Consider the following 55,960-nt stretch of genomic DNA (forward strand, 5'->3'; position numbering starts at 1 on the left):
AACACGGCCCGCAGGGCCTCCTTCAGGCGCCAGGCCCGGTGCAGGCGCGGATCGGTGGCGGCGATCCAGGTGAGCTTGGCGGCCTGTCGGTCGGTCAGATCGTCGGCGTTCTTCCACAGCGCGAAGCGGGAGTCCTTCAGCGCCCGGGCCCTGTCGCGGTCGCCGAGCTCGCGGCGGGCCCGGTTCCACGAGGCCCGGCGCTCGGCGTCCAGCGCCTCGGTGGCCCAGGCGACGACGTGAAAGGGGTCCATCACCCGCATCGCGCCGGGGGCCCGATCGAGGAGGACCTCGGCGATCCAGCCGGCACCGTCGGCGGAGATGTGCGTGAGGGTGCGGGCCCGTTCATCGCCGAGAGCGTCGAAGAAGCGGTGCAGGACGTCCTTGCCATGCCCGTCGCTCATCCACACCACGCGGGCGGTGTCGTGGTCGACGACCACGGTCATGTACTTCTGCCCCTTGCGGTAGCTGATCTCGTCGATGCCGATCCGCCACAGGTGGGTCAGCCGGTCGACGGCCCGGTCGCGGTCGGCGACCACCCGCTCCACGATCGCCCCGACCGTGCGCCAGGAAGTCCGCATCAACTGTGCGGTCGCGCTCTTGGAGCACTCGGCGGCCATCCAGGCGGCCTGCTGATCGAAGGCGTAGGTGTGTCCGGCAGCGTGACGAGCCCAGGGCACCGCCGTCACCGTCACTCCGTGTCGGCGGCAGTCCACCCGTGGCGCGTCGGCTTCCAGGAAGACCCGCATCATGCCGTGGTCGAGGTCCCGCCACCGACGTCGGCCCCGCCCGGCGTCGAACCAGGGCGCCGGGCGCCGGCACCGGCCGCACCGCTGCCGACGTCTCGTGTCAGGCCGTACCGACACGACCACACACTGTTCGTTCTCGTCGATCCGGACGCCCTCGACCACCGTGTGTTCGGCCGTCAGCGTCCGCTTCCATATCCTAAAGACAGACACGCCGTTTCTCTGCTTGATCAAACTTGAGCCTAGACACCTCAAGGATCACAGGAAGCGGCGTGTTTCACGTATCAGCCCAGGTCACAGCACCCACACATGCGGCAGGAGAGCCAGAAAAGCCCTGGTCCGCCGCCCCGGCCCGCATCTCGCCGAGGGTCTCGTCACCCATGTCGAACGCACCCCCGTCGATGTCCGCCTCGCCGTCGAGCAGTGGGGCCGGTATGTCGCCGTCCTCGGCGAGTACGGATGGGAGACGGTCGAGGTGAAGCCGGCGGACGGACACCCGGACAGCGTGTTCGTCGAGGACACCGTCGTGATGTTCCGGAACGTGGCGCTCATCGCCCGGTCCGGCGCGGAGTCCCGCCGGGGCGAGACTGCGGCCGTGGAGGAAGCACTGGCCGGACTCGGCTGCTCGGTGAACCGGGTGAGGGAGCCGGGCACGCTGGACGGCGGCGACGTCCTGAAGATCGGCGACACGGTATTTGTCGGGCGCGGCGGCCGGACGAACGCGGAGGGTGTGCGGCAGCTCAGGTCCGCGTTCGAGCCGCTGGGTGCCCATGTCGTAGCCGTGCCGCTGACCAAGGTGCTGCACCTGAAGTCCGCGGTGACGGCGCTGCCGGACGGCACGGTCGTCGGGTATCCACCCCTGGTTGACGAACCGTCGCTTTTCGGACGTTTCCTGCCGGTTCCGGAGGAGGCGGGCTCGCACGTGGTGCTGCTCGGTGGCGGGAATCTACTGATGGCCGCGAGCGCACCGAAGACCGCGGAATTGTTCGCGGGGCTCGGGTATCACCCCGTATCAGTAGATATCGGCGAGTTCGAGAAACTGGAAGGCTGCGTGACCTGTCTCTCCGTGCGCCTGCGTGACCTGCAGACATAACGGTACGTAGTCGGACTTCGGGCGGGCCGGGTTGGCGGAGGGCTTACTCCCGCTTTAACCTACGGTCTCGTAACCTACGAAGCCGTAGGTACTTCTCCCGTCCCCAGGAGCCCCCGTGACGATCACCTCTCCCCACCTCGGCAGTTCACAGGCGTGGACCGACGCCCAACTGCTGTACGCCCTGGAGGAGGTGGTGGAGAAGGAGCTCAACCGCCATCTCAAGGTCGCCAAGGACTGGATGCCCCACGAGTACGTCCCCTTCTCGGACGGCCGGAATTTCCCCGGCGTCTTCGAGGATGGTGAGGCGTGGCAGGCCGACCAGTCCAAGGTCACCGACATCGGCAAGATCGCACTGGTCGTGAACCTGCTGACCGAGGACAACCTCCCCAGCTACCACCACGAGATCGCGTCCCTGTTCGGCCGTGACGGCGCCTGGGGCACCTGGGTGCACCGCTGGACCGCCGAGGAGGGCCGGCACGGCATCGTGATGCGCGACTACCTGCTCACCTCGCGCGCCGTCGACCCGGACAAGCTGGAGCAGTTCCGCATGGCGCACATGGCGGAGGGATTCGAGTCCGACAACCGGCACTCGATGCTGCACTCCGTGGCGTACGTCGCCTTCCAGGAACTCGCGACCCGCGTCTCGCACCGCAACACCGGCCACCAGTCGGGCGACCCCGTCTGCGACCGCATGCTGGCCCGGATCGCCACCGACGAGAACCTGCACATGGTCTTCTATCGCAACCTGCTCGGCGCGGCCTTCGAACTCGCCCCGGACCTGACGATGCAGGCCGTGCGTGACGTCGTGGTCAACTTCCGGATGCCCGGCCACGGCATGCCCGGCTTCGAGCGGGCCGCAGCGCAGATGGCGATCGGCGAGATCTACAACATGCGGATCCACCACGACGACGTGATCCAGCCCGTGCTGCGCTACCTGAAGGTCCTGGACATCGACGGGCTCGGCCCGGACGGGCTGAAGGCGCAGGAGGAGCTGGGGCTCTACATGGGCGGACTGAACAGCGAGGCGGCCAAGTTCGACGAGAAGCTGGCAGCGCGCAAGGCGCGAATGGCCGCCCGCGCGAACGCCTGACCCGCCGGCCCCGCGGACGCCTGGGCCCCAGGCCTCCGCGAAACGCCTGACCCACAGCCCGCACGGCACCCGACGGCCCACGAGCCCGCTCACTCGTGGGCCGTCGTCTCTGTGTGACGCGGCATCACACACATCGGGTCCGCGACGCATACACGGGGCAGCTCGTCGAGCGACGCGGCATCCGCGGTGACGAGCGAGCCCTCGCCCTGACCGTCGACGACTCCCGTCGGGAAGGTGCCGCTTCGGCCTGTCGGCCGAGCCCGGATCAGCCCGTCCTGCTCGCAGGACCCAGCCGTCAGGAGGTGTCCCGAAATCCCTGACGGATCAGCGGGCGGCGTCAGATGCGGTGCAGTGCAAGGCGGAGGGGCGTCCGCATCCTGGAGGCGGTCTCAACCGGTCAGTGCATCACTCACGCGCAACGGTGGCCCCAGGGGTCCGCGGGGCGGGCGGGCGACCCTTCCGACCACGCGGTTGATCGTGGCGCGGGAGATCCGCTCGGACCCCCTCGCCGGGCTCTCGTTCCGTGCGGGTCGGCCCGCGCGGGGGCATCGTCGAGGAAGCCACGCGACTGGTGGTGTCACAGCTCGGCGTGGGCGCCGCATGCTGAAGGCGGCGGGGAAGCGGACGTGCTGGTGAAGGCGGGTTCGGCGCGAGGCAGATTCCGGGCGCCGGGCCGGGGCGTCACTTCAGTTCCATGAGGATGTCGGCGCGGGCGAAGTAGTCGGCCACCGGGAGACGGTCGCGGGTGATCCTGGCGAACCCGGCGTTCTCATAGAGGTGGATGGCGGGGGCAAGCTTGCTGTTCGTACCGAGGAACAGCCGGGCCCCACCGAGTGCGCGGGTGCGGTCGATCGCTGCGGCGACGAGTTGGCGGCCGATGCCGTGGCCCTGCGCGTCGGGCGTCACGGCCATCTTCGTCAGCTCGAACACGTCGTCCGGATAGGCCAGTAGTGCGACGCACCCGACAACAGTGCCGCTGTCCGGCTCATGCGCCAGGCGTACGTCGCCGCCCGGGCCCACGATGCGGCCGAACGGATCCCCGAGAACGGCCCGGTCCTCTTCCTCCAGAGTGAACAGGCGCGAGAGGAAGACGCCTGAGACGGGCGATCCCGCCTCGCCGCGCACGATCGGATCGTAGACGCGGGCGGCGCCGTCCACGATGTCGAGCGGGGTACGGAAGCCGCCGGCGGCAATCCGCGTCACGCCGCGCACCCGCAGCCGGGGGCCAGTGACCCAGCTCACGGCCGTCGAGGGCCGGTTGCTCCACCGTGCTGCAGTTCCAGTCGTAGGCGGTCTTGAGGAGCTGCGGGAAGGCGGCCGGAATCCGGAGGGCCGAATTCTGGGACGTACCGGGGAAGTTCAGGCCCTGTCGCGCTCAACTCTGCGCAGCCGCTCCCGCTCCTTCTCCGACAGTCCGCCCCAGACGCCGAACCGTTCGTCGTTTTCGAGGGCGTACTCCAGGCAGGCCACCCGGCCCTCGCAGGCGTTGCACAGTTGCTTCGCCTCGCGTGTGGAGCTGCCGGGGGCAGGGAAGAAGAACTCGGGACCCGCTTGCGCGCAGAGCGCCGTCTCCTGCCAGGCGAGTGCGGGGTCGGTCGCGGTGTTGATCAGCATGGCGCACACAGTGCCCGGTCGCGATAAACGACTGCTCAACGCCGCATCAATGCGGGGCCGTACGCCCTCCGGTCAGCTTTCCGACGTCTCCGAGCTCTTGATCACGGCGAACTGCGCCCCGTACGGATCGGCGACGTTGGCGAACTTGCCCACGCCTTCCATCTCCATCGGCTCCAGCGTCAGCTTGCCGCCCAACCGCTCGACGTCCGCGACCGTGGCGTCGCAGTCGTCGACTTCGAAGTACGGGAGCCAGTGTGGTCCGAGAACGCCCTGGGTCGCAACGGTGTCGAGAGGTACGAGCCCGCCGAAGTCCGCATGCTCGCCGCCGCCCTCGGTACGGATCAGAGTGTAGGACCCACCGCCGCCGGGGTACGCCACCTGTTGGGTCTCCCACCCGAAGACCATGCCGTAGAACGCGGCAGCCGCGGGCACGTCCGGGGTGTACAGCTCGGTCCAGCAGAGCGAGCCCGGCACGCCCACCACGCCCAGGCCGGTGTTCTTTCTCGGCTGCCAGGTCCCGAAGTACGCGCCGCCCCGGTCCGTGAAGCCGCCCATCCGACCGAAGTCGAGGACATCCATGGGCTGGAAGGGCACCGCGCCGCCGGCCTGCTCGACCGCCTTGGCGGTGGCATCGACATCGGGTGTCTGGAAGTAGACCGACCAGGACGACTTCGCCTGCTCAGGGATGACGGTCATGGCGCCCGCGACCGATTTCCCGTCCAGCATGAACATCCCGTACCCGCCGGTCTCGGGACCGCCGGGGATGAAGTCCCAGCCGAAGAGGCCCTGGTAAAAGGTGGTGGCCCGGTCGAGGTCGGGTGTGCCGAGATCGAGCCAGTTGGGGGATCCGGTGACAAATCCGGTGGTGAGCATGGTGCGCTCCTTCAGCGAGTCCCGCGTGTGCACTGCAGGGGTTTCTCCTGACCATCCGAGTCTTGCACCGGGCACTGACACCCGCAGACTGCGCAACGCGGGAAACCATTGCGTCTCCGCTCGGGCCTCATGGATGATCGGCGCATGACCACCAGAAAGGCTCATGCCTCGTAGGCGCCCCCTGCTCCGCCCCTCGGCCCACGCGCCGCCGACAGTTGCGCATGTCCGCAGCTGCCCGGTTCACGTTCCGCGTTCCTGCTTTCCTGCCGAGGAGCACCATGGAGTCCACACCTCTGACCCCGTACGCCCGTCTGCCGCACGCCTATCGGGGTCTGCACATGATGAGCAGCACCGTCGACGCGTTCGGCCGCGCGCACTGGCTGCTGAGCGAGCACATCGCCATGCATGGCACGTTCGATCCGTACGAAGCCACGATGGTCACCGCGGACGACGGCCGTGTGTACGAGACACACCTCAGCGCGGTGCAGTTGTACCGTCCCGCCTTCGACGCGCTCCCGGACGGCGGATTCGTACTGGCGGATTTCCGCAGCGCCATCGACAAGCAGCACGTGCAGGTCTTCGACGCGCTGGGCCGGTCGTCCTGGACGTTCCGGATGGGCGACGGCATCGAGCATCTGATCGCCGACGAGTCGGGTGGTCTATGGGTGGGCTATTTCGATGAGGGGGTCTACGGCGAGGATCCCCTCAGCCATCCCGGTCTGCGCCGCTGGAGCAGCACCGGCGAGCCGCTCTGGTCGTTCCGCCCCGGCCCCGGGCTCATCGACATGTCGGACTGCGTGGCGCTGAACGTCGACGGCGGGACTGCCTGGGCCTGCCCGTACATGCACTACCCGCTGATCGAGGTGGGCGGTGACGGGACCGTGCACGTGCGCCCCACATCGGTGCGCGGTGTGCGCGGCCTCGCGGTGAACGGCGAGCGGGTCGTCTTCCTGACCGGCAACGGGACGCTGGAACACGGCCGGATCACCGAGACGGCTGTCGAGCCGGAAGAACGCAGGATGCTGCTGGCCCGGCCGGACTGCGGCGTGCCGAAGCGGAACACAGTGGTCTGCCGTGGCTCCCGTATCTACATGCGGGAGCGCAAGAGCACCGACTGGTCGGTGTTCGACCTCGGCGAGTAGTACCGCCGCAGCCCGCTCCGCGATCAGAAGAAGTCCAGGAGACGTCCACGCGCTCAACGACGCCGAGTTGGTGTACGGCGTACGGACGTTGGCCGTCCCGGTGCTGGACGGTGCCGGTCCTGCGCGGTTCGCCCTGGCGGTACGAACGACGCCCGAGGTGATCACGGAGGCGCGCACCGAGTGGTTCCTGGTGCGGGCGCGGCCCTCCGCCAGGGCGCTGGATGCCCTGCTGCGGTCCCCGGCCGAACGCCGTCCGCCCGCGTCCTGACCGTGCACCAGGGCTCTTGCTCCGCCGGGCCTGCACTGTCATCGGCCCATGGCACGATATGTCTCACTCGGGCAGCTGCCGGGCAAGGCGGCAGCGGGGCTGCGCGGACAGAGGAACGTACATGACAGAGGCCGGAGCGACGGAGGCCGGGGCACGCACGGGAAAGTCCGCCCGGGAGCTGCTGGCGCAGGCCGAGCGTCTGCTGGACACGGCGCGCGCGGTGCGGGCCGATCACGCCCGCGCCGTCGGAGCCGTACACACGGCGCTGGCTCCGCTGCTCGACTCCCTCATCCGTCGCGAACTGTCGGCGATCCCCGTCTCCCGGCTCAAGGACGTGACCGAGGGCAGGCTGCGGCTCGGCGCGGTCGAGCAGGCCGGCTTCACGAACGTCGGCCAGGTCCACGAGGCCAATCGCTACGAGCTCCGCCAGATCCCGGGAGTCGGCGCGCAGACCGCCGACCAGGCGCTGGCCGCGGCCGGGCAGATCGCCCACGCGGTACGGGACACGGTCGCGGTCCGGATAGACGTGGACACCCCGGACGACTCCACGACCGCGCTGGTCACCGCGTTGCACCGACTGGTCGAGGCCGGTCCCGACGTCCGCCGGGCGGTGGACGCGGCGGTCCGGCTCATCGGGAGTCTTGAGCCACTGCTGACCGCGGCGGGGCCGGCCCGTGGGCGGCTGCGCATGCTGTTCGCCCGGCGGCCGGCCCGCGCCGAGGCACTGGCGGCCGTCGCCTCGGTGCGGGCCGTCGTCGCCGAAGCGGCGGCGCGCGAGCTTCTCCCGCTGTTCGGGCAGGTGTCCGTCGATCTGCTGCGGGAAGCGGAGTCGGACCTCACGGCATGGGTCGACTTCGAACTGCGGTCCGCCGAGTACTACAGCCTGCTCGCCGAGCTGTCGGGCACCGGCCCCGACCGGGACGCGGCCGAGGGGTTCCTCCCGACCGGGATCGCGGACCGGGTGCGTGGCCTGCGGCTCGACGACGCTCATCTGCGCGTCTCACTGCGCGGCTACCAGTCGTTCGGCGCACGGTTCGCGCTCGCGCAGAAACGGGTGATCCTCGGTGACGAGATGGGGCTCGGCAAGACCGTCCAGGCCATTGCCGCGCTCGCGCATCTCTCCGCACGGGGCGAGACCCACTTCCTGGTGGTCTGCCCGGCGAGCGTACTGATCAACTGGGCGCGCGAGGTCCGTGCCCGGTCCACCCTGCGCGCGCTGCCGGTGCACGGCCCCGAGCGGCAGGGCGCGTTCGCCGAGTGGCGGGAGGCCGGCGGGGTCGCCCTCACCACGTTCGACGCGCTGCACACCCTGCCGGCCGCCCGGGACTGCGAAATGAGACCCGGCATGCTCGTGGTCGACGAGGCCCATTATGTGAAGAACCCCGCCACTCGTCGGTCCCGGGCGGTGTCCGGCTGGACACAACGCACCGAGCGGGTGCTGTTCCTGACGGGTACGCCGATGGAGAACCGGGTCGAGGAGTTCCGCAGCCTGGTCCGCCACCTCCAGCCCGAACTGGCGCCCTCGATCCACACCACCCATGGGGCCGCGGGTTCGCACGCCTTCCGCAAGGCCGTCGCCCCGGCCTATCTGCGGCGCAATCAGGAGGATGTGCTGACGGAACTCCCGGCGCTGGTGCAGGTCGACGAGTGGGAGGAGTTCAGCGAGGGCGATCTCGACGCCTACCGCGAGGCGGTGGGCGCTGGGCACTTCATGCGGATGCGCCGGGCCGCGTACGCCCGGCCCGCCACGTCCGCCAAGCTCCACCGGCTGCGCGAACTGGTCGCGGAGGCCGCGGACAACGGCCTCAAGGTCGTCGTTTTCTCGTACTTCCGCGAGGTGCTCCTCACCGTCGGACAGGCCCTGGGAGAAGGCGCGTTCGGACCTCTCGCGGGGAGTCTCCCGGCCGCCCGGCGCCAGGAGATCATCGACGACTTCGCTGCCGTGGACGGTCATGCCGTCCTGCTGAGTCAGATCCAGGCCGGCGGGGTCGGGCTGAACATGCAGGCCGCCTCGGTCGTCATCATCTGTGAACCGCAGATCAAGCCGACGATGGAGCACCAGGCAGTGGCCCGCGCCCATCGGATGGGACAGATACGGACCGTCCAGGTGCACCGGCTCCTCGCGGCCGACAGCGTCGACGAACGGATGCTGAACATCCTGGCCCGCAAGGAGCGACTGTTCGACCTGTACGCACGGCGCAGCGCCGTCGCCGAGACGACGCCGGACGCCGTGGACGTGTCGGACGGGGCTCTGGCCCGACGCATCGTCGAGGAGGAACAGCTGCGCCTCGCCACCGGAGCGGCCGGAACGGCCGCGGCGGTGCCGGAGAACTGACCGGTCGGGAGCCGTGCGCCGCCGGATCATGGGCGGCCGCGCCCGCGCCCGTCGCTCCGGTCCGGCAGTCCCGGCCCTGACACCGGGGAGCACATGGATCACTCGGCTGACTCAGCGGGCCCTTACCGAACCAGCCTGAGCGAAGGGGCGTCCGAAGCCGTCTTCCATGGCTGCGGCCGGCCCGGTTCTCCCGGATGAACCGGGTCCGCCCCCACCGTGCCCCGCGGGAAACGCGGTGGGCACATGGGCGGTGGACGCCGGATTCACCGCGACGGAGCACGTCGAGGACCTGTACCCGGCGGACAAGCACGGCACGACGATCACCGCCGAAGACGCGGCGGCCGAGTGGATTCACCGGCAGACCGGCACCGCTCGGCCGCTGCCCACCGGCCGACCGCTCGCCTCACCCCGAAGCGGTGTTGTCCGCACCGGTCTTGTCCATGCCGGTCATGTCCTCACCGGTTGTTTCCTTACCGGTCTTGTCCGGAGCGCTCTTGTCCGGAGCGGTCGTGTGGGTCGTCATGTCGTGCGGGTCGTACCCCGGCACGGTGCCGTCCGGCTCGGCGACCAGCAGCAGTCCGGCCATGCCCATGTCGGAGTGGCTCTGCACATGGCAGTGGTACATCCAGGCGCCGGCGCCCACGTGCTCGCCCGCGATGACCTGGAAGCCGAAGGAGTCCGCCGGTCCGACGATCTTCGTGTCGACGACACGGCTGGGATCGTCGGGCCCGGTGAGCAGCCCGGTGCGGTTGTCCGCCCAGCGATGACCGTGGATGTGGAACGTGTGGTAGTAATCGCCGTGCGTGATCATGACCACTTCGAGCCGGTCGCCCACGGTGGCCTCGAAGTTGGGGCTCTCGTGGGCCGCTCTGTTGTTGATCGTCATGTCGTTGAAGACAATCGTGATGGTCTTGTCCGGCAGGATGTCGCCCTTGCGCCGGACGATCACCGGACCGTACAGGCCCTTCCGAATGCCTCCGGTGCCGTGGTCCGTGCCGACGACATGGTCGTGGTAGTGCCAGTAGCCGGCGCTGCCCGGCTGCCAGGTGCCGTCCTTGCGCCGGCCCGGCGCATGGGTGCGCCAGGAGTAGGTGCGGGTGTCGCCCGGCTCGACGATGCTCTTGTTCATCCGGGTGCCGTCGCTCGCGATGTCGTAGTCGACGCCGTGCACGTGCAGGCCGGCCGCCACATCCATCGTGTTCTCGAACTCGATGTGCAGGGTGTCGCCCTCGTTGATCTCGACGAGCGGCCCGGGGACCGACGCCTTGCCTTTCTCGAGGCCGTACCCCATCCGACCGTCCGCCAATTTCTCCGCGTACAGCTTGAGATGACGGATCACGCCTCCCGCGAGGGCGGTCCGCGGCGGGGCCTCCGCCGAGTTGGCCTCGATCGATCCGAGCGACAACGATGTCACACCGGTCACCGCCGCGACCCCGCCGCCCACCAGGAACCGGCGGTTGAAGCTCCTTCGATCCATTTCCAGCTCCCCACTGGTAGACGGGTGTTACAGAGACCGTCGGGGCACAGGTGACTCCCGGGGCGGGCCGTACCGTGGCCCGGGAATCTTCATTTATTCACACTAAGGACAAAGCTCGCGCCATTGCCGACATAACCATGGGCGAGTCGCGCGCTCGGAGAAGGTCAGGAGGCCGTGGCCGCATGCTGAGGCATGCGGTCACGGCCTCCCGGGTGCCGATGGCGCCACACCCAGAACACCGTGCACGAGACCAGCGACCAGCCGGCAAGCACCAGGTAGGGAAAGATCCGCTGGTGCCCCTGGTAGTAGACGGCGGCGTGCTGGGCGTTGACCGAAGCGCCCGGGGGGAGCCAGCGGCCGATGAGGCCCAGCACCGACGGCAGCAGCGGCCATGACACCGCACCGCCGGATGACGGGTTGCCGAGCAGCACCATCAGCCCCCAGGTGGGGATCATCGCCCAACGCCCCATCAGGGTGTTGAACATGGTGAAGACCATGCCCGTGGTGAACATCGTGAAGGCGAGGATCATCCACGACTGGACGAACGGCAGATCGACGGAGCCGAGCAGCCAGTCCACCACGGCGGCGATCGCGAAACCGCCGAGCAGCGCGTACGCCACGGTGAAACCGATCCGCTCCAGCGGCGTCAGCCCCTTGGCGTGCACGCTCAGCTGGATGGCGCCGAGGAAACCGATGACCACCGCGGCGAGCGAGATGTAGAAGAGAGCAAGGCCACGGGGATCACCCCGTTGCAGTGGTTTCACATCGGTGACCTTCACCGGCACATGGGTCGCTTCCGCCACCTTCAGTGCGGACTCGGTGAGCAGCTGGGCGACCGAGGCTCCGGACGCGCTCGCGACATCGAGGGCCACCCCGCCGTTCGCGGACCGCAGGACGGCGAAGACCTTCTGCTCCTCCAGCGCGGTGCGGGCCTTGGCTTGGGTGGCGTACTCGTGCAGCACCAGCGAGGTGTCGAGCGCGACCTCCAGCCGGTCGAGGAAGAGCTTGTCGCGCGGCGTGCCGAGATCGCCGACCGCGGCGGCCGGGATATTGCGCGGGGTCGGGTTGGCCATCGCGTAGGTGTAGGAGCCGGCGAAGAGACCGGCCGCGGCCGCGATGATGAACATCAGTACGAGGGCGGGCAGATACGGGGACTCCTTGAACGCCGCCCAGCTGTCACCGCGGGTCCGGGGGCGGGCGTGTTCCCCGAACGGCGTGACGGGCTCCAGATCGGGCGCGCTCATGCCTCCGCGTCCTCATCGTGCCGGGCGCGGCTCGGCTGAACCCGCTTGGGTTCGCCGGGCATCTTCGGGTACTCCGGCGGGTAGGGCATGTCACCGAGCCCGCGCTCCCGCTCGTCCCGGTCCGCCAGTTCCAGCAGCCGGTCGAGCCGGAAGGCGTGGTCGTCCATGTCCGCGTGCACGTCGCCGACCTCCGCGAACCGCTTCGGCATGGTGCGGATGTCGAAGTCCCGCGGCTCGGCGTCGTCGATCTCGTCCCAACACAGCGGTGCGGAGACCGGAGCGTGCGGGCGGGGCCGCACGGAGTAGGCGGAGGCGATCGTCCGGTCGCGGGCGGTCTGGTTGAAGTCGACGAAGATGCGTTCGCCGCGCTCCTCCTTCCACCACGCGGTGGTCACCCGGTCCGGCATCCGGCGTTCGAGTTCACGGCCGGCCGCGATGGCCGCGCGACGGACCTCGGTGAAGGTCCAGCGGGGTTCGACGGGGACGAAGACGTGGATGCCGCGGTCGCCGGACGTCTTGGGCCAGCCGCGCAGACCGTGATCGTCGAGGACGGCGCGCAGCTCATGGGCGGCGGTGACCGCGTCGGCGTAGTCCGTGCCGGGCTGCGGGTCGAGGTCGATGCGGAGCTCGTCCGGGTGGTCGGTATCGGCTCTCCGTACCGGCCAGGGGTGGAAGGTGAGCGTGCCGAGATTGGCCGCCCACAGGACGGCGGCGAGTTCGGTGGGGCAGATCTCGTCGGCCGGCCGGCCGCTGGGAAAGGCGACGCGGGCGGTGGGAATCCAGTCGGGGAGGTTCTTCGGGGCGCGCTTCTGGTAGAAGAAGTCGCCGTCAACACCGTCGACGAAGCGCTGGAGTGTGGTCGGCCGGTCGCGCAGGGCGCGCGTGATCCCGGCACCCACGGAGAGGAAGTACTCGGCGACGTCCCTCTTCGTGTAGCCCTTTTCCGGGAAGTACACCTTGTCGGGGTTGGACAGCCGTACTGCCCGTCCGTCTGCATCCAGCTCCACCGCTGCGCCCATGGGGGTCACGGTAGGCCGAGCTCCCATATGCCGCATATCGGGAGCAGCCTCGAGGTATCCGAGCAAGAATCGGCCCATGGACCTGCCGGTGATGCCACCTGTGAAGCCGATGCTCGCCAAGTCCGTGTCCCGGATCCCGCCGGGCATGCAGTACGAGGCCAAATGGGACGGCTTCCGGGCGATCGTGCACCGCGACGGCGAGGAGGTGGTGATCGGCAGCCGCACCGGCAAGCCGCTCACCCGGTACTTCCCCGAGCTGGTCACGGCGGTCCGGGAGAATCTGCCGCCGCGCTGTGTGATCGACGGCGAGATCGTCGTCGCGTACGACGGGAAACTGGACTTCGACCGGCTCAGCGAACGTATCCATCCGGCAGATTCACGGGTGCGGCTGCTCGCCGAGCAGACCCCGGCCAGTCTGGTCGCCTTCGACATCCTCGCGGTCGGCGACGACTCGCTGCTCTCCACCCGGCAAGCGGACCGCCGAGCCGTCCTGGAAGCGGCGCTGTCCGGTGCCTCGGCCCCCGTCCATCTCGCCCCCGCGACCACCGACCCGGCGGTCGCCCAGGAGTGGTTCGAACGGTACGAGGGTGCCGGGCTCGACGGTGTCGTCGCCAAGCCGCTGGATCTGCCGTACCGCCCGGACGTCCGCGTCATGTACAAGATCAAGCACGAGCGGACCGCCGACTGTGTGGTGGCGGGATACCGCTTTCACAAGAGCGGCCCGGCCGTCGGTTCCATGCTGCTCGGCCTTTACGACTCCGAAGGCGTCCTGCAGCACGTCGGAGTCTGCGCGGCGTTCTCGATGAAGCGACGCGAGGAACTGGTCGCCGAGCTGGACCCGTTGCGGACGGAGTTCGCCGACCATCCGTGGGCGACGTGGGCGGATGCCGCCGCCCACGAGACCGCCCGGCTGCCCGGTACACCGAGCCGCTGGTCCGGGAAGAAGGACCCGTCATGGGTGGCGCTGCGTCCGGAGCGGGTGTGCGAAGTCGGTTACGACCACATGGAGGGCGACCGGTTCCGGCACACGGCCCAGTTTCGCCGGTGGCGGCCCGACCGCACCCCCGGGAGCTGTACCTACGCACAGCTGGAAGAAGTGGTGCAGTACGACTTGGCCGAGGTGCTGTCAGCCCGCTGATGTCGCGCCCGACGGAGTGGCGCAGGGGTCGTCGCCCGGGCCGGGGTCCGGCGAGGGGCAGCCCGTCGGGCAGCAGAGGGTGCCCGCCGGGCACCCCTAACGTTCGTCGGCGCGGCCGTCCGCGTCGTCGGGGTCGTCGGACGTCAGCCACTGGTCGGTGACCGGGTGGTCCGACATGGCCGCCACTATGTCGGTGAGCCGCCCGCAGAGCCGATTGATCTCGGCGTGGGTGCGGTTCCGCTCGGTGATGACCGCCGCGAGCAGCAGCGCGGTCAGTGCCGTGGCGCCGTTGAAGGCCTGGAGCGTGACCATATTGAGAATGAGCTCCTTATGGGCGAACGGACCGGCCCCGCGAGTGGCGGCCAGAATCGCCAGCGTGGAGACTCCGAGCGCACACGACGCGGCGCCGGCGCGTCCGAATCGGAACGCGGCCCAGATGAGGAACGGGAAGACAAGGAAGAGCAGGGAGGCGCTGCTGCCCGTCACCAGGAACGTGACCGTAAGGGTGCCGAGGAACAGGGCCGCCGCTTCGGCCCACCGCCGGAGTGCCACACCGTGTGGCCACCGCGCCTCGCGAAGGACGAGCAGAAACGGTGCGACGACCAGCACGCCCATGGCGTCGCCCGTCCACCACACCGACCACGTGGGCCAGAAATCTCCTGCGGGCACGGCGTCGGAGAGCACCAGCACACTGCTGCCCACGGTCGCACTGATGAGCGTCCCACCCAAGGCGCCGATGAAGACCAGCGCCAGCGCGTCGCGCAGCCGGTCCAGATCGTTGCGGAACCCCGCACGCCGCAGCATCAGGTAGGGGCAGACCGATGCGAGCGTGTTTCCCACGACGATGAGCAGAACGGAGAGAACCGTCGGTCCGATGGACACGTTGGCAAGAAATGCCCCGATCGCAATGCCCGGCCAGACGCGGAGTCCGAAGACAAGCAGACCGGCCAGGGCAATGCCGGTAGCGGGCCAGAGCGGCGTGACCTGGCCGATCACCAGTTGTTCGAGGAGACCCAGCCGGGCAGCCCCGTAGTAGGCGGCTGCGACAGCAAGGACCAGGAGAGTCGAGGCGCCCTTGCGCCGAAGCTCCGGATTGGTCACCACGGCAGTCATCAGACACCACCTGGAAGGGCTCTACCCGCCAGCACGGGCCGGAAGCCACCTCGGTCGTTGCAGCGCCGAGCAGACAGCGCGGGCCACGACTACCCCGCGCCGGGCAGGCCGGCATATCGGACGACGAGGACTGCGGCATCGTCGCAGTGGCCCGTCAGATCGGCCACCTTCACCACTTCACGAGCCAGGTCGTCGGGGTCGCCGTCGTAACCACTGCAGACCAGCCGTACCACCTCCTCCAGCCCTTTCTCGATCGGGCAGGCCGGTCCTTCCACCACCCCATCGGTGACCATGACCAACGATCCCGGCTCCGTCAGCCATCGTCGCGTCACCGGATAGACCTCCCCGGGGAGTATGCCGAGAGGCGGACCGCCGCTGTCGAGGATGATGCCGGAGTGACCGGCGGACGTGGCCCAGACCATCGGGATGTGACCTGCGCGGGATATGGCGAGCGCGCCGCTGAGCGGGTCGAAGGTCAGAAAACAGCAGGTCGCGAAGAGGCCGCAGCCCATGGAAATGAGCAGATCATTGGCGCGGGTCAGTACCTCGCCCGGATCGGTCGTGACGCAGGCGAGGGCTCTCAGGCTGGTGCGGGCCTGGCCCATGAAGGCAATGGCTTCGACGTCGTGACCCTGCGCGTCACCGATGGCGATCCCGACCGCCCCGTTCGTCATCGGAAAGGCGTCGTACCAGTCGCCCCCGACATCGAGACCGTCATTCGAAGGGGTGTAACGGGCCGCGATGGCCAGGTGGGGCAGCTGCGGAAGCCGGGGAGGGAGCAGATGGCGCTGCAATGCCTCGGCCAGTTCCGCACGCGCCCGCTGGATCCTGAGCCGCTCCAGCGCCTCGTCGACAAGATGCCCGAGGGTGAGCAGGGCCTCCTGGGCACTGTCGGCATGAGTGGTGCGGTGTCGGCGCATGGCCCCTCCGGGGGCGTTCCTACATGACCCGTATTCCACCATAGACCGACCGGCACATGGGGGGTGGGGGAAGGAGCGGGGCTGGGTGCGTGCGGCTGCAAGGCGGAGGAGGTAGGCAAGGCGGAGCGTTGCTGACCGACGACAACGCCGCAGATGCGCGCACCCAGCCCCGCGACGCCGCCTCCCGAGCGGTGAACAGCGGGTCCAGGTCTTCGCCGCCTGTTCCGCAGCCGGAGAACGGAGCGATGGGCGTTGCCAGTGATGGCGTCGTGTCCCGCCTCCATGACGTCGATGAGGACGTGGCCGGCGTCCAGGTAGGCCACCAGGTCTGCCTCATCCGGCTCGCCGACGGGTCGGACGGCGTCGCGCATCGATCCGTTCGGCTGGCCGGAGCGGTTGTCCAGTTCGTCGTAGAAACCCAGCAATCCCAACACTGCGTCTCCTTCGATGACGAGCCTTGCCATCCCGCTCGTACGCGCGGGTGCGGCCACCTTTGATCACCGGTGTGTGAATACAAACGATCACGCGGTGGCCGCAGGTCACAGCGTAGACGCTGTCCACTGGCAGGGGACCGTCCACCGCGCGGCGCTGCACGTACCTCAGGCGGAGTCAACTTACTTACGCGTAAGGAGAAAAACCCGGTCACTCTCAAACGGTTGCCAGACGGAGACGTTCTCCATGAGAAACCGGGAACTGCTTCCCGTTACATAAAGAGGAGTCGACCGCCCACCCGGCGGCCGTGGAGCACCACCTCCTGTGTCAACCATCCGAGAGGGAAACCCCGATGACCGCCTCGCACCTCCTCGTTCCCGTGCCGATCCCGAACCGGGTCGCCGAACTGATCGGGTCCTGCATCCCGCCGCACATCGTGCAGGCGGAGTTCGACGCCGAGTGCGCCGCCCGCGAGGTCCGCAGGTTCCGCGGCCCGCGGCTCTGCATCGAGGACCAGGCGGACCGCGAGCAGGCCCTGTCCCAACTGGCGCATGCCAACAAGGTCCTGGCCGCCCACCATCCCCGACTGGCGGTGCGTCCCGGAAACTCCTGGTGACTCACCCGGATCCGACCCGAAGGTCGCTGCCCTTTGCGCCTCCGAACCGCAGGCCGGCTCCGATGTCTCCGCAACGACCACCAGGGCCCGTTACAACGGGGCCAAGCGGTCGAACCGGCCGGGTTTGTGGTAGTGGGACTCGTCCCGGTTGGCGGAGCGTCTGTTCCACGTAAGGCGGACGCGACCAGGGCCCGGCGCACCGCGTGCTCACGGCCGCTGAGCTACAGGATCGTCCGGTCGTCCACCGATTCGATCTGCCAGTCGTCGTTGTCAGTGGTGACCTCTCGCGCCGTGTCCTTGAAGACCCGCTCGACGTCCTCGCACCGGAAGACGACGTAACTGTCCGTGGCCTCGTGGCGGATCAGCGGGGCGCTCTCCCTCATGGTCCGGTGGGCCCCGTAGGGGTCGGCGGCGAAGGCGGGCGAGAGAATGTCGAGCAGTGGCGACACGTGCGACTCCTGTGGGGCAAAGGTCAGGATGCTCCAACGTGGTGAACCGGCAACGCCATCAAGGTTATTGATCCGCTGTCCACCCCCACGTCCCCTGGGAGAACCTCATGCCTGCCGGTCCGCGCCCGTCCGTCCTCTTCGTCACCGACCTCGCATACCAGGCGCGCGGCCGCCGCTACTGCGACGAGGACATCCTTCTCACCTCGCGGCTGCGCGAGGAATTCGATGTCGCGCTCTGTCATCCGCGCGACGCGGCCGCGCTGCTCGACGGCTTCGACGCCGTCGTTGTCCGCAACAGCGGTCCGGTGCTGCACTATCAGGAGGCGTACGACGCGTTCTGCGCCCGCGCCCGCGAGCGGAAGGTGCCGGTGTACAACCCGCTGACCGGGCGCGGTGACATGGCGGGCAAGCAGTACCTGGTCGATCTGTGCGCCGCGGAGTACCCGGCGATCGCGACCGTGGACCGGGCGAGCGATCTGGGGCTGCTGCCCGGTGCGGCAGAGTATGTGATCAAGCCGAAGCTGGGCGCGGACTCGGTCGGACTGCGCTTCGTCACGCCGGACGAGCTCGCTGCCGAGGTGGGCGCCGAGCCGGACGGCACCGTGCTCGTCCAGCCGAGGATCGACTTCCGCTACGAGGTGTCCTTCTTCTTCATCGACCGTGACTTCCAGTACGCGCTCCACGCACCGCACCCTGAGCAGCGCTGGGTACTGGAACCGTACGAGCCGACTGCGGCGGATCTGGAATTCGCCTGCCGGTTCGTGGAGTGGAACGACCTCGCACACGGCATCCAACGCGTCGACGCGTGCCGAACGGCGGACGGTGAGCTGCTGCTCGTCGAGCTGGAGGACCTCAATCCGTATCTCTCGCTGGACCGGGTGACGGACGAGGTGCGCGAGGCGTTCGTGGCCCGGATGAAGACGTCGGTACGGGCGCTGCTGCGCTGACCCGTCTCCGGCGCCGGACGCCCACTTGGCGCTGCCCGACCGGCACGGTGCGTCACGCAAGGCGGCCGCCCCGTAGCCATCACACCTCGACAGGTGCGTTGCCGGTACGTTACTGGTGGGTAATCGTCGTACTGGCGTCGGGATGCGGACCGGCCCGGTCCGGAAGGTCCCCTGGCAACGCTTCCCCATGAGCTGGCGCAGGCGCCGGCCCTCCCTGCCGGGCAGGGAGGGCCGCCCGCTCAATCAGCCAGCCCGCCAGGGCCGCCAGCGCGTCACGGGCGATTCCATGGCCGACCTGGTCACGCCGGGCGATCGCAGCTGCCCCCGACTCGACGGTCAGGTAGCGCCATGTCCGGTCGAGCAGTTCGCGGGGAATGACCTGGTCGTGATCGCCTTGTGCGACGAAGACGGGCACTCCGGCGAGCCGTGCGGCATCGGTGGGCACCCCCGCCTCGAACGGCAACGTTCCGTACAGGATCGCCGCACCGGCGAACCGCGCGGGTTCGTCCAGCAAAAGACCTCCCGCGAAGGCGGCTCCGCCGCTGAAGCCGACGAGAATGACCGGGCGGCCCGGCGGGGCGATGCCGTCGAGCCACAGCCGGAACCAGTCCATGGTGGCCCGCAGTGACTCCGCGACGGGGCGACCGATGCCACGGTTGGCGAACCAGGCGAAGCCGCCGTGTTCAGCGATAGGGGCGCGAACCGCCGCGTAGGAGAGGCCACGGGGCAGAGCGTCCGCCAGTCCGATGATCTCGGTCTCACGCGAGCCGCGGCCGTGCAGCAGAACGACCAGCGGCCCCTCCGCGTCTCCTCGGGTCACCACAACAGGCGTGTCGAAACGACTCACGACGCGCCTCCCGCGTCGGTGCCGTGGCTCGGTATCTCAGGAGTAGTGCTCACGAATGCTGTCCCTTCAGACGGTCGGGCCGAGCAGCGCCCGGCCGGTCTGCCGAGGCCGGTTGTTGTCGGCGGTGAGTGAGATGGCGAAGTCCGCGGCAAAGAACTGTGGTCAGTTACGGATGAGCAGCACGAGAGCAGCGATCACGGAGCCAAGCACCAAGGCCGCGACGCCGTATGCAAGCCGATGGGCCCGCAGCCCGGGGAGAAAACGGTCGACGGCGAACCTGCCCGGCCCGGTGAGGGCCAGCCCGGCCGCACCTGCGGACAGCAGGAGTTCATACTCGACACCCGTCGGGGCGAAGAAGCCGCCGCCCCACTTGACTGCGAGCGCGTTGATCATTGTGCCGAGCACGGCCGCGCCCGCGAGCGGCGTGAGCAGCCCAAACACAAGGCCGAGTCCGCCGAGGACTTCACTGAGTCCGGCAATCAGCGCCATGGTTTCGCCGGAAGGATAGCCACTCATGGTGAAGAACTGACCAAAGCCCTCAAGCCCGCCGCCGCCGAACCAGCCGAAGAGCTTCTGCGCACCGTGGGCCGCCACTGTCAGGCCGAGAACCAGGCGCAGGATCAGCAACCCGACATCGTAGGCGTACAGAGAGGGGCCCTCTGTGCGGGCGCCGAAGGAGGAGCGGGTGGTGCGCAGGGTGGAGGTCATTTTTTACACGTGCCCTTCCAGAGGGAGCAGAAGTTGAACATTCAAGCGTTACCCAAGCGTACCTGTTGCGTGAAACTTCAAGCAACTTCTGCTCGTCATCGGCGGTGCCGGTGTGCCCGTGAAGAGCGACAGCAAGGGCCGCCAGACCGGTCTGCAGGCGGTCGTCGACAAGGACCTCGCCAGCGCCGCCCTCGCCGCCGAACCCAAGGCGGGCATGCTGGTCATGCTCACGGACGGCGACTACGTCAGCGAGAACTGGGGGACGTCCGAGCAGCGGGACATCCTCATGGCTTCGCCGGAAGCCATCTCCGAGCCGGCCTTCGCCGAAGGGGCGATGAAGCCGAAGGTAGATGCCGCAGTGCTGGTCGCGAAGGCCGGCGGACGCGCGCTCGTCGGCCCGCTGGACCGCCTGGACGACCTCCTGGCGCGACGGGTCGGCACGGAGATCCGCACCGATGTCGCCGATGGGATCGTCTTCGTCTGAGCCGGGGGGCGCCTCCGCGTGCGACTGAGGGATCCCCTTCGCGTGCGCCGAGGAAATCACCGTGGCGCACGCGAAGGGGCTCACCTTCCCACGAGCCGCCGCACGAGCCCCCGCGTGCCGCTCAACCGACCGGCTCCGCCTACTCCTTGGAGGTCCGCAGATGGGCCGCAGCCGCGCTGCGGCCCATCTCCAGGTGCTTCAGCACCAGCTCCTCGACGCGCGGCACGTCCCGCGCCACGATCGCGTCGTAGAGATCCTCGTGCTCCTTCGCCACACCCAGCAGGTCGTCGTGCCGGCTGAGCAGCCAGCGCATGCGGCTGCGAAGGGTGCGCTCCAGCTCGCTCAGCAGCTCGTTCGCGGCCAGTGACGTCACTGTCTCGCGGAAGTCGGCCGCGGCGCGCCTAGCCTGTACGGCGTCTCCGCGCCGCGCCGCCTCCAGCTCGGCGTCGAGGTCGGCGCGCAGCTTCTCCAGCCCCGCGCGGGTACGCCGCTGGGCCGCCAGCCGAAACGTCAGCGTCTCCAGCGCGGAACGCACCTCGCCCAGGTCCGAGACGTCCGTGGGGCTGAACTCCCGCACCACCGCCCAGGTCCGCGGCCGGGGCATCACAAGGCCCTCCGTCACCAGCGCCTTCAGGGCATCACGGATGGGCAGCCGGCTCACTCCGAGCTCGGCGGCCAGCTCACGCTCGACAAGCTTGCTGCCGGGCCGGCGTACACCATCGAGAATGTCGTCGCGCAGCTGGCGAGTGACCCGATCCGACTCGGGCTGGAAGCCTTCAGAACCTGCCATGCCGCTCATTCTCTCATCACGTCGAGGAACGTCAGGTTTGGTATACCGAAGATACGCCGCCGACCGCACCCGTCCCGGTCAGGCAGGTGCGTAGCCCCGCTCCCGCACCAGGCGGCTCGCCAAGGACTCCGCCGTCGACGTCTACCGACTGTGGCAGAAGCACAACGGCGGCAGCCGACGGGGCGAGGGCGCGCCCACCGCCTGAGCGATTTGGTCAACCATTACAGCGCCGTCCGCCCCCGCCCGCAGGAGGTCCCGCCCTGACGGCCCGGAGGGACCGCACCTGGCAGACGAGTCGCGGAACGATCAGCGCCCACGACCCATGGGTCAACCGATCGGTTGACGCGTGGGTCGTCCCAGCGTCCCCTCATCTCCAGCCGGTTCAGCGACGGCGGGCACCCACGAACGGACCGAGCATGGACCGTAGTGCCCCTCGCGCTCGTCGGCCCGGTCACCGAAGCGCTCCGCCACCCCGGCTCCGAGGACATCACCCACCGACAACTCCCCACCGCACCGAAAGAGGAACCCCATGGCCTCTCTCCGCCGCACCACCCGCCCGTTCGTCTCCCTCGCCGGCCTGGCCCGTGCTCGCGACCGCGTGCAACACGCAGTCCGTCGGTGACGCCGCCGCCCGGCAGAAGCCGTCGGCAGGCAGGACCGACTCCGCATCCCCCAAGGACAAGACCGAGCGCTCGGCCTCCCCGAAGCGTTCGGCCGCCGACCCGGTCGCGAGCCGGGACCTGCTCGAAGCCGCACGTTCCGGTGACGCCGACGCCATACGCGGCGCGATCAAGCGGGGCGCGGACCTGGAGGCGCGCGACGGCGACCGTCGCACTCCGCTGCTTCTCGCGGCCACCGGTGACCATGCGGAGGCGGCCGAGGTACTCGTCGAGGCGGGCGCGGACCCCGACAAGTGACGCACCGCCTGCCGCAGCATGCGACTACAGATATGTGTCTTCTACGGCAGCGACAGCCCTTGGACCAGCTTTCCGTCGCGGGCGACGACGCGGCCGCCGTGGACGACCAGGTCACGGGTGGGCATGTCCACCACGACCTGCGGCAGCCCTTCTCCGCGCACGAGGATGAAGTCGGCCGGCGAGCCGGGCCGCAGGTCGGCCCGGTCCAGGCCCATCACCTCGGCGCCGCCGTACGCACCCGCCTCGAAGCAGTCCGTCAGCTCCTGGTCCAGGCGCACGTCGGTCACCCAGCCCAGGATGTGCGCGCGGTGCAGCATGTCGGCGTTCCCGAACGGGCTCCACGAGTCGCGCACCCCGTCCGAGCCCAGACCGACCCGTACACCGTGCTCACGGAGCTTGGCGACCGGCAGCACCAGCGACGCACTCGGCGCGACGGTCGTCAGCGAGATGTCGAGGTCGGCCAAGTCCTTGGCAATACCTGCCAGTTCACCGTCGGACAGGGATGGCAGACAGAAGACATGGCTGACGGTGACCCTGCCGCGCAGAGACAGCGCCCGCGTGCGGTCGATGATGCTGCGCAGGACCGGCATTCCCTTGTCGCCACGGTCATGGAGGTGGATGTCCACTCCCACGCCGTAGCGGTCGGCGAGACCGAAGACCAGGTCCAGCTGCTCGTCCATGGCGTTGTCGAAGCCGATCGGGTCGATGCCGCCGATGAAGTCCACGACCCCGCTGCGGACCGCCTCCTTGAGCAGGTCCGCGGTACCCGGTGCGCGGATGACACCGTGCTGCGGGAACACCACCGTCTGCACGTCCAGGGCATGCTTCAGGCGCTCACGAGCCTGGGCGAGCCCTTCCACACAGGCCAGCCCGTAGGCCGGGGCGACATCCGCGTGCGCACGCATCGCACGGGTGCCTCGCGTCACCGCGTGGGCCATGAGGCCGTACGCCCGCTCCCCCACCGGACGACGCTGGCTGCGGAACAACTCCGCGTCCTGCTCAGCCAGTTCGGTGATCGACCCGGCCGACTTGCGCGACACCCACTCGCCACCCCACGTCGTCTTGTCCGGGTGAATGTGCGCATCCACCAAGGACGGCAGGGCGATCCGGTCGTCACCGTCGATCACCTCGGCCCCCGCTGGAGCCGCACCCTCACTGATCCGGCCGCCGACCACCACCAGATCCACGGGCTCCTGCGCCCCGAAGGGCCGCACATTGCGGAAGACCACGTCTCCGAGCGGTCTTGTCCCGGCGGCGGCGCGAGCCGATGTGGTTGCCGTGGACGAATCATTGCTGGGCTCCGACGAAGTGCGGGACGGGGCACTACCGGATCGGCGGTGAGGGCGTGCCCGAGACTCCGTCGGCGCATCCGTCGTATGCGGATCTCGCGGTGGCGCCGGTGGACGAGGCCGAGAAGCCGGCGCTCCACCGCACGAGGATGTCCGTCTTCGACTGAGCCGGGCACGAGCAGCGGTCAGTCGATGAAGACCGCCGCCGCGTAGACCCAGGCGCCCTCGTGCCGGACGAACCGGCTCTTCTCATGGAGCGAGTCCGGTCGGCCGTGGTCCATGTAGTGGGCGCGGAAGGTGACCGTGCCCGTGGTGTGGAACGCGCTGCCGTCCGTCGTCTCCAGGATCTCCAGGCGCACCCAGCGCATTCCGGGATCGAAGTCGACCACGGACGGCCGGGTGTCCGGGTGCCAGGTGCGGAGGAGATACGCCGCGTCCTGGACGACGAAGGCGGCGTACCGCGAACGCATCAGCGCCTCGCAGGTCGGCGCGGCGGCAGTCCCGGCGTGCAGTCGTCCGCAGCAGTCGGCGTACGTGGCGGGCAGGCCGCACGGGCACGGCGAAGCCGGAGTGATCGCGGCCACCGGGGCGCTCCGGGTGCTCGCCGCGTTGCGCTGCCGGGGGCGTGTGCTGCGTCGGGACATGCGTCCATTGTGACCTGTGGCGGGCGGGTCAGTGCTTCGGGGTGAACCTGCGCCGGTACTCGGTGGGGGGTGAGCCCCGTACGGCGGCGCAGCTGGGCACGCAGGTTCGTCGCCGTACCGAGTCCGCTGGCTCCGGCGACCACATCGAGGCGTTCCTCGCCGCGTTCCAGCGGCCGGCAGGCCAGGGTGATCCGCCGCTCGGTCAGCCAGGCGAGCGGAGCCGTGGCCGGCTGGGCGCGGAAGCGACGGTGCAGGGTGGCGGGGCTGACGGCGGCGCGGGCGGCGAGGCCGTCGGAGCCTCGCTGCTGCTGTTGGAGCCGTCCGGTACGTCGGCGGTGGGCGACCTGCACGACGACGTACCCCACCATGTCGACGCCATCACCGGACACGCACTGGAGGGTTGAACCCACCGGGCGAAGGCGGAGGTTGACACCCCGTCGGCGACGGGTCAGAGTGCCGCCGATGGAGATCACCGAGTTGACCCCCGCCGAGCGCCGTGTCCGGGACGCCTTCCCGCGCGGTGTCGCTGTCGATTTCCGTACCGGAGTGGAGGCCGAGGACGACCCGGAGACCGGGGAGGGCTGGGGTCCTGAGCGCACCGTGCGCGCCGAGTTGCTGAGGGCGCTGCTGGTGGGCGACCTGCGGGAGGACGGCCAGGTGTCCGCGCTGCGCATCCTGGGCGCACGGATCACGGGCACGCTGAATGTGCGGTACGCGATCGCCGAGTGCGCGGTGCTGCTGGCCGGATGCCATTTCGAGCAGGCACCCAACCTGTACGGCTCGCAGCTACGGCAGCTCAATCTGAGCAATTCCGTGCTGCCCGGCCTGATTGCGGCGACCATCCGGATCGACGGTGTGCTGCGGCTCACCGACTGCCGGATCTCCGGTCCGGTCCGGCTCGGCGGTGCGAAGATCACCCAGGCGCTGTTCTTCGACCGGACCCGCATCGGGGTGAACGCGGACGGCACGCCCGCACCCAACGACGAGGCCGTCCTCCAGCTGAATCACATGGCAGTCGGGGACGATCTGTGGCTGCCCGGACTGGTCGTGCACGGTGAGGTCCGGCTCGGTGGAGCCGCCGTCACCGGGCAGATCCAACTCGACGACGCCGAACTGCACCACCCCGGAGCGACCGCGCTGCAGGCCGAGAACCTCACCGTCGGATCCGATGTCCACGGGATGCGGATCCGGATCCAGGGGCGGGTCGATCTGCGCGGCGCCCGGATACCGGGCCAACTCAATCTCGCGTACGCCCACCTGTCCAACCCCGGCGGCGTCGCGCTGCGTATCAGCAGTGCCACCATCGGCGAACTCTGGCTGCGGGAGGCTGCCCCTATCGAGGGCGGTATAAATCTGCGCCGGGCGAAGTTCGATCTCATCTACGCCGACCCCGCGGTCTGGCCGCACCGTGCGCGGCTCGACGGTCTGACGTACACGGCCCTGCTCCCCCACCTGCCGGCCGAGCGGCGGCTGCCGCTGCTCGAACGGGAGGAGGAGGGCTATGTGCCGTACGCGTACGAGCAGCTGACGGCGGCGTACCGGCGGATCGGCGATGACGATGCCGCGCGCACGGTGCTTCTCGCCAAGCAGCGCAGACACCGCGCCACCCTGCCCGCGTACGCACGGCTGTGGGGGCATCTCCAGGATGTCACCGTCGGGTACGGCTTCCGGCCGGTACGGGCCGCCGCCTGGCTCTTCTCCCTGCTGCTGGCCGGGTCGCTGGTGTACGCGCTGCACCATCCGAGCCCGTTGAAGGCGGACGAGGCTCCGCCGTTCAGTCCGTTCGTCTACACACTGGACCTTCTTCTGCCGATCGCGGACTTCGGGCAGGAGCGGGCGTTCAACCCCCAGGGCTGGTACCAGTGGCTGTCGTACTTCCTCATCGCGACCGGGTGGCTGCTCGCGACGACGATCGCCGCCGGCGTCACCCGGTCGGTCAGCAGGCAGTGAGCACGCAGGTGACGGCCCGGGTCAGGGCTTGCGGGCCACGCCCGCGTAGCCGGGAATCGGCTCGTCACCGGGTACGTCGATGACCTCGCCGAGCTCCGGGTGCCAGTCCGCGGAGAGCGAGACGCCCGGCTTCACGAGTTCGAGTCCCTCGAAGAACGCCGTGAGTTCGGCGCGCGAGCGCGGACGCAGCGTCATCCCGCGGGCCTTGTACATGGCCGACGCCTGCGCCGCACCCTCGGGGTTGAAATCCCCGGTGGTGTGCGAAAGCACCAGATAGCTGCCCGAGGGGAGCTTCTCCACCAGCCGGTCGACGATCTCGGCGGCACCGTCCTCGTCGTCGAGGAAGTGCAGCAGGGCCAGCAGGGACAGCGCGATCGGCTTGCTGAAGTCGAGTACCTTGCCCGCCTGTTCGAGGATGGTCTCCGGCTCGCGGGCATCGGCCTGGATGTACTCCGTGGCGCCCTCGGGGGTGGAGCGCAGCAGGGCCGCCGCGTGTGCAAGGACGATCGGGTCGTTGTCGCAGTAGACGATGCACGAGTCCGGGGCCGTCTGCTGGGCGATCTGGTGAAGGTTCGGCTCGGTGGGGATGCCGGTGCCGATGTCGAGGAACTGGCGTATGCCCTGGTCGGTGAGCCACCGTGTGGCGCGGTGCATGAACGCCCGGTTGACCCGGGCCATGTCACGGCCGCGAGCGTCGAGGGCCAGGAGCTGCCGCGCCATCTGCTCGTCGACCGGATAGTTGTCCTTGCCACCGAGGAACCAGTCGTACATCCGGGCGGGATGCGGCTTGCTGGTGTCGATCTCAATGGGCTCGTGCCTGGTCATGGCGCGCTCCTGCGGTCCGTGGATCGGCGAACTGGGACTGAGTGTGGCAAGGACAGACGCCGGATGCGTCAGGTTCCGGTAAGGAGAAAGTCCGCCTGGCCGGCCTTGGCTCCCTGGATGAAGGCTGCGATCTCGAGGTGGGTGTAGATCAGGGCGGGGCCGTCGGGGTCAGCGGACTGGCGTACAGCGACTCTGCCGTCGGCCAGCTTCATGGCCTCGACACAGTTGCCGCCGTTCCCACCGCTCCACGGCTTGTACCAGCCTTCGGAGCCGAGTTCACCGGCGGGCATGCCGTTGTATATGGGGTCCATCGATCACAGCTCCTTGCGGAAGTCCCGGAGGATTTCCTTCGTGCGTTGTGCAGTTGCGGCCTGAGCCGCCATGCGGTCCATGACTTCGAGGTAGGAGGCCACCTCGGGGCGCGCGTCGAAGTAGACGGCGCCGGTCAGGTACTCGCTGTACACCATGTCGGGCAGTTCGGGGATGGCGAAGCGGAAGAGGACGAACGGGCCGTAGGTGCCCGGGTGGTGGCCGGTCGCGAACTCCGCGATCTGCAGTGTCACATGGGGCATCTCGGTGACGTCCAGCAGCCGGTCGATCTGCGCGCGCATGGCGTCGGTGCTGCCGACGGGGCGGCGCAGGACCGTCTCGTCCATGACCACCCACAGCTTCGGGGCATCCGGCCGCGTCAGCAGGGACTGCCGCTCCATCCGCAGCGCCACATGGCGCTCGATGTCCTCGGGCCGGGTCTGGCCGACGGCGCCCGTACGCATCACCGATCGGGCGTAGTCCTCGGTCTGCAGGAGTCCGGGGACGAAGTGCGGTTCGTACATGCGCAGCAGGCTCGCTGCGCCCTCCAGGCTGACGTACATGCTGAACCAGTCGGGCAGGACGTCGTGGAACCGCTGCCACCAGCCGGGCTTGTTGGCCTCCTCGGCCAGCTCGACGAAGGATTCGGCCTCCTCGTCGGCGATCCCGTAGGCCTTCAGGAGCAGTTGCACATAAGGGATCTTGAGCGCGACCTCGGCGGTCTCCATCCTGCGTATCGTCGCGGGAGCGACCCGGAGCACCTTGGCAGCCTGGTCACGGCTCAGGCCGACGCGCTCCCGCAGATCCTGCAGGCGCTTGCCGAGAACGACCTGACCCACGGTCGGGGCGGACCGCGGTTCGCTCACTTCAGACCTCCCGATGCGCTGTTTGCGAGCAGTGTGCCATGCATATGCCGCCAAGGACACGGCCACTCTGAAATTTTCAGAGTGCCCCTTGCCAAGTGTTCACGACAGGGGGAGAGTTGGTGAGTGAACCAGTTCACTTAGTCATGCCCGCCCTCATGCCCTGGGATGCGAGGCGTGACAAAGCCCCCCACTGTGAGGAATCGGTCGTGGCACCTGGCAGTGCGCTCATCCCCCGGCTCATCGACCTCAGCCCCGGGACGGAAGCGCTCCGATACTGTTTCGCGCTCCCTGCGCATCCGGAATCGGTGGCCACTGCGCGGCGGCTGACACGGGCCCGGCTGGACGAGTGGCAGCTGGACGCGGAGGCGCACGACGCGGCGATCCTGATCGTGTCGGAACTGGTCACCAACGCGGTGGTCCACACCGCGAGCGCGCGCGTCGTATGCGAGCTGAGCTGTCTCGAGAGACGGCTGCGCATAGCCGTGCAGGACCAGGGGTACCAGCCGGATGGCCCGAAGCTGTGCCGCACCGCCGACGACGAGCACGGACGCGGCCTGCTGCTCGTCGACGCGCTGAGCAGCGCCTGGGGATCCCGCGATGCGGGCGACGGATCGGGCCGGATCGTCTGGGCAGAACTGCCGCACGGCACGGAGCGGTCATGTTGAGGAACACGATGTCCCATCTGCTCGGATCGCGTCTCTCCCGCGAGTCCCAGCTGCCCGGCTCCGCGGCCGGCCTCGTGCAGCTGCCGCTGCCTCCCGCGCTGTCGGCGAGCCTGGGCTGCGACGCGGTGGGGGTGCCTGCCGGGTACGGCTTCCGGCTCATGTCCCATCTGCCACGCACCGGCTGCGTCTTCGCGGACGCCGACCGCTGGTGGTGGATCGTACCGGCGGGCTCGGACCTCGATCTGGACTGGCCGGAACAGGTCGCGTACGCCAAGGGCGCGTACGTCCCCGCCGTGCGGCCCCGGCTGATCCACGCACCCGACAGCCGCACGCCGTACACCCCGCCCATTCCGCTCTTCCTGATGGTGTGCCAGGTCCTGGGTGTGACGCCGTCCTGGGCGGCGGCCGGTGGCTCGCACGCGGTACCCGCCGGCTGATCCGGCCGGTACGGCCCGGGTGCTTCAGGGCTTGGCCCTGGAGTCCTCGTGCCTCTGCTCGGATCCTTGACCGGGTAGTTGATCCGCCGTCCCAACGAGCCTGCGAGCGGCCAAGCCGCGAAGTTGACGTGCCTCGACGCCTGACCCAGGTGTGCGCCACGCAGGGTGACGGGTGGCCAAGCTGGGGGTGCATGGTGGTTGGAGCTGTAGTCAGGCGGGGCGTCCGGCTCGGAGTACGGATCGGGTCGGTGCCAGCGGCAGTCTTCGGCTCGGTGGCACTCGTGGGCGCGGTGATGTGGCTTCGCACGGGGCTGCACGACGCCCTGGCAGGTCTCATGCGGGGCGTTGTCGTCGTGGGCGGGAGCCTGGGGGTTGGTGTCCTGCTCGGTGGGGTAACCGGTGCGGCGCTTGCTCTGTCGCCCGAATGGCTTGCTGCCCGGGCTCCGTTGCGGGGGCTGCTCGCCGGCTGTGTCGCGGGCACAATGTACCTCGGTGAAACCATCGTTGTGGCAGTCGCCTCCGACGGCGGCTACGGGCCGATGCTTCTCACACTCCTTTCCACGCCCGTGGTTGGTGCCGTGGCGGCGGTGCACAGCGGGGACGTCCTGGGACGTACGCACTATCACCGTGGTTGGCGAGTGAGGGGCGTCCTAAGGGCTGGTCACGCCGCCTCGGTCGGGTACTGGGTCCACGTGCGGATAGGTGAGCCCTGCGTGCCGCGTACCGCCGGTACGTCCAGCGGCGAGGGCAGATAGGCCACGGCGGCCTCCAGCAGCGGCTCGATCCCACAGTTGCGGTACGCCGAACCGCACAACACCACCACGCCCTCACCGGTACGGGTCAGGTCGCGCAGCGCGGAGGCCAGAGTCTGCGCGGAGACCGTCGACTCCGCACAGAACTCCTCCAGCGCGACCGGGTGGAGTTCCGCCACCGCTTCCTCCAGCAGCCGGCGACGCCGGTTCGCCTCTTCGCGCAGCGCTTCCGGCACCGGGCCCTCCTCGAACGTGTCGCCGGCCCAGACCAGTGACCGCATACGCAGCAGATCCACCACCCCTCTGAACCCGTCCTCCGCTCCGATCGGCAACTGGACCACCAGCGGGGCCGGATGCAGCCGTGCCCGGATCGACTCGACCGCCGTGTCGAGGTCGGCACCGGCCCGGTCCAGCTTGTTGACGAAGGCGATGCGCGGCACCCCGTGGCGATCGGCCTGCCGCCACACCGACTCGCTCTGCGGCTCGACTCCCGCGACAGCGTCGAACACCGCAATCGCGCCGTCCAGCACCCGCAGCGAGCGCTCCACCTCGTCGGAGAAGTCGACGTGGCCGGGAGTATCGATCAGATTGATCCGGTGGCCGTCCCAGGCACAGCTCACCGCAGCGGCAAAGATGGTGATCCCACGGTCGCGTTCCTGGGAATCGAAGTCGGTGACGGTGGTCCCGTCATGGACCTCGCCGCGCTTGTACGTGGACCCGGTGACGTACAGGATCCGTTCGGTGATGGTCGTCTTGCCGGCATCCACGTGAGCGAGGATGCCGAGGTTACGGACGCCGGTCAGCGAGCTTGTGAGACGACGGTTCAGGTTGGTGCGCACGGCCCATGGCCTTTCGGGGTGATCCGGAGGGGCAGCGCAATTCCCGGGACGAATGGGCCCGCGGTCAGGCCACGTGGGAACCCCTGGTGCGGCGCGACCTCATCGGGATGTTCCCGACCGGTTGACTCGACACCGGGCTGACAGAGGTCAGGTGTTCGTCACGGACATCCGGTTCCGGCCGCGCAGCCGGCACCGGGCGCACGAAGACACCAGGATCACCTCATACCGTGACCGGGGAACAACAACAGCGGTGCGATAGCGCACGGCCGGGCTCCCCTCACTCGTCACGGCGCGCGCTGCGTTGGTGTGCCGGCGCGCGATTCCTGGTCAGTGTAGGAAACCGGGATCAGGAGGGAAACCGACTTTTTCCGCAAAGGGCTGTCCCGTCATCCCTGGTGGATCAGCGCGCGGCGTCAGATGTGGTGCATCGCAAGGCGGAGGGGCGTCCTCATACTGGGTGTATTCGGGCGTTCCGACAACGCAGCGAGGTGCCGCAGCTGCCGTCGTGCGCCCGCCAGGGATGACGGGACAGCCCTGAGGAGTTCGACGCCGCGTGCAGGTTCGTCGCTGTACGCAGCGCGAAGATCGGCGGGGTACGCGCAATGTTCCGGTCCACCGATGCCGGGTCGAGCTGGACGAGGATCAACGACGGCGCACACCGGCTCCGCCTTCGGGCGCGCATGAACCCGAAGGCGGGTACCAGGAGGCAGGGGGCCGGGCCTCAAGGCCGGTTCAGGTAGGCGAGTCCGGGATGGACCTTCGTGTACCCGTCGACCAGCCGGCGGGCGACCGAGACCGAGTCGACGAGGGGGTGCAGTGCGAAGGCCTGCACGGCGGTCGCGCGTGAGCCGCTCGCGGCCGCGTCCAGAACGGCACGTTCGACGGCCTTGACCGCGGTGACCAGTCCGACGGCGTGGTACGGCAGGGGGTCGACGCTGACGGGACGGGCGCCGTTCGCGTCGACGAGGCACGGCACTTCGACGACGGCGTCGGCGTCGAACACGGAGAGCGTGGTGCGGTTACGGACATTGAGGATGAGCGAGGTCCGTTCGTCACGCGCGACAGCCCGCATGAGTGCGAGGGCCACCTGCTCGTACCCGCCGGACTCCAGATCGCTCTCGTCGCGCTCGCCGACCCCGGCAACCTCTCTGTTCTCCGACATATAGGTGGCCTCGCGCTCGGCGCGGGTCCGGTCCCAGGCCGGGAAGGCAGGAGCGGTCGGGTCCTTCATCCGGGCGTAGAAGCCCTCCTGCTGATCGCGGAGGAAGGCGCCACGGGTCTGTTCCGCATCCTGGTAGGCGCGGACGGCTTCCCGGTTGAAGTAGTAGTAGTGCAGGTACTCGTTGGGGATCGCACCGAGTGACTGCAGCCAGTCGGTACCGAAGAGCTTTCCCTCCTCGAAGGAGCCGAGCAGGTGCGGGTCGGCGAGCAGGCGCGGCAGTTCGTCGCGGCCGTCGACGTGCAGCCCGCGGACCCAGCCCAGGTGGTTGAGGCCGGCATAGTCGATCCGGGCCCGCTCGGGGTCGACGCCGAGGGTCCGGGCGATCCGGCGGCCCAGGCCCACCGGGGAGTCGCAGATGCCGATGACGCGGTCGCCGAGGTGCCGGGACATCGCCTCCGTTACCAGACCCGCCGGGTTGGTGAAGTTGATGACCCAGGCGTGCGGGGCGAGCCGGGCGATGCGCCGCGCGAGGTCGACGGCGACGGGGACGGTGCGCAGTCCGTATGCGATGCCGCCCGCGCCGACCGTCTCCTGCCCGAGCACGCCTTCGTCGAGGGCCACCCTTTCGTCGGCGGCACGTCCTTCGAGACCGCCGACCCGGATGGCGGAGAAGATGAAGTCGGCGCCGCGCAGTGCCTCGTCGAGTTCGGTCGTGGCAAGCACGGCAGGTGCGTCCGGCACCCCTTCGGCCTGATCGGCGAGGACGCGGGCAATGGCGGTGAGCCGGTCGGAGTCCGTGTCGTACAGGGTGACAGCGGTGACACGGCCCTCGGCATGGTCGGCGAGCAGCGCCCCGTACACGAGTGGGACCCGGAATCCGCCGCCGCCCAGAATTGTCAGCTTCACGCTTCCGCATGGTACGGGGGACCTTGGGCGTGTTTCGAAACTCCCGTCTGCCGGGCGGCGTCTGAAAAACGCCCTTGTGCCCGCGCCGTGCCCGCCACCACGGCGGCTCGCGCAGACCGGTGGCCCGGAGCCAAGGGCCCCGGGCCACCGGACCGTCGCATGTCGTCCCGTGGACGGCCCGGTCAGTAGCCGCTCCACCACCGTGTCACCGCACGCCACAACCGTGCCGGTGCGGCCGGCCTGCGCTGCTGCGGGATCCGGCCGACGGACGCGCCATGGGGCGATGCATCGGTCCGCTCGCCGCCGGCATGGCTCTGCCCGGTCTGCGCAGCGACCCCCGCCGGAACGGGCGCGGGCGTCGTGTGCGGGACCGGCGACGGCGCCTCCGAGTCGTCACGCGGCGGTCTGCGCCGCCCCGTCGACGGCAGCTCGTCGTCCTTCGGCGAGCGCGGCGCGAAGTTGGCCGGCAACTCCAGCAGGTGCCGGGACATGATGTTCCCGATCCAATTCAATTCGCTTTCGTCGACGGCGAGTTCGAGGTCGGGCAGCCGCATCAGCAGGGCGTCGACGCCGGCGTCCGCGATCGCCCGTCCGATGTCCTGCCCGGGGCACTCGTGCGGTCCGCCACTGAACGCCAGGTGCGCGCGGTTGCCTTCCATGTCCGCGGCCAGATCGGGCCGAACCACCGGGTCCGTATTGGCGGGTGCGATGCCGACGATCAGCGCGTCGCCCGCCTTGATCCGCTGCCCGCCCAGCTCCGTGTCGCCGACCGCCCAGCGACCGAAGACCGCGGTGAACGGCGGCTCGTCCCACAGCGTCTGTTCGACCGCCTCGGGCACCGTCATGTGGCCGCCGCTGAGCCTGGCCCGGAACCGCGGATCGGTGAGGACCATCCGCAGCACATTGGCGATGAGGTTGGTGGTCGCCTCGTACGCGGCAATGAGGATCAGTCGCAGATGCTCGGTGACCTCGGTGTCGGTCATGCCTGCGGGATGCTCGACGAGCCAGGTGGCGAAGTCGTCGGCGGGTGCGGTCCGGCGACGCCGGACGAGCCGGTTCAGTGCGGCGACCACGTACGTGTTGCTCGCGACGGCCGTCGCCGTGCCCCGGGTCATGTCACGGGCGGCCTGCACCATCCGGTCGTTGCACTCCTCGGGCATGCCGAGAATCTCGCACATCACCATCATCGGCAGCCACTCGGCGAACTGACCGACCAGGTCGACCCGGCCGTCCTGGCAGAACTCGTTGACGAGCCGGTTGCTGTAGCGGTTGATGTGCCGGCGGACGCCGCGGTGGTCGATGCGCGCCATGCTGTCGGTGACCGCGCCGCGCTGGCGCTCGTGGGTGGCGCCGTCGGCGAAGACGCAGACCGGCTGCCAGGTGAAGATCGGGGCCAGCGGGTGGTCGGGGGCGACGCTGCCGTCCTGCAGGGCCCGCCAGCGCCGGGAGTCGCGGGAGAACTGCGAGGGGGTGCGGGTCAGGTGCAGGTTCTCGCTGTGCCCGAGCACCAGCCAGGCGGGTACGTCTCCGTGCAGCAGGATCGGCGCCACCGTGCCGTGTTCGGCGCGCAGCTTGTCGTACAGCCCGGCCGGGTCCCGCTCGGCCTCGGGGCCGTAGAACCGGCGCAGCCCGCCGGGTCCGGCGCCGAGTCCATGCGCCGGGCATTCGGGGGGCGGAACCGGCCCCGCGGCCGCTCCGGGCTCGTGAGGGAAAGGGGTTGTCACGATCGCTCCAGGGATCAGGCTTCCAGGGATCAGTGCGAATGATCAGACGGCGTTCGAGCGGGGGTGGTCAGGCAAGCGGGACGGCCAGGCTGTGCAGATAGCGCATCAGGGTCATCAGCACATCGCGGCTGGAGCCGCGCAGTCTGGCGTCGCAGTCGATCATCGGAACCTCGTCCGGCAGGTCCAGTGCGCTGCGCAACGCCTCGGCGGGGTGCTTCGGGGCGTCCGGGAAGGTGTTGATGGCGACGACGAAGGGCACACCGCGTTCTTCCAGGCGTCCGATCACGTCGAAGCTGACCTCGAGACGCCGGGTGTCGATGAGGACGACGGCGCCGAGGGCGCCCTCGAAGAGACCGTTCCACAGAAACCAGAAGCGCTCCTGGCCCGGGGTGCCGAAGAGGTAGAGAATCAGTTCCTCGCTGATGCTGATCCGGCCGAAGTCCATGGCGACCGTGGTGGCGGTCTTGCTCTCCACTCCGAAGTTGTCGTCCACGCCGACCCCGGCCTGGGTCATGGTCTCTTCGGTGGTGAGGGGCCGGATCTCGCTGACGGAACCGACCATGGTCGTCTTGCCGACCCCGAACCCGCCGACGACGACCACCTTCACGGCGGCCGTGGCCGTGGTCGGGAGGATGTCCTCGGTCCTGGGGCCGGTGATCGTGTCAGAGTTTCTGAAGTCCATGCATCACCGCTTCGAGAAGGGACCTGTCCGGGAGAGTGGCGCGGACGATGGGCGCGCGCGATTCGATCAGTTCGCTCGCGAGAAGTTCGGTGAGGAGCGAGGTCACCACGCTGAACGGCAGGCTGAGGTAGGCCGAGATCTCGGCAACGGATAACGGTGCCTGGCAGAGCCGCAGGATCACGGCCTGCTCGGGCTGGACAGTCGGCGTAGGCTGCTCCTTCGCAACGACCATGGTGACCAGGTCGAGCGCCGCCCGCTCGCCGCCGCCGGGATCGCCGGTGATGACGTACAGCCGCTCCGGGTCGCTCAGCACCGGATCAGTCTCCCGGCGTTCTCGTCGGAGAGAGCTCATCCGGCCTGCCCGTCATGGCGCGGCGGGCTCGTGAGATGGGCACCGATCCGGGCGACCATGTCGCGCATCCGCGCTCCGACGAGTCCCGCGTCCACTGTCTCTCCGGCGAGGACAGCGAGATACGCACCGGCCCCCGCGGCCATCAAGTAGAAGAATCCGCCGGTGACTTCAATGACGACGAGCCGCATCAGGCCGTCGCTGTAAGGGATTTCGGAGGCGACGGCGGCTGCCAGACTCTGCAGTCCGGCGCAGGCGGCCGCCAGGCGGTCGGCGACATCGGGGTCGCCACCGTGCTGGGCGATGCGCAGGCCGTCCGCGGAGAGCACCACGATCTGATGGATGTCCGGAACGTCGTCGGCCAGTTCCTTGAGCATCCAGTCCATATTTCCCCGCTGCTGGATCACTTCAGGTCTCCCTTGTCCCACGCGTCATCGGTGTCTTCGCCGGTCTTCTGCTCCTGCGGCACGCCGTTGACGGCGTTGGTGAAGGCCTCGAGCCAGAGCCCGGGGGGCTGCTCCTTGCCGCTGTCGCTCCCGTTGGCGTGACCGTTGCGCTGTCCCGAGGGCGGGGCGGCGGGCCGCACGGGGAGATTGTGCGAGCCCAGCGGCGCGCGGCCGCGGCTGCGGCGCTGCGGGAGTCCGCCCGCGGTCCACTCCGTCACCACGGGGGCGTCGTCACCCATGGCCGACGACGCGGCTACCGGCCGGGAGTCGGAGGCGACCGGTCCGGTGGCCGGGCGGGATTCCACCGCGAGAGGCTTGCGGCGCTTGCTGCGCGGCGGGACGACGTGCTTCATGCCCGCCAGGTCGATGTCGCTGGTGGGCCTCGACGTGGCGCCGATGCCGTGGGCGATACCCGGGGCGGGACCGGTGGTGATCATGGCACGGGGCACGACGAGTACGGCGCGGACGCCGCCGTACGCGGACTGTCGCAGCGAGACCTGGAGGTCGTACATCCGGGAGAGCCGGCCGACGACGGCCATGCCGAGCCGGGGGGACTCGCCGAGGTCGTTCATGTTGGACCCGGCCTGAGCCCGGGCGAGCATGTTCTCGGCCCGCGCACGGGCCTCTTCGCTGAGGCTGACGCCGCCGTCCTCGATCTCGATGGCGATGCCGGTCTGGACCTCGACCGCGGTGACGTGCACCCGGGTCTGCGGCGGCGAGTAGCGGGTGGCGTTGTCCAGGAGCTCGGCGCAGGCGTGGATGAGCGGCTCGACGGCGGTGCCGACGATGGCGACCTGGGCAATCGAGTGCAGGTCGACGCGGGGGTATTCGAGGATCCGGGACATGGCACCGCGCAATACGCTGAACAGCGGTACGGGCTTGGGCCATTGACGGCTGGGGCGGGCGCCCCCGAGTACCGCGATGGAGTCGGCGAGCCGGCCGATCAGCGCGGTGCCGTGGTCGATGCGGAGCAGGTCGTCGAAGACATCGGGGTTGCGCCCGTGGTGCTCCTCCATCTCCCGCAGCTCGCTGGCCTGCCGGTGGACGATCGCCTGGACGCGCCGGGCGACGTTGACAAAGGCGCGCTGCGCGGAGTCCCGCATCGCCTCTTCGTTGTCGATGATGTTCAGCACCGTGCGGACGAGGGCGCGTTGGGCGTCGGGAAGGTCGCGGTAGGCCTCATCCGCGTCGATGATGTCGCGCAGCACCTCGTCGGGCGAGTTGCCCACGCGGAGCCGGTGGATCGCGGCCGGCAGGAGCTCCTTGCTGATCCGGACGGTCTCTTCGTCATGGGTGGCGAGGCGGCGCTCCAGGGCGGCGAGGCGCTGCTCGTACTCCGCGCGCTGCCTGCGCATCGCACGGGCGCGACGGGCCAGCGCGACGGCGAGCGAGGCGATCACGACGGTGGCGACCGCACCGCACCAGACGACTGGCATCCGGGCGGCCCCGGAAACCAGCGCCGCGGCTGCGGCGGTCGCGCCGGCCGCCAGGAGCAGGGGGAGCAACGCGGCTCGGGCAAGGGGGATTTCTCGGTGGATCGGGAGTGATTCAACACGAGCCATCTAAGACCTCTGGCGGTTGATTCGGGATGCATACGCATATGTAGGGCACGACGGAACAAGCGCTCGAATTCATATCAACTCGACTTCACTGCGCGTGAGCTTAGTCAGATCGAAACAGCGCTTCGACACATTCACCCAACCCTCAGCGCGAGCGTTCCCGCAGTAATACACTCACGAGTTTTCGCACGCACCGCCTCCAGCCGTGCGCAAAGAGTGACGATCACCCGAGCTCAACAGGTCGCTCTCCGCCGCCCCGTCCCGGAGGCCGCCGCCTGCGCCCGACGGATGCTGGACTCCACGCCGAAGGGACACCGCGGTTCCCCGCAGGACATCGCGTCCGGCCTGCTCCAGGGCGTGTTTCGAAAGGAGCGTCGTCCGCCCGTAGGGCGGGCCGGGCGGCGTCTGATGCGTGCGATCGCAAGGCGGAGGGTCGCCCCGGTACTGGGCGTATCAAGGACGAGCCCGACAACGCAGCATGCGTGCCAGTTGCCGCCTGGCGGACGGGCTTTCGAAACACGCGCCAGCGCCGTGACCGGCACCGAACTCGTCGTGGACGGACGGCTGTACGGCGGTCTGAGCCGTCACCCCCCGATCATGTCTTCGGGCGCCCACCACGGGACATACCGCCGGCGAGGCCGTCAATCGAGTGACTACGGGCACATCATGGGACCGTCGTGGGGATACACCGACGGGATCGGATACGTCCTGATCGTTCTGACGGCGCCGGCGGTGAACGAGTTCACGCCGGATGCAGCGGCAGTGTGTGCGCTGTTCCCGGACGTGCACCCGCGGGTGGGCCGACGGCCCGAGCAGGCCGTCTGACGGCCGTCGTCCACTTGCGCGGAGCGGGGTCCGGTGCGCGGTTCAGCGCCGGGCCCCGCCGAGGCGCCCCTCCAACTGGACCAGCAACTCACTGAGCTGGGAGCTGAGGTCGCCACGGGCCCGTTCGTCGAGACCGGACAGCACGGCGCGTTCGTACGCCAGTTGCCTGGGCAGCAACTGGTCGACCAGGGCGCGCCCCTCGTCGGTGAGACGGACGTGCGCGACGCGGCGGTCCCGGGCGTCGCTGCGGCGGTCGACCAGGCCGCGCTCCTGGAGGCCCCGGAGGCGTTTGGTGACGGCGGCGCCGGAGGAGAATGTCTCCCTCGCCAGTTCACCGGGGGTGAGTTCACGGTTGGTACGGCGCACCGCGCCGAGCAGGTCGAACTCGGCGCGGCTCAGTCCGGCGGAGCGCAACGGGGCGTCCTCCGCCTGCTGGAGCAGGGCGGCGCAGCGGTTGATACGCCCGATGAGTTCCATCGGTCCGGTGTCCAGCTCCGGGTTGACGGCCTGCCACTGCCGTACCACCGAGGCGACGATGTCGTCGGTCACACCGCTCCGTTCTCCTGGGCGGGGACGATCAGCCCCTGCCGTGTTGCTGTCGCCGCGAGCGTACGGTGTCCGGCCTGCTCCGCCGCGAGCACCCGCTCCTCGGGCAGGGCGCGCTGCCACCATTCGCCCGCCGCGGCGTCGCCCGCCTCACGCAGCTCGACAAGCGATCCCGTCAGGGCGCGACGCGCGGCGTCGAGTGCGGCGGGTGCGGGTGCCGGGGCGGCCAGGGTCCGTGCGGCGTGGGCGCGGGCCCGGTCGGTGGCGGCAAGAGCCTGTTCCAGGCGCCCGGCGGCCCGGCGGTTGGTGACGGCCATGGCGGCAAGCAGTCCGACAGCGGCGCCGATGACGGTGTCCAGGACCCGGTCGCCAATGAGTTCACCGGCCGGATGGGTGCCGCCGAACTCGACGACGAGGAGGGCCAGCGGCGTCACGGCGATGGAGCCGAGCCAGTAGTTGCGGGTGATCAGCGCCTCGGCGGCGAAGTTGAAGAAGAGGCAGCAGCCGATGAGCGCCAGCGGCCCCGTCCGGGTGAGGGGAAGGACGGCGGCGAAGACGAGCACGCCGATGAGGTTGCCGAGGGTGCGCTGCAGGGCTCGGTTCCAGGAGAGCGTGACGTTGGCCTGGTAGAGGGAGGCCGCGGTGACGATCGCCCAGTAGGGGCGGCCGACTCCGAGAGCCATGGAGACGTATCCGGCAAGGGCGCAGCCGATGAGGGTACGGGCGGCGATGGGCAGCAGCGGGGAGCCGGGGGCGAGCGCGCGCAGCAGTGCCCGGCGGGCGTCGCGGCGGCTGCCGGTCCCCTGGGCGGCGCGTTCGGCGTCGATCCCGAAGAGCTCCTCGGCGGTGCCGGGTGCGGGCGGCGGGGTCGGGACGGGTCCACGGGCCCGGGTCTGATCCGCCCAGGCACGCAGTCGGTCGGGGTCGGCGGTGCGGGACCCCAGGGCAGCTTCGGCGAGGGCGGCTTCGGCGTGCACGAGGAGCCGTTCCAGCGCCCGGCGTACGGGGGTGGGGCGCCCGGCGGCGAGCAGCGTCTGCCAGCCGGCGTGCACGGCGGCGGCCGCAGCGTGCCGGGTTCGGTGTCCCGGGTCGGTGGCGTACGCGGCGGCGGCGTTCAGCGCGCGGGCCGTGGCGCGGCGCTCCGGGCCCTCCCGGCGGATCAGGGCGGGACTGACGGTGACCAGCCAGGAGACCGCGCCCGCCGCCACGGTGAGCGCGAGGTGCCCGGGCACCTGGCCGAGGTGCTGCGGGGTGAAGAGGGCGGCCGAGGCGACGAACGTGAAGATCACATGCCCGGGAGGCCCGATGCGGGTGGCGTCGCAGAGCGCCTTCTGCCCGGCTGCGAGGAGTGCGCCGACGGCGATCAGTACGGCCGTCGAGTCGGTGAGCGAGGCCGTGACCAGGGAGATCGCAAGGCCGGCGAGCATGCCGAGGACGACTCCCGCGACGATACGGGCGCGGCGGGCGTACGGAAGGTTGTGGCCGTACAGCGCACAGAGCGAACCGGCCATCGTGTACATGACGAGGTCGAGCCGGTCGAAGGCGAAGAGCGCCAGGTTCGGCACGGCGGAGGCGACCACCACACTCAGCGCCGGCTTGAACCACACGTCCGAGGGGCGGGCCAGGCGCAGGGCGGGGGCCAGCGGAAGTCTACGGATGAAGGGCTGCCGGGTTCGCATGGTTGTATCACTCACTCAAATACATTAGCAGGTATTACACCCGTAAAACACTTCCCATCGGACCCGTCGCCCGGATGGCCCGGCTCCACGGCCGGTCGTAGGTTTCGGAGAGACCCGCACACGCGCGTCCATGGAGAAACAGAGGGAACGCAATGAAACTCTCCGAACCGGTGCCCGGCGGTCCCTGCTGGATCGAGCTGAGCACCCCGGACATCCCGGCGGCCACCTCGTTCTACGCGGCGCTTTTCGGCTGGCGCTGCGAGACCGACCCGCGCGAGGAGGCCGGCGGCTACACGATGGCGCACCTCGGAACTGCGCGCGTCGCCGCCCTCAGCCCGGTCTACCAGCCGGGACAGCCGCCCGCCTGGACGGTTTCGTTCGCCACCGAGGACACGGACGCCACGGTGGAGAAGGTGACTTCGGCGGGCGGCTCCCTGCTGGTCGGCCCGATGGACGTCTTCGACCAGGGGAGATTCGCGGTCGCCGCTGACCCGTCCGGCGCGGTGTTCTCACTCTGGCAGGGCAGGGCCTTCGCGGGCGCCGAACTGCTGAACGCACCCGGGGCGCTCGGCTGGGTCGAGCTCGTCACCCGGGAGGCCGATCCCGCACTCTCCTTCTACCCGGCGGTCTTCGACTGGACGGTCACCGCGTCGAAGACCTACCCGCAGTGGGGCGTGGACAACGCGGACTTCGGCGGTCTGCTGGTGATGGACGACAGGTTCCCTCCCGAGGCGCCGCCGAACTGGCTCCCCTACTTCGCCGTGGCCGACGTCGACGCAACCGCGGCGACCGCGCAGGGCGCAGGTGGCGAGCTGCTGATGCCGCCGACGGACGTCCCGGACGGCCCGCGGATTGCGGTGGTACGTGACCCGCAGGGCGCGGTGTTCGGGATCCACCGGGCAGGCGACGAGGGCTGAGACCGACCGGCACATGGGGGTGGGAGAAGGAGCGGGGCCGGCTGCGTGCAGCTGCACGGCGGAGGATCGAGCCATGGCGGAGCCATGGTGATCGACGACAACGCGGCAGATGTGCGTGCCCGCCCCCGACGGCTCGCGCACCGGCCGCCCCGGCTCGCTGCGGCACGACCCGGTCACCGGCCGGGTCACCGGCCGCGACGGCGTCGGATTCACCGGCTTCGGCCGCGTCCCGACCGACGCCGACGGCCAGTGGGCGGTACGGACCCTGCCGCCGGGCGATGTCCCGTATCTCTCGGTCGCCGTCTTCGCCCGCGGGCTGCTCCACCACCTGTACACCCGGATCTACCTGCGGGCCGCCGACAGCGCCGTACCCGCCGCTGACCCACTGCTGGAGTCGCTGGATGCGGAACGCCGGGCCACACTGATCGCGACGCCCACGGACCGGCGCACCAACCGGTTCGACATCCGCCTGCAGGGCGCCGGCGAAACGGTCTTCCTGGAGTTCACGTGACGTACGAGAGCGATGCCGGCCTGCTCGCCCCCGGGCGGGCCGGCGCCCCCGCCGAGGCCAGCACCGGCGACCGCGCCGTCCTGCAGGCGATGCTCGACGCCGAGGCGGCACTGACCCGCGCCCAGTCCGCATGCGGTCTCGCCCCGGCGGAGGCCGGGCGGGCGGTGACGCAGGCGGCGGACGCCGACCGCTTCGACGTACGGGACCTGGCGCTCCGGGCACGCTCCGGCGGCAACCCGGTCATCCCCCTGGTCGCCGACCTCACGGCAGCGGTACCCGAGGAGGTGCGGCCGTATGTGCACCGGGGTGCCACCAGCCAGGACATCCTGGACACTGCGGCGATGCTCGTCGCCTCACGCACACTGGCCGGGGTGCTCGACGATCTGGTGCGGGCGGCGGACGAGCTGGCGCGGCGTGCCGCCGCGCACCGCGACACACCGATGGCGGGCCGTACGCTCACGCAACACGCCGTGCCGACCACATTCGGGCTCAAGGCCTCCGGGTGGCGTGCACTGATCCTCGACGCGCGGGACCGGCTGGCTTCCGTACGGGATTCCCTCCCCGCCCAACTCGGAGGTGCGGCGGGAACCCTGGCCGCCTTCTCCGCCTTCTCCGCCTTCTCCGTCGAGGAGAAGAGCGCGGACGGACTCGCCCTCGTCGCCGCGTACGCACGCGAACTCGGCCTGGTGGAACCGGTATTGCCCTGGCACACCCTGCGCACCCCGGTCGCCGATCTCGCCGGGGCGCTCGCCTTCACTGCGGGCGCGCTCGGCAAGACAGCGGCCGATGTGCTCACGCTGTCCCGTACCGAGATCGGCGAGGTCAAGGAGGGCCAGGTCGGCGGTTCGTCCGCCATGCCGCACAAGGCAAATCCCGTGCGCGCCACACTGATCGCGGCCGCCGCCCGCCGGGCGCCCGGCCTGGCGGCCACGCTGTACGGCTCGCTGGCCGCCGAGGACGAGCGGCCCGCCGGGGCGTGGCACGCCGAGTGGGAGCCGCTGCGCGATCTTCTGCGGCTCGTCGGCGGCGCCGCGCGGGACGGCGCCGAACTCGCGGCGGGACTGCGGATCGTCCCGTACGCCATGCTGGAGAACCTCCACCTCACCGACGGTCTGATCGTCTCGGAGCGGCTGGCCGCCGCCTTCGCCGAACGCATCGGCCGGGCCCGCGCCAAGGACGTCCTGGCGGGCGCGGCGGACCGGGCCCGGTCCGAGACGACCGACCTGTCCGATGTGCTCTTCGACGTCCTGGACGAGGAGCCGGAGCTCGCCGGTCTCGATCTGGCCGAACTGACCGACCCCGCCCGGTACACCGGATCCGCGGGCCCCCTCACCGACCGCGCACTGGACCGCCGCTGACTTTCCCGCCCGACCGCCTTCTGCGCCACCTTCCGTCGATCCGGCCACGACGATCGCAGGCGCGGCGGAGTTCAGCGCGGAGTCACCCAGCCCGGCGCCCAGGTCCCTGCGGCGTCGTGGCCGGCCGCTGTGGCGGCGAGGTGGGCGCGGAGGGTGGCCAGCGCCGGGTGGGGGTTGTCGCGGTGCCAGAGGAGTGAGTGCGGGTAGACGGGTGTCGGGTCGGTGACCGGGATGCGGCGCAGGCCGTGGCCGGCTGGCCAGATGAGGCGGGTGTGCTCGCCCATGAAGGTGGCGAGGGCCGGGGTGTCGGCGATGGTGTCCAGGAGCGCGTCGGAGCCGAAGTTGGGGCCGGTCGCTTCGATGGTGAGGCCGAACTCGGCGACGAGGTCGTCGTAGTAGGCGCCCCACTCGGTACCGGGGACGATGCCGGGCATCCAGATCCGGTGTCCGGCGAGCTGGGCGAGGGTCGCCGACCGGGCGCCCGCCAGCGCGTGGGCGGGGCCGGTGAGGAGCTGGAGCGGCTCGTCGAGGACCCGGACGGACTCGATGTCCGTGGGAAGGGGCCGGCCGGGCGCGGCGACGGCGCGGAAGGAGGCGTCGATCGCACCGGACCGGATGGCGGCGACGGCCGTCTCGATGTCGAACAACATCACCACGTCGAGGTCGATCTCGGGGTGCGCGCGGTGGAAGTCGCGCATCAGGCCCGAACCGCGCCTGACGGGCCGTCATCGGCGGCGTCCGACATCCCCGACCTGACCACCGTGGAACCGCTGCTGCTCACCCGCGGCTGTGCGACATCCCGTGAGTGGCCAGATGGACGATGTGGGGCGGTACGGGGACGTGCTCCGAGAGCGCGGGGTCCGGTTCCGGTTCGCCCCATTCTGTACGCATGGGGAGAACGCCCGCCCATAGGCCCAGTTCGGCGTCGGGTCCGTCGCCGTCGTCCGGCGGGCCGGTGCGCACTTTGACGGAGGCCTCGTCGAGAGGGAGCGCCAGCAGTGCGGTCGCCGCGAGTTCCTTGCGGTCGGGGAGGCGTGCGTAGCCCCACTGGCCCGCGGCGACGTGCTCGGTGAGGCAGCGCAAGCCGTAGAGCTTCTCCTCTGGGTCGGTCACGGCTCGCGGTATGCCGTAGATCATCGCGCTGCGGTAGTTGACCCCGTGCTCGAACACCGAGCGCGCCAGGACGAGGCCGTCGACGTGCGTGACGGTCAGGCACACCGACGCGTTCGGCGCGGCGAGCAGGCTCCGGCTTGCCACGGAGCCATGAAAATAGACCGTGCTCCCATCCGCTCCGTACACGGTCGGGACCACCATCGGGGCGCCGTCGACGACCACGCCGAGATGACACAGGAACCCCGCGTCCAGAATGGCGCCGAGATCTGCGCGGCTCCGGCTGCCCTGCTCCCGCAGGCGTCGATGGCGGGTGCGCTCCGTGACCGGCAGGAGGGTACCTGATGTTTCCTCAGTCATGCTGGCAGACGCTATCGATGTTGGCGATTTCAAGCCACTGATCTGACGATATTCGTTGGGAGTGACTTGTTTCACAACGGATACGGTTGCCGGGATGAAGACCGACCGGCACATGGGGGGCGGGAGGAGGAGCGGGGCTGGGTGCGCGCGGCGTGCGCCCACCAGGGATTACGGGACAGCCCTAGCGTGCGTGCCAGACGCCGCCCGGCAGGCGGGACTTTCGAAGCACGCCCTAGGATCGCGTCGGCGCGTCAGTGGTCCGTGGAGCTCGCAGCTCGGCCAGGTGATCGGCGATGACGGCGCGCAGCACGTCGGGGGTGTCGACGTCCGGGCGCATGGCGGCGTGCACGGCGAGCCCGTCCAGCAGGGCATGGAGCCGGGCGGCCTCCCGCTCCGGGTCGCGGCCGGGACCGATGAGGCCGGCCACCAGACCGCGGCAGCCCGCGCGGAGCATGTCGTACCCCTCGTCGCGCAGGGCCCGCAGCTCGGGGTCCGTCATGGCGCGGGCGGTGAAGGCCAGCCACACCTCGTTCTCCGCTCGCCGCTGGTCGTCCAGCGGCAGCAACTCCGCGAGTACACGCGCGGCATGCTGCCGCGGGTCGCCACCCGAGGGCAGTGCCGCGACCCGCTGCTCGATCCCGTCGATGACCATCCGCAGCGCGAAGGTCATCAGCTCGGACTGGCTCGCGAAGTAGTGCCTCAGCGAACCCATCGAGAGACTTGCCTCCCGGGCCACGTTGCGGACCGAGGCATGCTCCAGTCCGTCGCGCCGGACCACCCGCCATACCGCTTCAGCCAGCTCTCTGCGACGGACCCGGGGATCGACCACCTTGGGCATGGACCTTTTATAGCACAGTCGTGCTACATTCGGCCCAGACGCTTCATGGCACGGTCGTGCTAAATAAATCGCGGAGGCTCCCATGCAGCTCACCCGCCCCACCACCGCCCCTGAATCCGACTCGGCCCACCGCAAGCCCTTGCTGCGCTCACGGGCCCTATGGGCAGCCGCCCTCGGCTGGCTGGCCGTGAACGCGCTCGTCGTCGCCGTCGCAGGGGACCGATTGCCCTTTGCCTGGGCATCCAGCACCGGGCAGAAGACCGCTGACCACCTCCTGGAAGCCAACGTCGGTCTCGTCGAGGTTCTGCTGCTGATCACCCTCGTCGGTCTGCTCACTCGCCGACGGCCCCGGCCCGACCTCGCCGCCCGAACTCCCGAGCGCGCCCAGACGCTGCGCGAGACCCTCCTGCTGCTGGCCTACGGAGCGGCCGGACTCGCCTTCGGATACGCCCTCGCCCGCTCTCTCGGCTGGCACCCCTTCGGCCTTCACCTCGCCGGCACGCTCTACGGCACCCGCGAACACGTCACCCCGACCGAGGCCGTCACCTGGGCGCTCTACAACGTGATCGTGTACGCCCTCGTACCTCTGCTGTACTTCCGCCGTCGCTATACCGCCGAACAGCTCTGCCTGCGCTCAGCCGACCGCAGGGCCGACACCGTCCTGGTCGCCGTCGTGCTGGTCGTCGAGTCGGTCGTGCAGTTCCTGGCACTCGAACCCGAGACCCTCGAACTGGGCGGCCGCCGGCTGCTCGTGGGCCTGCCACTCACCTTCACGCTCTACCTCGCCGGCGCGGTGCTCCCCGCCATGATCTTCATCTACGCGATTCTGCTCCCCCGCGTGCTCAAGCTCACCGGCTCGACCGCCGCCACCGTGGTCGCGGGCGGCCTCGCCTACGCCGCCCTCCACCTGTGGGACGCCTGGACGCGGTTCGGCTCGCTCGAAGACGCGCTGCTGTCGGGGGCCTTCCTCCTTCTCACCTATTTCGCCCCAGGCATGATGAAGGCGGTGCTCACCCTGCGCACAGGCAACGCCTGGGTCCACGTCTGGGCCTACCACGCCCTGGCCCCGCACACCCTGGCGGACACCCCTCATGTGGTGCACATCTTCCGCGTCTAGGTCCTGTCCACGTGGTGATCTTCGCGATGGCTTCGGGGGCGTCCACCTATGCCCCCCTCCCGCCGGGGCATCGACGCGGGGCCGCACCGTCCGACGACATGTGTGCACGCCTGCGCCCCCATACGTGAACGTACGGGGGCGCAGGCTGCCACGTACGGCAGGACCCCGTCAGCCGAGGCCGCGGTCGTCCTGCTTCAGGGCCGTGTCCACGGTCAGGGCCGTCGCCAGGACGAGGCTGAGCAGCGGTTCGGGCAGCTGGTAATGGATCTGCAGCACGTAGTTGTCCGCCGTCGTGAACATCGTCTTCGCGAGGCCTTCCCAGGTCTTGGTGATCCGGGCGATCTCGGCGTCGTTGTGGTCGACGATCGCGAAGTTCCAGGCGCGCCAGTTCTCCGCCCTGATGGCACCGACCTGCCGGCCGTCCACCATGATGGCGAAGTTGATCTTGCCCATGAAGTTCTGCTGCACGATCTCGCCGACCGGCTGCCCGTCCGGGCGCTGCACGACGACCCGGGACTTGATGAGCTTCGCCGGCCGGGTCAGCAGCAGCTGCGGCTGCCCGTACGCGTCACGGATCTCCAGCTTGTGGGTCAGAAACTGATCGACGCTGGAGGCGAACCGCAGCACCTTGCGCAGCGCGCTCTGGCCGACCTCGATGACCGAGCCGATCGTGTTGCCCTGCTGATCGAAGACGCGGTACTCGTTCGTCAGCTCGATCAGCTTGGCCTTCTGGTTCACGACCAGGACCTGCTGATTGAAGAGCGTGGCACCGCCGGGAGCCGCACCCTGCTGATGCTGGGTGGCCGCCTGCTGGTGGGGCACCTGGACCTGAGCGGGAGCCTGCGCGGGCGCCTGGGGCTGAGCCGGAGCCTGGGGCTGCTGCCCGCTGGCCGGGTTCGTGTGCTCGGTCCACTGGGAACCGTCCCAGTAGCGCAGCAATTGGGGCGCGCCGTGCGGATCCGGATACCAGCCCGCAGATACGTTCGAATGCGTTGTCACCGGGGCACACTATCCCGCCGATCCGGCAGAGCGCGCCCCGCTCCTTCTCCCACCCCCCATGTGCCGGTCGGTTTCAATAACATCCCGCACTCATTGAAACTTCACGCACTGAGTAAGATGCCGGGGATGACCAGACTCAGTGAACGGACCGGCCGACGACGGGACGGCGCCCGCGCGTCGGCCGTTCTCGGCTGGCTGCTCATCGTGGTGACCATGGTCTCGTGCTGTTCGCTCGCCAAGATGGGCACGACCGCACACCACGCCACGGCCCGAACCGCGACCGCGGCGCCGGCCCTGACTCCGGTCCCGGCCTCTGCTGCGCGGATCGTCGTGGCCGTCGCTTCGGAGGACCGGGGCGTCAGCAGTTCCTGCCATGGCGTCTCGGAGCACGCGACGCCCGTCGTGATGCCCGCCCAGGCCGCACCTGTCGCGCTCCCCGGCTCGGCGGTCACCGCTCCGGTCGGCCCCCTCGTCGGCGCCGCCGGCATCCGCGGCCCCTCCAACGACGCCGTGGGCACCGTCGACCATCTCCGCCTTCAGGTTCAACGCATTTAGAAGCAGGGCCCGTTCTCCCGCCCTGCCCTCTTTCCGTACATCGTGTTGAACCCGAGGACTCTCCATGGCTTCCGCCAAGAAGCAGAACACACCTGCCGCCGCGCGCCGCGCCAAGCTCGAGGAGGCCCGCCGCAAGGAGCGGGCCCGCGAGCGCAGGAACCGCATCATCACCATGTCCGCCTCCATCGCCGTCGTCGCCGCACTCGTCGCGGGCGGCGGCTATCTGATGTCCGCAACCGACAAGCAGGACCGGGCCGAGGAGAAGGCCAAGTCCTCGCCCGTCCAGGGCGAGCGGAGCTGGGACAAGCTCGCCCGGGACCATGTCGAGAAGCCGGTCGACTACCCGATGAACCCGCCGGTCGGCGGCGACCACAACCCCGTCTGGATGAACTGCGACGCCGACGTCTACACCGAAGCGATCCCGAACGAGAACGCCGTCCACTCACTGGAGCACGGCGCGGTCTGGGTCACGTACAACGACAAGGCGCAGCCTGCCGACATCAAGAAGCTCGCGGACCGCGTCGCCAAGACCCCGTACTCGCTCATGAGCCCTGTGAAGGACCAGGACGCCCCGCTGATCCTCAGCGCCTGGGGCAAGCAAGTCAGGGTGAAGGGCGCGACCGACGCACGCGTGACGCAGTTCTTCACCAAGTACGTCCAGGGTCCGCAGACACCGGAGCCGGGCGCCGCCTGCACCGGCGGGATCGCCAAGTGACGTCCTCGGTCCGCGCGCCGCGGCCGATGGTGCTGGCGGGTGCTGCGGTGCTGCTGCTGGCCCTGGGGCTGGTGGCACTCATGCTCGTACGGCCGTCCTCGTCGCCCCTCGCGCAAGGAGCGGCCCGGTCGGCCCCGCCCGCGGAGACATCGGTCGATGTGGGGTTCGCACGTGACATGTCGATCCACCATCAGCAGGCGGTCGAGATGTCGTTCATCGTCCGGGACCGGACGTCCGACGAGGACGTGCGGCGGCTCGCGTACGACATCATCAACACGCAGGCCAATCAGCGCGGCATGATGCTCGGCTGGCTGGAGATGTGGGGCCGCGCCAAGAGCTCCGGTCGACCGCCGATGGAGTGGATGGGTCACACCGTCGCCCCGCGGGGCGACGGTTCGCTGATGCCGGGCATGGCGACCGACACCGAGCTGGACGCGCTGCGGACGGCGAAGGGCAAGGACGCCGAGGTGCGGTTCCTCCGCCTGATGACCGTGCACCACCGGGCCGGTGCGGAGATGGCTCAGGCGGCGGCCGACGCGGCGGGCACGGACGAGATCAGGAGTCTGGCGGCGGGCATGGTCCTGGGCCAGCAGTCGGAGATCAGGCTGATGGCCGACATGCTGAAGGAGCGCGGCGCCACGGCATGAGCCCGTCGGCCGGGGCGTGGTGGTCCCGTGTACATGTGTACGCGGCCACCACGCCCCGGTTGACGCGGTCCGGGGGACGACGACCGGCTGTGGACGCGCCGGGGCTGCGTTCCGTCTGCGGGCCGACCTCGAGTGTGCATGTGTCGCTGCGGCGAACGGCACGTCGGCGACCACACCCGGTCACCCCGGGGTCGCGGTCCGCACCTCGAACACGGCGGGTTCCGCCGCTTACGACCTCGCCCACGAGCGGCAGTGGGAGAAGGAGCGGTGTCTGGGACCTTCGAATCCAAGGCGGAGGAGGGAGTCGGATGGGGTCTCCCCTGCTCGAACGCAGCTGAGAGCTTGGGGAAGGAGCGTCGACAATTGACGACAACGCCGGAGACGGAGGTCCCGGACACCGCGACGCTGCTGACAATCGTGGGCGAGGTCGTTACTGCGAGGTGAGCCGGTGCCCGCTCCGGACCGTACTGACGTGCGCAATCGCATAGGCTCAGCAGCGACATGAAGAGCAACCTCACGACGCTGGGGCCCAAGGCCGACAAGGACACCGTGCGACGGAGCAACCTCAGCCTGGTGCTGCGGGCCGTCCGTGACGAGGGCGAGCGCGAGGCGACCAGGGCCGGGGTGGCCGCACGCGTGGGGCTGACCCGTGCCGCCGTGTCCTCGCTGGTCGAGCAACTGCTCGACAGCGGGTTCCTCACCGAGTCCGGCAAGACGTTCAGCGGGCAGGCCGGGCGCCCCGGCACCGCACTCAAGGTGGCGCGCACCGGCCCCGCCGGGCTCGGCGTCGAGGTCAACATCGACTACGTGTCGGTCTGTGTCGTGGACCTGGCGGGCACCGGCCGGGTCCGGCTGACGGAACACCTCGACAACCGGGGCGCTCCGCCCGCCGAGGTGCTGGCACGAGCGGCCCGGATCGCGGCCCGCACCCTGGATTCGGCGGCCGAACAGGAGCTGTTCCCGGTCGGGGTGGCCCTGGCGCTGCCCGGACTGGTGTCCGGCGGCACGGTGCGCCAGGCGCCCAACCTGGGCTGGAATCAGGTTTCGGCGGAGGAACTCTTCGCCGCGTCACTCGCCGCGCTGCGCCCCGACCAACCGGAACTGCCGGTGAGTTCGGAGAACGAGGCCAATCTGGCGGCGCTGGCCGAGCTCTGGTTCGGCGGGCTCGACGAGATCCGCAGCTTTCTGTATCTGACAGGCGAGATCGGCGTCGGTGGCGCCCTGGTCATCGACGGTGAACTGCTGCGCGGTGCGCACGGGTTCGCCGGTGAGATCGGGCATGTGGTGGTGGACGCGCAGGGGCCGGAGTGCCGGTGCGGTTCGCGCGGCTGTCTGGAGCAGTACGCGGGACAGGCGGCGCTGCTGCGGGCGGCCGGGATCGAGGAGACCGGCAGCGGCATCGGGGTGGCCGAGCTGGAGCGGCGCGCCCGGGGCGGGGACGGACAGGCCATGGCCGCCGTGGCGGAGGCGGGCCGGATGCTGGGGCGGGTGCTGTCCGGGGCGGTGAATCTGCTCGACCCGGACGCGGTGGTGCTCGGCGGGATATACCGGGGCCTGATGCCGTGGCTGTCGCCGTCCGTCGACGAGGAGCTGACGGACCGGGTGGTGTCCGGGCTGTGGTCCCCGCGCGGCGGCCGGCTGCGCGCCTCGTCGGTCGCGGGCGACGCGGCACGGGGTGCGGCGGCGCTGGTGATGCAGGACGTACTGACCGACCCGGTGGCGTACGCGGCGCGGGTGGCGGGCTAAGACCGGAGCCGGGCCGCGCCCGCCTGACACAGGTACGACCCGGACTCCCACGCGGGGGCGGACCTGCCTGACACAGGCACGGCCCCGCAGCATCCGCCCGTGCTGTCAGCGGACCCCGAGAAGGTGGTCCATCGCCAGCTGGTCCAGCACCTCGAACGCCATGCCGCGCGCGGCCGCCGCGTTCACGTCGAAGTCCTCGAACGCCGAGCGGTCGGCCAACAGCCCCGCCACGCCGTCCTCGGCCGTCGGCCGGGCCAGCTCGTCGAGCCGGGACGCGCGGAGCGCCTCCTGGACCGCCGGGTCGGCACGGAAGGCGGCAGCGCGCTCCTTGAGGATGAGGTAGTTGCGCATGCAGCCCGCGGCCGACGCCCAGACACCGTCGTAGTCCTCGGTCCGCGGCGGCTTGAAGTCGAAGTGGCGCGGGCCCTGGTAGCCGGCGGTCTCCAGCAGGTCGACGAGCCAGAACGCCTGGCGCAGGTCACCGGCGCCGAAGCGCAGGTCCTGGTCGTACTTGATGCCGGACTGGCCGTTGAGGTCGATGTGGAAGAGCTTGCCCGCCCAGATGGCCTGCGCGATGCCGTGCGGGAAGTTCAGCCCGGCCATCTGCTCGTGGCCGGTCTCCGGGTTGACGCCGACGAGTTCCGGGCGCTCCAGGCGCTCGATGAAGGCGAGGGCGTGGCCGATGGTCGGCAGCAGGATGTCGCCGCGCGGCTCGTTCGGCTTGGGCTCGATGGCGAACTTCAGGTCGTACCCCTGCTCGGCGACGTAGTCACCGAGCAGGTCGAAGGCCTCCTTCATCCGGTCGAGAGCGACCCGGATGTCCTTCGCCCCGCCCGACTCGGCGCCTTCGCGGCCGCCCCACGCCACATAGGTGGTGGCGCCCAGCTCGACGGCGAGGTCGATGTTGCGGAGGGTCTTGCGCAGCGCGTACCGGCGTACGTCCCGGTCGTTGGCGGTGAACCCGCCGTCCTTGAAGACGGGGTGGGTGAAGAGGTTCGTCGTCGCCATCGGCACCACGAGCCCGGCCGCGTCCAGCGTCTGCCGGAACCGCTTCACGATGCTCTCGCGCTCGGTGTCCGACGAGCCGAACGGGATCAGGTCGTCGTCGTGGAAGGTCACCCCGTACGCACCCAGCTCGGCGAGGCGCTGCACGGTCTCGACGGGGTCGATCGCCGCGCGGGTCGCGTCGCCGAACGGGTCGCGCCCCTGCCAGCCCACGGTCCACAGGCCGAAGGTGAACTTGTCCCCCGGAGTGGGCTTGAAGCGTTCCGTCATGGTCCGACCACCTTCGGTGCCATCGGGTCCACGGCCGGTGGAGGCCGCCGAATCCCTATTTGTTCAGTGCCATGACTAATCATGCATGGCGCCGGACGGAGACGTAAACCCCCCACCACGGAGTGTCGAGGGCGACCCCTGTTCCGAGCCGGCTCGATCGCGTAATTTGTTTTCCGTACGATCAAATGGATCGTGCCGGCCCTCCCGCCCACCGTGGCCCCCACACCGCGAGAATGAGGTATCCCCATGCCGCCGCGTACCGTCGTCATCGGTGTGGACAGCTCCACCCAGTCCACCAAGGCGGCCTTCGTCGACGCCTCAACCGGCCGGCTGCTCGCCGTCGGGCGCGCCCCGCATGTCGTCACGGGCGAGGCGGGGGCCCGCGAGACCGACCCCGCGGTGTGGTGGCAGGCGCTGTGCACCGCCGTCGCCGCCGGCCTGAAGGAGTCCGGCGTGCCCGCCGCGACCGTCACCGGCATCGCGGTCGCCGGTCAGCAGCACGGCCTGGTCGCCCTCGACCGTACGGGCCGCCCGCTGCGCCCGGCCCTGCTGTGGAACGACACCCGCTCCGCCCCGCAGGCCGCCACCCTCACCGCCGCGCTGGGCGGTGCGGACGCCTGGACGGCCCGCACCGGATCGGTTCCGGTGGCTTCGATGACCGCGTCGAAGTGGCAGTGGCTGCGGGAGAACGAGCCGGAGACCGCCGCCGCGACCGCCGCGATCCGTCTCCCCCACGACTTCCTCACCGAACGGCTGACGGGCTCGGCCGTCACCGACCCCGGCGACGCGTCGGGCACCTGCTGGTACTCCACCGCCACCGGCGCGTACGACCCCGAGCTGCTCGAACTGCTCGGCCTGAATGCCGCGTTGCTGCCCGAGGTGGCCAAGACGGGTGCGTCCCGCGCCGGTTCGCTGACCGGCGAGGCGGCGCAGGCGCTCGGCCTGCCGGCCGGGATCGCCGTGGCGGCGGGCACGGGCGACAACATGAGCGCCGCCGTCGGCCTCGGTCTCGGCGACGCCGGACTGCTGGACCATCCCGTTCTCAGCCTCGGCACCTCGGGTACGGTCTTCGCCGCCTCCCGGACCCGGCCCGCATCGGCCGCGCTCTCCGGTTTCGCCGCGGCCGACGGCACGTACCTCCCGCTGGCCTGCACGCTCAACTGCACCCTCGCCGTGGACAAGGTCGCCGCCCTGCTCGGTCTGGACCGCGACGACGCGGCGCCCGGCGGCGAGGCGGTACTCCTCCCCTATCTCGACGGCGAGCGGACCCCCGATCTGCCCACCGCCTCCGGCCTGCTCACCGGACTCCGGCACGACACCGCCCCGCAGCAACTGCTCGGCGCCGCCTACGAAGGCGCGGTCGTCACCGTACTGCGCGCCCTGGACGAGCTCCTGCGGGCCTGCGGGCTCGACCCGGCCGACCGCGAGGTCGCCGCCCGCCCGCTGCGCCTGATCGGCGGCGGCGCGCAGGGGCGCACCTGGGTGGAGACGGTACGACGGCTGTCGGGGCGGCCCGTGATCGTGCCTGGCAGCGGCGAACTGGTGGCTCTGGGAGCGGCCGCGCTCGCCGCGGCGGCGGCCTGCGGTGAGGACCCCGTCACGATCGCCACCGGCTGGCATGCCGCCGGAGAATCCGAGGCGGACACCGAACTTCCGCCCATGGAACGGGACATGAACACCTGGAATCAGGTCAACTCGGTGCTGGAGCGGGCCGCCGGGCCTCTGCTCGGCGGGGAGCGGTAGCCGCCCCGTCGCCACATCCTGCAACCACCACTGACTGACTGTCACTCGACCCCGTAGATCCGGGACAACAGCATCCCGGCAGCCCCGGACCGGTTTGGGGGTGGCATGTGATCTTCACTAGTATCCGGCGATGATCATAAGAAGAAGGCTGACGGTCGGAGTGGGCATCCTGCTCGCCACCCTGACCGCCGGGCTCGGCACGGCCCTCCCCGCCGCCGCCGCTGAACCCCCCACCAAAGCCTCCCCCAAGGTCGAGCTGGTGCTCGACGTCAGCGGTTCCATGCGGACCCGTGACATCGACGGCAAGTCCCGGATGGCCGCGGCGAAGCAGGCGTTCAACGAGGTCCTGGACGCGGTGCCGGAGCAGGTGCAGCTCGGCATCCGGACCCTCGGGGCCGACTACCCGGGCGACGACCGGAAGGTCGGCTGCAAGGACACCAAGCAGCTCTACCCGGTCGGCCCGCTCGACCGGGTGGAGGCGAAGACCGCGGTCGCGACGCTGGCCCCCACCGGCTGGACCCCGATCGGGCCCGCCCTGCTGGGCGCCGCCGACGATCTCGAAGGCGGCGACTCCACCCGCCGGATCGTGCTGATCAGCGACGGCGAGGACACCTGCGGCCCGCTCGACCCGTGCGAGGTGGCGCGCGACATCGCCGCCCGCGGCATCCACCTCGTCATCGACACGCTGGGCCTGGTGCCGAACACCAAGATCCGCGAGCAGCTGACCTGCATCGCCGAGGCGACCGGCGGCACCTACACCGCCGTTCAGCACACCGATGAACTCTCCGGCCGCGTCAAGCAGCTGGTGGACCGGGCCGCCGAGCCCGTCGTCACCCCCGTGGCCACCGAAGGCGCGGACAGCTGCTCCGCCGCGCCTCAGCTCAAGCCGGGTCTCTACACCGACCGCGAGAAGTTCGGCGAGCACCGCTGGTACCGGGTGGATGTACTGCCCGGCCAGGAGCTGCGCGCCTCGGTGAGCGTGTCCGCGGACCGCGCCGTCAACAACGACTACGGCGTGCTGCTGCGCGCGGTGACCGCCCACGGCCGCGAGATCGTCAGGGGTTCGGAGTCCGGCACCGGTCGCACCGATGCGATCTCGGCCGGCCTGCGCTACCCCAAGCCCGAGCAGGACGGCACGGACAGCGAGGACGCGCCGGCCGCGGAGACCGTCTGTCTGCAGCTCAGCAACTCCTTCTCGGCCCCCGCCTCGGTGAAGACCTCACCGGGCATGCCGGTCGAGCTGACCGTCGACGTCGTGGACGCGCCGGACGACGCGGCCGATGCCGCCGCGTTCGGTCTCGGCCGCGGCTGGTGGCTCCTGGGCGTACTCGTCCTGACCGGACTGATCGCGGGTCT

53 protein-coding genes and 7 pseudogenes (1 of these 60 cut by a window edge) are annotated in these 55,960 nt (G+C 70.0%); 26 read left to right on the plus strand and 34 right to left on the minus strand.

Annotated elements, in window-relative coordinates; all coding sequences use genetic code 11:
* A partial coding sequence (locus tag AB0N06_RS08475) for an ISL3 family transposase (RefSeq protein ID WP_366134021.1) occupies positions 1 to 677 on the minus strand: 677 nt, incomplete at its 3' end.
* A 30-nt stretch (positions 678 to 707) separates the two neighbouring features.
* Positions 708 to 956 (minus strand): annotated as a pseudogene (locus tag AB0N06_RS08480) (transposase family protein); the annotation flags it as partial.
* 70 nt (positions 957 to 1,026) lie between these two features.
* Here AB0N06_RS08480 and ddaH point away from each other — a divergent pair.
* Positions 1,027 to 1,836, plus strand: coding sequence for a dimethylargininase (ddaH, locus tag AB0N06_RS08485; protein WP_366134022.1), 810 nt, complete (start codon positions 1,027 to 1,029; stop codon positions 1,834 to 1,836).
* Between the two features lie 115 nt (positions 1,837 to 1,951).
* Entirely contained in the window at positions 1,952 to 2,926 is a 975-nt protein-coding gene (locus AB0N06_RS08490; protein WP_366133926.1) for an acyl-ACP desaturase, read from the plus strand.
* Between the two features lie 681 nt (positions 2,927 to 3,607).
* On the opposite strand, the gene AB0N06_RS08495 is transcribed toward AB0N06_RS08490, so the two are convergent.
* The 3 genes from AB0N06_RS08495 to AB0N06_RS08505 all read right to left on the minus strand — a co-directional run bounded on the left by AB0N06_RS08495 (position 3,608) and on the right by AB0N06_RS08505 (position 5,413).
* Positions 3,608 to 3,946, minus strand: a complete 339-nt coding sequence (locus tag AB0N06_RS08495) for a GNAT family N-acetyltransferase (RefSeq protein ID WP_366134023.1) — start codon at positions 3,944 to 3,946, stop codon at positions 3,608 to 3,610.
* A gap of 339 nt (positions 3,947 to 4,285) precedes the next feature.
* Positions 4,286 to 4,540: a WhiB family transcriptional regulator gene (locus AB0N06_RS08500; protein ID WP_366133927.1), complete on the minus strand. Its 255-nt coding sequence runs from the start codon at positions 4,538 to 4,540 to the stop codon at positions 4,286 to 4,288.
* A 72-nt stretch (positions 4,541 to 4,612) separates the two neighbouring features.
* Positions 4,613 to 5,413 (minus strand): VOC family protein, encoded by an 801-nt coding sequence (locus tag AB0N06_RS08505; protein WP_366134024.1) that lies wholly within the window; start codon positions 5,411 to 5,413, stop codon positions 4,613 to 4,615.
* A gap of 278 nt (positions 5,414 to 5,691) precedes the next feature.
* On the opposite strand from AB0N06_RS08505, the gene AB0N06_RS08510 reads away from it, so the two are divergent.
* The 3 genes from AB0N06_RS08510 (at position 5,692) to AB0N06_RS08520 (ending at position 9,158) form a co-directional block, all read left to right on the plus strand.
* Complete coding sequence (locus AB0N06_RS08510) at positions 5,692 to 6,555, plus strand: hypothetical protein (protein ID WP_366133928.1); 864 nt, start codon at positions 5,692 to 5,694, stop codon at positions 6,553 to 6,555.
* A gap of 67 nt (positions 6,556 to 6,622) precedes the next feature.
* Positions 6,623 to 6,823 (plus strand): hypothetical protein, encoded by a 201-nt coding sequence (locus AB0N06_RS08515; protein WP_366133930.1) that lies wholly within the window; start codon positions 6,623 to 6,625, stop codon positions 6,821 to 6,823.
* Positions 6,824 to 6,944: 121 nt separating this feature from the next.
* Positions 6,945 to 9,158 (plus strand): DEAD/DEAH box helicase, encoded by a 2,214-nt coding sequence (locus tag AB0N06_RS08520; protein WP_366133931.1) that lies wholly within the window; start codon positions 6,945 to 6,947, stop codon positions 9,156 to 9,158.
* 403 nt (positions 9,159 to 9,561) lie between these two features.
* Here the strand turns inward: AB0N06_RS08520 and AB0N06_RS08525 are convergent, their stop codons facing one another.
* The 3 genes from AB0N06_RS08525 to ligD form a co-directional block, all read right to left on the minus strand.
* On the minus strand, positions 9,562 to 10,635 hold the full coding sequence (locus tag AB0N06_RS08525) for a multicopper oxidase domain-containing protein (RefSeq protein WP_366133932.1): 1,074 nt from the start codon (positions 10,633 to 10,635) through the stop codon (positions 9,562 to 9,564).
* 164 nt (positions 10,636 to 10,799) lie between these two features.
* A complete protein-coding gene (locus tag AB0N06_RS08530) occupies positions 10,800 to 11,879 on the minus strand; it encodes an ABC transporter permease (protein ID WP_366133933.1) in 1,080 nt (359 codons plus the stop codon).
* A complete protein-coding gene (gene ligD / locus AB0N06_RS08535; RefSeq protein ID WP_366133934.1) occupies positions 11,876 to 12,898 on the minus strand; it encodes a non-homologous end-joining DNA ligase in 1,023 nt (340 codons plus the stop codon). Before ligD ends, AB0N06_RS08530 begins: the two co-directional genes overlap by 4 nt.
* 76 nt (positions 12,899 to 12,974) lie before the next feature.
* On the opposite strand from ligD, the gene AB0N06_RS08540 reads away from it, so the two are divergent.
* On the plus strand, positions 12,975 to 14,036 hold the full coding sequence (locus tag AB0N06_RS08540; RefSeq protein ID WP_366133935.1) for an ATP-dependent DNA ligase: 1,062 nt from the start codon (positions 12,975 to 12,977) through the stop codon (positions 14,034 to 14,036).
* Between the two features lie 96 nt (positions 14,037 to 14,132).
* On the opposite strand, the gene AB0N06_RS08545 is transcribed toward AB0N06_RS08540, so the two are convergent.
* Positions 14,133 to 15,149, minus strand: coding sequence for an MASE1 domain-containing protein (locus AB0N06_RS08545; protein WP_366133936.1), 1,017 nt, complete (start codon positions 15,147 to 15,149; stop codon positions 14,133 to 14,135).
* Positions 15,150 to 15,238: 89 nt separating this feature from the next.
* Positions 15,239 to 16,069, minus strand: a complete 831-nt coding sequence (locus tag AB0N06_RS08550; RefSeq protein ID WP_366133937.1) for a PP2C family protein-serine/threonine phosphatase — start codon at positions 16,067 to 16,069, stop codon at positions 15,239 to 15,241.
* 128 nt (positions 16,070 to 16,197) lie between these two features.
* On the opposite strand from AB0N06_RS08550, the gene AB0N06_RS08555 reads away from it, so the two are divergent.
* Positions 16,198 to 16,566 (plus strand): hypothetical protein, encoded by a 369-nt coding sequence (locus AB0N06_RS08555; protein ID WP_366133938.1) that lies wholly within the window; start codon positions 16,198 to 16,200, stop codon positions 16,564 to 16,566.
* Between the two features lie 287 nt (positions 16,567 to 16,853).
* Entirely contained in the window at positions 16,854 to 17,117 is a 264-nt protein-coding gene (locus AB0N06_RS08560; protein ID WP_366133939.1) for a hypothetical protein, read from the plus strand.
* Positions 17,118 to 17,275: 158 nt separating this feature from the next.
* On the opposite strand, the pseudogene AB0N06_RS08565 reads toward AB0N06_RS08560, so the two are convergent.
* A pseudogene (locus tag AB0N06_RS08565) lies at positions 17,276 to 17,593 on the minus strand (cytochrome P450); the annotation flags it as partial.
* An 80-nt stretch (positions 17,594 to 17,673) separates the two neighbouring features.
* On the opposite strand from AB0N06_RS08565, the gene AB0N06_RS08570 reads away from it, so the two are divergent.
* Complete coding sequence (locus tag AB0N06_RS08570) at positions 17,674 to 18,513, plus strand: hypothetical protein (RefSeq protein ID WP_366133940.1); 840 nt, start codon at positions 17,674 to 17,676, stop codon at positions 18,511 to 18,513.
* A gap of 109 nt (positions 18,514 to 18,622) precedes the next feature.
* Here AB0N06_RS08570 and AB0N06_RS08575 read toward each other — a convergent pair whose 3' ends face one another.
* A complete protein-coding gene (locus AB0N06_RS08575; protein WP_366133941.1) occupies positions 18,623 to 19,360 on the minus strand; it encodes a phospholipase in 738 nt (245 codons plus the stop codon).
* A gap of 162 nt (positions 19,361 to 19,522) precedes the next feature.
* Positions 19,523 to 20,068: a DoxX family membrane protein gene (locus AB0N06_RS08580; protein ID WP_366133942.1), complete on the minus strand. Its 546-nt coding sequence runs from the start codon at positions 20,066 to 20,068 to the stop codon at positions 19,523 to 19,525.
* Positions 20,069 to 20,186: 118 nt separating this feature from the next.
* Here AB0N06_RS08580 and AB0N06_RS08585 point away from each other — a divergent pair, with 118 nt between their 5' ends.
* Positions 20,187 to 20,552, plus strand: coding sequence for a hypothetical protein (locus AB0N06_RS08585; RefSeq protein ID WP_366133943.1), 366 nt, complete (start codon positions 20,187 to 20,189; stop codon positions 20,550 to 20,552).
* Between the two features lie 139 nt (positions 20,553 to 20,691).
* Here AB0N06_RS08585 and AB0N06_RS08590 read toward each other — a convergent pair whose 3' ends face one another.
* Positions 20,692 to 21,342 carry a GntR family transcriptional regulator gene (locus tag AB0N06_RS08590; RefSeq protein WP_366133944.1) on the minus strand — a complete coding sequence of 217 codons (651 nt, stop codon included), beginning with the start codon at positions 21,340 to 21,342 and terminating at the stop codon, positions 20,692 to 20,694.
* A 740-nt stretch (positions 21,343 to 22,082) separates the two neighbouring features.
* Here AB0N06_RS08590 and AB0N06_RS08595 point away from each other — a divergent pair.
* Positions 22,083 to 22,253 (plus strand): annotated as a pseudogene (locus AB0N06_RS08595) (ankyrin repeat domain-containing protein); the annotation flags it as partial.
* A gap of 47 nt (positions 22,254 to 22,300) precedes the next feature.
* On the opposite strand, the gene AB0N06_RS08600 reads toward AB0N06_RS08595, so the two are convergent.
* From AB0N06_RS08600 to AB0N06_RS08610, 3 genes are all read right to left on the minus strand, one after another.
* The gene (locus AB0N06_RS08600) at positions 22,301 to 23,488 is read right to left on the minus strand and encodes an amidohydrolase (RefSeq protein ID WP_366133945.1); all 1,188 of its coding nucleotides are present in this window, start codon (positions 23,486 to 23,488) and stop codon (positions 22,301 to 22,303) included.
* A gap of 245 nt (positions 23,489 to 23,733) precedes the next feature.
* Positions 23,734 to 24,132, minus strand: coding sequence for a YchJ family metal-binding protein (locus tag AB0N06_RS08605; RefSeq protein ID WP_366134025.1), 399 nt, complete (start codon positions 24,130 to 24,132; stop codon positions 23,734 to 23,736).
* Positions 24,018 to 24,446 (minus strand): helix-turn-helix domain-containing protein, encoded by a 429-nt coding sequence (locus AB0N06_RS08610; RefSeq protein ID WP_366134026.1) that lies wholly within the window; start codon positions 24,444 to 24,446, stop codon positions 24,018 to 24,020. The genes AB0N06_RS08605 and AB0N06_RS08610 overlap by 115 nt, the downstream gene beginning before the upstream one ends.
* Before the next feature lie 39 nt (positions 24,447 to 24,485).
* Between AB0N06_RS08610 and AB0N06_RS08615 the strand changes: the two are divergent.
* Together AB0N06_RS08615 and AB0N06_RS08620 are read left to right on the plus strand one after the other, a co-directional pair.
* Positions 24,486 to 24,596 (plus strand): annotated as a pseudogene (locus AB0N06_RS08615) (cupin); the annotation flags it as partial.
* A 58-nt stretch (positions 24,597 to 24,654) separates the two neighbouring features.
* Positions 24,655 to 26,142 (plus strand): membrane-associated oxidoreductase, encoded by a 1,488-nt coding sequence (locus AB0N06_RS08620; protein ID WP_366133946.1) that lies wholly within the window; start codon positions 24,655 to 24,657, stop codon positions 26,140 to 26,142.
* Positions 26,143 to 26,163: 21 nt separating this feature from the next.
* Here AB0N06_RS08620 and AB0N06_RS08625 read toward each other — a convergent pair whose 3' ends face one another.
* From AB0N06_RS08625 to AB0N06_RS08635, 3 genes are all read right to left on the minus strand, one after another.
* Entirely contained in the window at positions 26,164 to 26,967 is an 804-nt protein-coding gene (locus AB0N06_RS08625) for an SAM-dependent methyltransferase (RefSeq protein ID WP_366133947.1), read from the minus strand.
* A gap of 68 nt (positions 26,968 to 27,035) precedes the next feature.
* Positions 27,036 to 27,278, minus strand: a complete 243-nt coding sequence (locus AB0N06_RS08630; protein WP_358861608.1) for a DUF397 domain-containing protein — start codon at positions 27,276 to 27,278, stop codon at positions 27,036 to 27,038.
* Between the two features lie 3 nt (positions 27,279 to 27,281).
* Complete coding sequence (locus AB0N06_RS08635; RefSeq protein WP_366133948.1) at positions 27,282 to 28,142, minus strand: helix-turn-helix transcriptional regulator; 861 nt, start codon at positions 28,140 to 28,142, stop codon at positions 27,282 to 27,284.
* 206 nt (positions 28,143 to 28,348) lie between these two features.
* On the opposite strand from AB0N06_RS08635, the gene AB0N06_RS08640 reads away from it, so the two are divergent.
* Both AB0N06_RS08640 and AB0N06_RS08645 read left to right on the plus strand, forming a co-directional pair.
* Positions 28,349 to 28,807, plus strand: a complete 459-nt coding sequence (locus tag AB0N06_RS08640; protein ID WP_366133950.1) for an ATP-binding protein — start codon at positions 28,349 to 28,351, stop codon at positions 28,805 to 28,807.
* Entirely contained in the window at positions 28,801 to 29,244 is a 444-nt protein-coding gene (locus tag AB0N06_RS08645) for a hypothetical protein (RefSeq protein ID WP_366133951.1), read from the plus strand. Before AB0N06_RS08640 ends, AB0N06_RS08645 begins: the two co-directional genes overlap by 7 nt.
* A gap of 712 nt (positions 29,245 to 29,956) precedes the next feature.
* Here AB0N06_RS08645 and AB0N06_RS08650 read toward each other — a convergent pair.
* The 7 genes and pseudogenes from AB0N06_RS08650 to AB0N06_RS08680 all read right to left on the minus strand — a co-directional run.
* A pseudogene (locus AB0N06_RS08650) lies at positions 29,957 to 30,835 on the minus strand (GTP-binding protein); the annotation flags it as partial.
* Between the two features lie 721 nt (positions 30,836 to 31,556).
* A complete protein-coding gene (locus tag AB0N06_RS08655; protein ID WP_366133952.1) occupies positions 31,557 to 32,903 on the minus strand; it encodes a 6-phospho-beta-glucosidase in 1,347 nt (448 codons plus the stop codon).
* A 182-nt stretch (positions 32,904 to 33,085) separates the two neighbouring features.
* Positions 33,086 to 34,627, minus strand: coding sequence for a cytochrome P450 (locus AB0N06_RS08660; RefSeq protein ID WP_366133953.1), 1,542 nt, complete (start codon positions 34,625 to 34,627; stop codon positions 33,086 to 33,088).
* A 67-nt stretch (positions 34,628 to 34,694) separates the two neighbouring features.
* Complete coding sequence (locus tag AB0N06_RS08665) at positions 34,695 to 35,309, minus strand: ATP/GTP-binding protein (protein ID WP_366133954.1); 615 nt, start codon at positions 35,307 to 35,309, stop codon at positions 34,695 to 34,697.
* Positions 35,290 to 35,661 carry a DUF742 domain-containing protein gene (locus AB0N06_RS08670; protein WP_366133955.1) on the minus strand — a complete coding sequence of 124 codons (372 nt, stop codon included), beginning with the start codon at positions 35,659 to 35,661 and terminating at the stop codon, positions 35,290 to 35,292. Before AB0N06_RS08670 ends, AB0N06_RS08665 begins: the two co-directional genes overlap by 20 nt.
* The gene (locus tag AB0N06_RS08675; protein ID WP_366133956.1) at positions 35,658 to 36,065 is read right to left on the minus strand and encodes a roadblock/LC7 domain-containing protein; all 408 of its coding nucleotides are present in this window, start codon (positions 36,063 to 36,065) and stop codon (positions 35,658 to 35,660) included. The genes AB0N06_RS08670 and AB0N06_RS08675 overlap by 4 nt, the downstream gene beginning before the upstream one ends.
* Entirely contained in the window at positions 36,062 to 37,666 is a 1,605-nt protein-coding gene (locus tag AB0N06_RS08680; protein ID WP_366133957.1) for an ATP-binding protein, read from the minus strand. Before AB0N06_RS08680 ends, AB0N06_RS08675 begins: the two co-directional genes overlap by 4 nt.
* Positions 37,667 to 38,194: 528 nt before the next feature.
* Here AB0N06_RS08680 and AB0N06_RS08685 point away from each other — a divergent pair.
* Complete coding sequence (locus AB0N06_RS08685) at positions 38,195 to 38,488, plus strand: hypothetical protein (RefSeq protein WP_366133958.1); 294 nt, start codon at positions 38,195 to 38,197, stop codon at positions 38,486 to 38,488.
* Positions 38,489 to 38,530: 42 nt separating this feature from the next.
* Here the strand turns inward: AB0N06_RS08685 and AB0N06_RS08690 are convergent, their stop codons facing one another.
* The gene (locus AB0N06_RS08690; protein WP_366133959.1) at positions 38,531 to 39,037 is read right to left on the minus strand and encodes a MarR family transcriptional regulator; all 507 of its coding nucleotides are present in this window, start codon (positions 39,035 to 39,037) and stop codon (positions 38,531 to 38,533) included.
* On the minus strand, positions 39,034 to 40,728 hold the full coding sequence (locus AB0N06_RS08695) for an FUSC family protein (protein ID WP_366133960.1): 1,695 nt from the start codon (positions 40,726 to 40,728) through the stop codon (positions 39,034 to 39,036). The genes AB0N06_RS08690 and AB0N06_RS08695 overlap by 4 nt, the downstream gene beginning before the upstream one ends.
* Before the next feature lie 137 nt (positions 40,729 to 40,865).
* Here AB0N06_RS08695 and AB0N06_RS08700 point away from each other — a divergent pair, with 137 nt between their 5' ends.
* The 3 genes and pseudogenes from AB0N06_RS08700 to pcaB all read left to right on the plus strand — a co-directional run bounded on the left by AB0N06_RS08700 (position 40,866) and on the right by pcaB (position 43,499).
* Positions 40,866 to 41,630 carry a VOC family protein gene (locus AB0N06_RS08700; protein WP_366133961.1) on the plus strand — a complete coding sequence of 255 codons (765 nt, stop codon included), beginning with the start codon at positions 40,866 to 40,868 and terminating at the stop codon, positions 41,628 to 41,630.
* 121 nt (positions 41,631 to 41,751) lie between these two features.
* Positions 41,752 to 42,141, plus strand: a pseudogene (locus tag AB0N06_RS08705) (protocatechuate 3,4-dioxygenase subunit alpha); the annotation flags it as partial.
* A complete protein-coding gene (pcaB, locus tag AB0N06_RS08710; RefSeq protein WP_366133962.1) occupies positions 42,138 to 43,499 on the plus strand; it encodes a 3-carboxy-cis,cis-muconate cycloisomerase in 1,362 nt (453 codons plus the stop codon). The pseudogene AB0N06_RS08705 and the gene pcaB, both read left to right, overlap by 4 nt.
* 71 nt (positions 43,500 to 43,570) lie before the next feature.
* Here the strand turns inward: pcaB and AB0N06_RS08715 are convergent.
* From AB0N06_RS08715 to AB0N06_RS08725, 3 genes and pseudogenes are all read right to left on the minus strand, one after another.
* A pseudogene (locus AB0N06_RS08715) lies at positions 43,571 to 44,212 on the minus strand (substrate-binding domain-containing protein); the annotation flags it as partial.
* A 64-nt stretch (positions 44,213 to 44,276) separates the two neighbouring features.
* Positions 44,277 to 44,969 (minus strand): pyridoxamine 5'-phosphate oxidase family protein, encoded by a 693-nt coding sequence (locus AB0N06_RS08720; RefSeq protein WP_366133963.1) that lies wholly within the window; start codon positions 44,967 to 44,969, stop codon positions 44,277 to 44,279.
* 232 nt (positions 44,970 to 45,201) lie between these two features.
* Entirely contained in the window at positions 45,202 to 45,807 is a 606-nt protein-coding gene (locus AB0N06_RS08725) for a TetR family transcriptional regulator C-terminal domain-containing protein (protein WP_366133964.1), read from the minus strand.
* 82 nt (positions 45,808 to 45,889) lie between these two features.
* Here AB0N06_RS08725 and AB0N06_RS08730 point away from each other — a divergent pair, with 82 nt between their 5' ends.
* Positions 45,890 to 46,924, plus strand: coding sequence for a hypothetical protein (locus AB0N06_RS08730; protein ID WP_366133965.1), 1,035 nt, complete (start codon positions 45,890 to 45,892; stop codon positions 46,922 to 46,924).
* Between the two features lie 168 nt (positions 46,925 to 47,092).
* On the opposite strand, the gene AB0N06_RS08735 is transcribed toward AB0N06_RS08730, so the two are convergent.
* Positions 47,093 to 47,923, minus strand: a complete 831-nt coding sequence (locus AB0N06_RS08735; protein ID WP_366133966.1) for a phospholipid scramblase-related protein — start codon at positions 47,921 to 47,923, stop codon at positions 47,093 to 47,095.
* 126 nt (positions 47,924 to 48,049) lie between these two features.
* Here AB0N06_RS08735 and AB0N06_RS08740 point away from each other — a divergent pair, with 126 nt between their 5' ends.
* The 4 genes from AB0N06_RS08740 (at position 48,050) to AB0N06_RS08755 (ending at position 51,586) form a co-directional block, all read left to right on the plus strand.
* On the plus strand, positions 48,050 to 48,478 hold the full coding sequence (locus AB0N06_RS08740) for a hypothetical protein (RefSeq protein ID WP_366133967.1): 429 nt from the start codon (positions 48,050 to 48,052) through the stop codon (positions 48,476 to 48,478).
* 64 nt (positions 48,479 to 48,542) lie between these two features.
* Positions 48,543 to 49,193 carry a DUF3105 domain-containing protein gene (locus AB0N06_RS08745; protein ID WP_366133968.1) on the plus strand — a complete coding sequence of 217 codons (651 nt, stop codon included), beginning with the start codon at positions 48,543 to 48,545 and terminating at the stop codon, positions 49,191 to 49,193.
* Complete coding sequence (locus AB0N06_RS08750) at positions 49,190 to 49,840, plus strand: DUF305 domain-containing protein (protein WP_366133969.1); 651 nt, start codon at positions 49,190 to 49,192, stop codon at positions 49,838 to 49,840. Before AB0N06_RS08745 ends, AB0N06_RS08750 begins: the two co-directional genes overlap by 4 nt.
* 501 nt (positions 49,841 to 50,341) lie before the next feature.
* Positions 50,342 to 51,586, plus strand: a complete 1,245-nt coding sequence (locus tag AB0N06_RS08755; RefSeq protein WP_366133970.1) for an ROK family protein — start codon at positions 50,342 to 50,344, stop codon at positions 51,584 to 51,586.
* A gap of 105 nt (positions 51,587 to 51,691) precedes the next feature.
* Here AB0N06_RS08755 and xylA read toward each other — a convergent pair whose 3' ends face one another.
* On the minus strand, positions 51,692 to 52,861 hold the full coding sequence (gene xylA, locus AB0N06_RS08760; RefSeq protein WP_366133971.1) for a xylose isomerase: 1,170 nt from the start codon (positions 52,859 to 52,861) through the stop codon (positions 51,692 to 51,694).
* A 246-nt stretch (positions 52,862 to 53,107) separates the two neighbouring features.
* Between xylA and xylB the strand changes: the two genes are divergently transcribed.
* Complete coding sequence (xylB, locus tag AB0N06_RS08765; RefSeq protein WP_366133972.1) at positions 53,108 to 54,604, plus strand: xylulokinase; 1,497 nt, start codon at positions 53,108 to 53,110, stop codon at positions 54,602 to 54,604.
* A gap of 130 nt (positions 54,605 to 54,734) precedes the next feature.
* A protein-coding gene (locus AB0N06_RS08770; RefSeq protein WP_366133973.1) for a VWA domain-containing protein crosses the window boundary here: on the plus strand, positions 54,735 to 55,960 show its 5' portion. 52 nt of this gene lie beyond the right edge of the window; the window shows 1,226 of its 1,278 coding nt (coding positions 1-1,226); it begins with the start codon at positions 54,735 to 54,737; the stop codon falls past the right edge of the window.

The organism is Streptomyces sp. NPDC051020 (assembly GCF_040683105.1).
Classification (GTDB): domain Bacteria; phylum Actinomycetota; class Actinomycetes; order Streptomycetales; family Streptomycetaceae; genus Streptomyces.

Coding starts and splice junctions, on each gene's coding strand:
- AB0N06_RS08505 (WP_366134024.1), bottom strand. CDS start 5,413: ATGCTCACCACCGGATTTGTCACCGGATCCCCCAACTGGCTCGATCTC.
- AB0N06_RS08755 (WP_366133970.1), top strand. CDS start 50,342: ATGAAGAGCAACCTCACGACGCTGGGGCCCAAGGCCGACAAGGACACC.
- AB0N06_RS08580 (WP_366133942.1), bottom strand. CDS start 20,068: ATGACCTCCACCCTGCGCACCACCCGCTCCTCCTTCGGCGCCCGCACA.
- AB0N06_RS08570 (WP_366133940.1), top strand. CDS start 17,674: ATGCCTGCCGGTCCGCGCCCGTCCGTCCTCTTCGTCACCGACCTCGCA.
- xylB (WP_366133972.1), top strand. CDS start 53,108: ATGCCGCCGCGTACCGTCGTCATCGGTGTGGACAGCTCCACCCAGTCC.
- AB0N06_RS08700 (WP_366133961.1), top strand. CDS start 40,866: ATGAAACTCTCCGAACCGGTGCCCGGCGGTCCCTGCTGGATCGAGCTG.
- AB0N06_RS08520 (WP_366133931.1), top strand. CDS start 6,945: ATGACAGAGGCCGGAGCGACGGAGGCCGGGGCACGCACGGGAAAGTCC.
- AB0N06_RS08560 (WP_366133939.1), top strand. CDS start 16,854: ATGACCGCCTCGCACCTCCTCGTTCCCGTGCCGATCCCGAACCGGGTC.
- AB0N06_RS08500 (WP_366133927.1), bottom strand. CDS start 4,540: ATGCTGATCAACACCGCGACCGACCCCGCACTCGCCTGGCAGGAGACG.
- AB0N06_RS08540 (WP_366133935.1), top strand. CDS start 12,975: ATGGACCTGCCGGTGATGCCACCTGTGAAGCCGATGCTCGCCAAGTCC.
- AB0N06_RS08670 (WP_366133955.1), bottom strand. CDS start 35,661: ATGAGCTCTCTCCGACGAGAACGCCGGGAGACTGATCCGGTGCTGAGC.
- AB0N06_RS08740 (WP_366133967.1), top strand. CDS start 48,050: ATGACCAGACTCAGTGAACGGACCGGCCGACGACGGGACGGCGCCCGC.
- AB0N06_RS08620 (WP_366133946.1), top strand. CDS start 24,655: ATGGAGATCACCGAGTTGACCCCCGCCGAGCGCCGTGTCCGGGACGCC.
- AB0N06_RS08550 (WP_366133937.1), bottom strand. CDS start 16,069: ATGCGCCGACACCGCACCACTCATGCCGACAGTGCCCAGGAGGCCCTG.
- AB0N06_RS08645 (WP_366133951.1), top strand. CDS start 28,801: ATGTTGAGGAACACGATGTCCCATCTGCTCGGATCGCGTCTCTCCCGC.
- AB0N06_RS08730 (WP_366133965.1), top strand. CDS start 45,890: ATGCAGCTCACCCGCCCCACCACCGCCCCTGAATCCGACTCGGCCCAC.
- AB0N06_RS08525 (WP_366133932.1), bottom strand. CDS start 10,635: ATGGATCGAAGGAGCTTCAACCGCCGGTTCCTGGTGGGCGGCGGGGTC.
- AB0N06_RS08530 (WP_366133933.1), bottom strand. CDS start 11,879: ATGAGCGCGCCCGATCTGGAGCCCGTCACGCCGTTCGGGGAACACGCC.
- AB0N06_RS08630 (WP_358861608.1), bottom strand. CDS start 27,278: ATGGACCCCATATACAACGGCATGCCCGCCGGTGAACTCGGCTCCGAA.
- AB0N06_RS08720 (WP_366133963.1), bottom strand. CDS start 44,969: ATGACTGAGGAAACATCAGGTACCCTCCTGCCGGTCACGGAGCGCACC.
- AB0N06_RS08725 (WP_366133964.1), bottom strand. CDS start 45,807: ATGCCCAAGGTGGTCGATCCCCGGGTCCGTCGCAGAGAGCTGGCTGAA.
- AB0N06_RS08590 (WP_366133944.1), bottom strand. CDS start 21,342: ATGGCAGGTTCTGAAGGCTTCCAGCCCGAGTCGGATCGGGTCACTCGC.
- AB0N06_RS08680 (WP_366133957.1), bottom strand. CDS start 37,666: ATGGCTCGTGTTGAATCACTCCCGATCCACCGAGAAATCCCCCTTGCC.
- xylA (WP_366133971.1), bottom strand. CDS start 52,861: ATGACGGAACGCTTCAAGCCCACTCCGGGGGACAAGTTCACCTTCGGC.
- AB0N06_RS08625 (WP_366133947.1), bottom strand. CDS start 26,967: ATGACCAGGCACGAGCCCATTGAGATCGACACCAGCAAGCCGCATCCC.
- AB0N06_RS08745 (WP_366133968.1), top strand. CDS start 48,543: ATGGCTTCCGCCAAGAAGCAGAACACACCTGCCGCCGCGCGCCGCGCC.
- AB0N06_RS08510 (WP_366133928.1), top strand. CDS start 5,692: ATGGAGTCCACACCTCTGACCCCGTACGCCCGTCTGCCGCACGCCTAT.
- ligD (WP_366133934.1), bottom strand. CDS start 12,898: ATGGGCGCAGCGGTGGAGCTGGATGCAGACGGACGGGCAGTACGGCTG.
- AB0N06_RS08545 (WP_366133936.1), bottom strand. CDS start 15,149: ATGACTGCCGTGGTGACCAATCCGGAGCTTCGGCGCAAGGGCGCCTCG.
- AB0N06_RS08665 (WP_366133954.1), bottom strand. CDS start 35,309: ATGGACTTCAGAAACTCTGACACGATCACCGGCCCCAGGACCGAGGAC.